This window comes from Actinomadura logoneensis (assembly GCF_003428695.1).
Lineage (GTDB): Bacteria > Actinomycetota > Actinomycetes > Streptosporangiales > Streptosporangiaceae > Spirillospora > Spirillospora logoneensis.
In genome coordinates this window covers 1-57,473 of the sequence record NZ_QURH01000037.1, presented here as the reverse complement: position 1 = coordinate 57,473, position 57,473 = coordinate 1, and the positions used below count along the sequence as shown (strand labels likewise).

Annotated in this window: 47 protein-coding genes, 1 tRNA gene and 1 pseudogene; 29 read left to right on the top strand and 20 right to left on the bottom strand. The window is 72.1% G+C overall.

Annotation, left to right across the window (positions count from 1 at the left end; translation table 11 throughout):
• Positions 1-71: 71 nt before the first annotated feature.
• On the top strand, positions 72-1,514 hold the full coding sequence (locus DZF91_RS02230; protein ID WP_117355845.1) for a phytoene desaturase family protein: 1,443 nt from the start codon (positions 72-74) through the stop codon (positions 1,512-1,514).
• On the opposite strand, the gene DZF91_RS02225 is transcribed toward DZF91_RS02230, so the two are convergent.
• Positions 1,469-2,452, bottom strand: a complete 984-nt coding sequence (locus DZF91_RS02225) for a helix-turn-helix transcriptional regulator (RefSeq protein WP_117355851.1) — start codon at positions 2,450-2,452, stop codon at positions 1,469-1,471. The two genes, DZF91_RS02230 and DZF91_RS02225, sit on opposite strands and share 46 nt — an antisense overlap.
• A 63-nt stretch (positions 2,453-2,515) precedes the next feature.
• On the opposite strand from DZF91_RS02225, the gene DZF91_RS02220 reads away from it, so the two are divergent.
• Positions 2,516-3,649, top strand: a complete 1,134-nt coding sequence (locus tag DZF91_RS02220; protein WP_117355844.1) for an epoxide hydrolase family protein — start codon at positions 2,516-2,518, stop codon at positions 3,647-3,649.
• A 52-nt stretch (positions 3,650-3,701) separates the two neighbouring features.
• Here the strand turns inward: DZF91_RS02220 and DZF91_RS42840 are convergent, their stop codons facing one another.
• Genes DZF91_RS42840 through DZF91_RS02205 form a run of 4 tightly spaced genes read right to left on the bottom strand, consistent with a single transcriptional unit; the run spans position 3,702 to position 7,899 of the window.
• The gene (locus DZF91_RS42840) at positions 3,702-3,959 is read right to left on the bottom strand and encodes a response regulator transcription factor (RefSeq protein ID WP_328589103.1); all 258 of its coding nucleotides are present in this window, start codon (positions 3,957-3,959) and stop codon (positions 3,702-3,704) included.
• Between the two features lie 59 nt (positions 3,960-4,018).
• Positions 4,019-4,369 carry a response regulator gene (locus DZF91_RS42835; RefSeq protein ID WP_328589102.1) on the bottom strand — a complete coding sequence of 117 codons (351 nt, stop codon included), beginning with the start codon at positions 4,367-4,369 and terminating at the stop codon, positions 4,019-4,021.
• 3 nt (positions 4,370-4,372) lie between these two features.
• Entirely contained in the window at positions 4,373-5,578 is a 1,206-nt protein-coding gene (locus DZF91_RS02210) for a sensor histidine kinase (RefSeq protein WP_199486346.1), read from the bottom strand.
• 5 nt (positions 5,579-5,583) lie between these two features.
• The gene (locus DZF91_RS02205) at positions 5,584-7,899 is read right to left on the bottom strand and encodes an MMPL family transporter (RefSeq protein WP_117355843.1); all 2,316 of its coding nucleotides are present in this window, start codon (positions 7,897-7,899) and stop codon (positions 5,584-5,586) included.
• 222 nt (positions 7,900-8,121) lie between these two features.
• On the opposite strand from DZF91_RS02205, the gene DZF91_RS02200 reads away from it, so the two are divergent.
• Together DZF91_RS02200 and DZF91_RS39330 are read left to right on the top strand one after the other, a co-directional pair.
• Positions 8,122-9,417 (top strand): hypothetical protein, encoded by a 1,296-nt coding sequence (locus DZF91_RS02200; protein ID WP_147340949.1) that lies wholly within the window; start codon positions 8,122-8,124, stop codon positions 9,415-9,417.
• 309 nt (positions 9,418-9,726) lie between these two features.
• Entirely contained in the window at positions 9,727-9,882 is a 156-nt protein-coding gene (locus tag DZF91_RS39330; protein ID WP_158587830.1) for a hypothetical protein, read from the top strand.
• A 78-nt stretch (positions 9,883-9,960) separates the two neighbouring features.
• Here the strand turns inward: DZF91_RS39330 and DZF91_RS02195 are convergent, their stop codons facing one another.
• Positions 9,961-10,155 (bottom strand): hypothetical protein, encoded by a 195-nt coding sequence (locus DZF91_RS02195; protein ID WP_117355841.1) that lies wholly within the window; start codon positions 10,153-10,155, stop codon positions 9,961-9,963.
• Between the two features lie 174 nt (positions 10,156-10,329).
• Here DZF91_RS02195 and DZF91_RS02190 point away from each other — a divergent pair, with 174 nt between their 5' ends.
• Genes DZF91_RS02190 through DZF91_RS02165 form a run of 6 tightly spaced genes read left to right on the top strand, consistent with a single transcriptional unit; the run spans position 10,330 to position 18,296 of the window.
• Complete coding sequence (locus DZF91_RS02190) at positions 10,330-13,122, top strand: S8 family serine peptidase (protein WP_147340948.1); 2,793 nt, start codon at positions 10,330-10,332, stop codon at positions 13,120-13,122.
• 52 nt (positions 13,123-13,174) lie between these two features.
• Positions 13,175-14,179: a cyanobactin maturation protease PatG family protein gene (locus DZF91_RS02185; RefSeq protein ID WP_235834017.1), complete on the top strand. Its 1,005-nt coding sequence runs from the start codon at positions 13,175-13,177 to the stop codon at positions 14,177-14,179.
• Positions 14,164-15,060, top strand: a complete 897-nt coding sequence (locus DZF91_RS02180) for a SagB/ThcOx family dehydrogenase (protein ID WP_117355839.1) — start codon at positions 14,164-14,166, stop codon at positions 15,058-15,060. The genes DZF91_RS02185 and DZF91_RS02180 overlap by 16 nt, the downstream gene beginning before the upstream one ends.
• Positions 15,057-16,085 (top strand): TOMM precursor leader peptide-binding protein, encoded by a 1,029-nt coding sequence (locus DZF91_RS02175; RefSeq protein ID WP_117355838.1) that lies wholly within the window; start codon positions 15,057-15,059, stop codon positions 16,083-16,085. Before DZF91_RS02180 ends, DZF91_RS02175 begins: the two co-directional genes overlap by 4 nt.
• Complete coding sequence (locus DZF91_RS02170) at positions 16,082-17,440, top strand: YcaO-like family protein (RefSeq protein ID WP_117355837.1); 1,359 nt, start codon at positions 16,082-16,084, stop codon at positions 17,438-17,440. Before DZF91_RS02175 ends, DZF91_RS02170 begins: the two co-directional genes overlap by 4 nt.
• Before the next feature lie 52 nt (positions 17,441-17,492).
• Positions 17,493-18,296: a HEAT repeat domain-containing protein gene (locus DZF91_RS02165; RefSeq protein ID WP_199486345.1), complete on the top strand. Its 804-nt coding sequence runs from the start codon at positions 17,493-17,495 to the stop codon at positions 18,294-18,296.
• 19 nt (positions 18,297-18,315) lie between these two features.
• On the opposite strand, the gene DZF91_RS02160 is transcribed toward DZF91_RS02165, so the two are convergent.
• The 3 genes from DZF91_RS02160 to DZF91_RS02145 form a co-directional block, all read right to left on the bottom strand.
• Complete coding sequence (locus DZF91_RS02160; RefSeq protein WP_117355836.1) at positions 18,316-19,611, bottom strand: MFS transporter; 1,296 nt, start codon at positions 19,609-19,611, stop codon at positions 18,316-18,318.
• Positions 19,608-20,702, bottom strand: a complete 1,095-nt coding sequence (locus DZF91_RS02155) for a PLP-dependent cysteine synthase family protein (protein WP_117355847.1) — start codon at positions 20,700-20,702, stop codon at positions 19,608-19,610. Before DZF91_RS02155 ends, DZF91_RS02160 begins: the two co-directional genes overlap by 4 nt.
• A gap of 736 nt (positions 20,703-21,438) precedes the next feature.
• Positions 21,439-22,008: a TIGR03086 family metal-binding protein gene (locus DZF91_RS02145; RefSeq protein WP_117355834.1), complete on the bottom strand. Its 570-nt coding sequence runs from the start codon at positions 22,006-22,008 to the stop codon at positions 21,439-21,441.
• Positions 22,009-22,072: 64 nt separating this feature from the next.
• Between DZF91_RS02145 and DZF91_RS02140 the strand changes: the two genes are divergently transcribed.
• Together DZF91_RS02140 and DZF91_RS02135 are read left to right on the top strand one after the other, a co-directional pair.
• A complete protein-coding gene (locus DZF91_RS02140; protein WP_199486344.1) occupies positions 22,073-22,816 on the top strand; it encodes a helix-turn-helix domain-containing protein in 744 nt (247 codons plus the stop codon).
• 223 nt (positions 22,817-23,039) lie between these two features.
• Positions 23,040-23,447 (top strand): PPOX class F420-dependent oxidoreductase, encoded by a 408-nt coding sequence (locus DZF91_RS02135; RefSeq protein ID WP_117355832.1) that lies wholly within the window; start codon positions 23,040-23,042, stop codon positions 23,445-23,447.
• 37 nt (positions 23,448-23,484) lie between these two features.
• Here the strand turns inward: DZF91_RS02135 and DZF91_RS02130 are convergent, their stop codons facing one another.
• Positions 23,485-24,672: an epoxide hydrolase family protein gene (locus tag DZF91_RS02130; RefSeq protein ID WP_117355831.1), complete on the bottom strand. Its 1,188-nt coding sequence runs from the start codon at positions 24,670-24,672 to the stop codon at positions 23,485-23,487.
• 171 nt (positions 24,673-24,843) lie between these two features.
• On the opposite strand from DZF91_RS02130, the gene DZF91_RS02125 reads away from it, so the two are divergent.
• Complete coding sequence (locus tag DZF91_RS02125) at positions 24,844-27,231, top strand: sensor histidine kinase (protein ID WP_117355830.1); 2,388 nt, start codon at positions 24,844-24,846, stop codon at positions 27,229-27,231.
• Between the two features lie 9 nt (positions 27,232-27,240).
• On the opposite strand, the gene DZF91_RS02120 is transcribed toward DZF91_RS02125, so the two are convergent.
• Positions 27,241-27,846 (bottom strand): response regulator transcription factor, encoded by a 606-nt coding sequence (locus DZF91_RS02120; RefSeq protein WP_117355829.1) that lies wholly within the window; start codon positions 27,844-27,846, stop codon positions 27,241-27,243.
• 203 nt (positions 27,847-28,049) lie between these two features.
• Here DZF91_RS02120 and DZF91_RS02115 point away from each other — a divergent pair, with 203 nt between their 5' ends.
• The 7 genes from DZF91_RS02115 (at position 28,050) to DZF91_RS02080 (ending at position 36,396) form a co-directional block, all read left to right on the top strand.
• Positions 28,050-29,096 carry an NAD-dependent epimerase/dehydratase family protein gene (locus DZF91_RS02115; RefSeq protein WP_117355828.1) on the top strand — a complete coding sequence of 349 codons (1,047 nt, stop codon included), beginning with the start codon at positions 28,050-28,052 and terminating at the stop codon, positions 29,094-29,096.
• Positions 29,093-29,791, top strand: a complete 699-nt coding sequence (locus tag DZF91_RS02110) for a glycosyltransferase family 2 protein (RefSeq protein WP_117355827.1) — start codon at positions 29,093-29,095, stop codon at positions 29,789-29,791. Before DZF91_RS02115 ends, DZF91_RS02110 begins: the two co-directional genes overlap by 4 nt.
• On the top strand, positions 29,788-30,606 hold the full coding sequence (locus DZF91_RS02105) for a TIGR04282 family arsenosugar biosynthesis glycosyltransferase (protein ID WP_117355826.1): 819 nt from the start codon (positions 29,788-29,790) through the stop codon (positions 30,604-30,606). The genes DZF91_RS02110 and DZF91_RS02105 overlap by 4 nt, the downstream gene beginning before the upstream one ends.
• A complete protein-coding gene (locus DZF91_RS02100; protein ID WP_117355825.1) occupies positions 30,596-31,222 on the top strand; it encodes a class I SAM-dependent methyltransferase in 627 nt (208 codons plus the stop codon). Before DZF91_RS02105 ends, DZF91_RS02100 begins: the two co-directional genes overlap by 11 nt.
• A 215-nt stretch (positions 31,223-31,437) precedes the next feature.
• Positions 31,438-32,478: a molybdopterin-dependent oxidoreductase gene (locus DZF91_RS02095; RefSeq protein ID WP_117355846.1), complete on the top strand. Its 1,041-nt coding sequence runs from the start codon at positions 31,438-31,440 to the stop codon at positions 32,476-32,478.
• Positions 32,479-32,927: 449 nt separating this feature from the next.
• A complete protein-coding gene (locus DZF91_RS42565) occupies positions 32,928-33,053 on the top strand; it encodes a hypothetical protein (RefSeq protein WP_268915911.1) in 126 nt (41 codons plus the stop codon).
• Between the two features lie 2,059 nt (positions 33,054-35,112).
• Positions 35,113-36,396 carry a hypothetical protein gene (locus DZF91_RS02080; protein WP_117355823.1) on the top strand — a complete coding sequence of 428 codons (1,284 nt, stop codon included), beginning with the start codon at positions 35,113-35,115 and terminating at the stop codon, positions 36,394-36,396.
• Positions 36,397-36,405: 9 nt separating this feature from the next.
• On the opposite strand, the gene DZF91_RS02075 is transcribed toward DZF91_RS02080, so the two are convergent.
• The 3 genes from DZF91_RS02075 to DZF91_RS02070 all read right to left on the bottom strand — a co-directional run bounded on the left by DZF91_RS02075 (position 36,406) and on the right by DZF91_RS02070 (position 38,942).
• Positions 36,406-36,858 (bottom strand): hypothetical protein, encoded by a 453-nt coding sequence (locus DZF91_RS02075; protein WP_117355822.1) that lies wholly within the window; start codon positions 36,856-36,858, stop codon positions 36,406-36,408.
• Between the two features lie 315 nt (positions 36,859-37,173).
• Positions 37,174-37,602 (bottom strand): hypothetical protein, encoded by a 429-nt coding sequence (locus tag DZF91_RS38715; protein ID WP_147340947.1) that lies wholly within the window; start codon positions 37,600-37,602, stop codon positions 37,174-37,176.
• 80 nt (positions 37,603-37,682) lie between these two features.
• Positions 37,683-38,942, bottom strand: coding sequence for a S1 family peptidase (locus tag DZF91_RS02070; RefSeq protein ID WP_147340946.1), 1,260 nt, complete (start codon positions 38,940-38,942; stop codon positions 37,683-37,685).
• A gap of 418 nt (positions 38,943-39,360) precedes the next feature.
• On the opposite strand from DZF91_RS02070, the gene DZF91_RS39325 reads away from it, so the two are divergent.
• Positions 39,361-39,900, top strand: coding sequence for a hypothetical protein (locus DZF91_RS39325; RefSeq protein ID WP_158587829.1), 540 nt, complete (start codon positions 39,361-39,363; stop codon positions 39,898-39,900).
• Between the two features lie 348 nt (positions 39,901-40,248).
• Here DZF91_RS39325 and DZF91_RS02060 read toward each other — a convergent pair whose 3' ends face one another.
• The gene (locus tag DZF91_RS02060) at positions 40,249-40,371 is read right to left on the bottom strand and encodes an SDR family oxidoreductase (RefSeq protein WP_117355820.1); all 123 of its coding nucleotides are present in this window, start codon (positions 40,369-40,371) and stop codon (positions 40,249-40,251) included.
• Positions 40,372-40,618: 247 nt separating this feature from the next.
• Here DZF91_RS02060 and DZF91_RS02055 point away from each other — a divergent pair, with 247 nt between their 5' ends.
• The 3 genes from DZF91_RS02055 (at position 40,619) to DZF91_RS02045 (ending at position 42,504) form a co-directional block, all read left to right on the top strand.
• Positions 40,619-40,816, top strand: a complete 198-nt coding sequence (locus DZF91_RS02055) for a hypothetical protein (protein ID WP_117355819.1) — start codon at positions 40,619-40,621, stop codon at positions 40,814-40,816.
• Entirely contained in the window at positions 40,816-41,091 is a 276-nt protein-coding gene (locus tag DZF91_RS02050) for a YidB family protein (RefSeq protein ID WP_117355818.1), read from the top strand. Before DZF91_RS02055 ends, DZF91_RS02050 begins: the two co-directional genes overlap by 1 nt.
• A gap of 228 nt (positions 41,092-41,319) precedes the next feature.
• Complete coding sequence (locus tag DZF91_RS02045; RefSeq protein ID WP_158587828.1) at positions 41,320-42,504, top strand: SGNH/GDSL hydrolase family protein; 1,185 nt, start codon at positions 41,320-41,322, stop codon at positions 42,502-42,504.
• Between the two features lie 829 nt (positions 42,505-43,333).
• On the opposite strand, the gene DZF91_RS02035 is transcribed toward DZF91_RS02045, so the two are convergent.
• From DZF91_RS02035 to DZF91_RS02025, 3 genes are all read right to left on the bottom strand, one after another.
• A complete protein-coding gene (locus DZF91_RS02035; RefSeq protein WP_117355816.1) occupies positions 43,334-44,632 on the bottom strand; it encodes an NYN domain-containing protein in 1,299 nt (432 codons plus the stop codon).
• A gap of 372 nt (positions 44,633-45,004) precedes the next feature.
• Positions 45,005-46,756, bottom strand: coding sequence for an ATP-binding protein (locus DZF91_RS02030; RefSeq protein ID WP_117355815.1), 1,752 nt, complete (start codon positions 46,754-46,756; stop codon positions 45,005-45,007).
• Positions 46,757-47,015: 259 nt separating this feature from the next.
• Positions 47,016-47,101, bottom strand: a tRNA-Leu gene (locus tag DZF91_RS02025).
• Between the two features lie 127 nt (positions 47,102-47,228).
• Here DZF91_RS02025 and DZF91_RS02020 point away from each other — a divergent pair.
• A complete protein-coding gene (locus tag DZF91_RS02020) occupies positions 47,229-48,536 on the top strand; it encodes a M20/M25/M40 family metallo-hydrolase (protein WP_407920869.1) in 1,308 nt (435 codons plus the stop codon).
• Positions 48,537-48,676: 140 nt separating this feature from the next.
• Positions 48,677-49,576: a hypothetical protein gene (locus DZF91_RS02015; RefSeq protein WP_117355813.1), complete on the top strand. Its 900-nt coding sequence runs from the start codon at positions 48,677-48,679 to the stop codon at positions 49,574-49,576.
• A gap of 200 nt (positions 49,577-49,776) precedes the next feature.
• On the opposite strand, the gene DZF91_RS38710 is transcribed toward DZF91_RS02015, so the two are convergent.
• The gene (locus DZF91_RS38710; protein WP_147340945.1) at positions 49,777-49,956 is read right to left on the bottom strand and encodes a hypothetical protein; all 180 of its coding nucleotides are present in this window, start codon (positions 49,954-49,956) and stop codon (positions 49,777-49,779) included.
• A gap of 26 nt (positions 49,957-49,982) precedes the next feature.
• On the opposite strand from DZF91_RS38710, the gene DZF91_RS02010 reads away from it, so the two are divergent.
• On the top strand, positions 49,983-52,877 hold the full coding sequence (locus DZF91_RS02010; RefSeq protein ID WP_117355812.1) for a chaplin: 2,895 nt from the start codon (positions 49,983-49,985) through the stop codon (positions 52,875-52,877).
• Positions 52,878-53,602: 725 nt separating this feature from the next.
• Here DZF91_RS02010 and DZF91_RS02005 read toward each other — a convergent pair.
• Positions 53,603-53,788, bottom strand: a complete 186-nt coding sequence (locus DZF91_RS02005) for a DUF5703 family protein (RefSeq protein ID WP_026414121.1) — start codon at positions 53,786-53,788, stop codon at positions 53,603-53,605.
• A gap of 224 nt (positions 53,789-54,012) precedes the next feature.
• On the opposite strand from DZF91_RS02005, the gene topA reads away from it, so the two are divergent.
• Together topA and DZF91_RS01995 are read left to right on the top strand one after the other, a co-directional pair.
• Positions 54,013-56,808 carry a type I DNA topoisomerase gene (gene topA / locus DZF91_RS02000; protein ID WP_117355811.1) on the top strand — a complete coding sequence of 932 codons (2,796 nt, stop codon included), beginning with the start codon at positions 54,013-54,015 and terminating at the stop codon, positions 56,806-56,808.
• Positions 56,809-56,980: 172 nt separating this feature from the next.
• A pseudogene (locus DZF91_RS01995) lies at positions 56,981-57,473 on the top strand (hypothetical protein); the annotation flags it as partial.

Here is a 57,473-nt window from a genome sequence, read left to right as displayed (position 1 = left end):
CGGCCCGCGCGACCGGCCCGCGCGACCGGCCCGCCCGGGGCGGGGCGGGCGCGACTCCGTACAGTTGGGCGATGGTCCAGGGACACGCCGCCGTCGTGGGCACCGGCCCGAACGGGCTCGCCGCCGCCGTCACGCTCGCCCGCGCCGGGCTGGACGTCGTGCTGTTCGAGGCCGCGCCGGAGATCGGCGGCGGGCTGCGGAGCGAGGCGCTGTTCGATCCGCGGATCACGCACGACATCTGCTCGGCCGTCCACCCGATGGCCGCCGCCGCGCCGTTCTTCCGCGCGTTCGACCTGGCCGCGCGCGGCGTGGAGCTCGTCCGTCCCGAGATCAGCTACGCCCACCCGCTGGACGGGGGACGCGCCGCCCTCGCCCACCGGTCCCTCGACGCCACCTGCGCCGCGCTCGGCGCGGACGGCCCCGCCTGGCGCCGCCTGTTCGGGCCGCTCCTGCGCCACAGCGAGAGCCTGACCGGCCTCTTCCTCTCGGACCTGCGCCGCCCGCCGTCCTCGCCCCTGGGCGCGCTCTCCTTCGGACTGCGCGCGCTGCGCGGCGACCCGTTCCGCGGCGAGGCGGCGTCCGCGCTGTTCACCGGCGTCGCGGGGCACGCCGTCGGCGAGATCGCCGGGCTCGTCGGCAACGCGGTCGCGCTGATGCTCGGCCACCTCGCGCACGCCTCCGGCTGGCCCGTCCCGCGCGGCGGCAGCGGCGCGATCGCCCGGGCGCTGGCGGACGACGTCACCGCGCACGGCGGCGCCTTCCAGACCGGTCACCGCGTCACCGACCTGGGAGAACTGGCCGGATTCCCGCTCGTCCTCCTCGACACGGGAGCCAAGGAGTTCCTGTCCATCGCCCGCCGCCAACTGCCCGACCGGTACGCCAGGGCGCTGTCCAGGTTCCGTTACGCGCCGGGTGCCGCGAAGGTCGACTTCCTGGTCTCCGAGCCGATCCCGTGGGCCAACCCCGACGTCGGACGCGCCGGGACCGTCCACCTGGGCGGGACGCGCGCCGAGATGGTCCGCAGCGAACGCCTCGCCTCGCGCGGCCACCTGAGTGACACGCCGTTCGTGCTGGTCGTGGACCCGGGCGCGGTCGACCCGACCCGGATCGTGGACGGCAAGCGGCCGGTCTGGGCCTACGCGCACGTGCCGAACGGCGACGACACTCCGCCGATCGACCTCGTGCGCGCGCGTATCGAGCGGTACGCGCCGGGCTTCGGCGACACCGTCCTCGAAGCCCGGGGCATCACGGCCGCCGAATACGAGACCTACAACCCGAACTACGTGGGCGGCGACATCGGCGCGGGGGCGATGTCGCTACGGCAGATCGCCGCCCGTCCCACACCGCGCTGGGACCCGTACACGACGCCCCTGCACGGCGTGTACCTCTGCTCGGCGTCCACGCCACCGGGGCCCGGCGTTCACGGCATGTCCGGCTACTTGGCCGCCGCATCGGCCCTGAAGCGGCACTACGGCATGCGTCCGCCCTCGCTCGCGCCGGACGCTCGTCCGTAGCGCCGCGCCAGACGCGCCAGGTGCTCGACCAGTTCGGGCGGGCCGTCCACCTCGAAGTCGGCGTCGAGAAGGCCCAGGTGGACGGCCAGCGACTCGACCGTGTCCGCGCCCGTGTGCAGCACGCAGGACGCGTCGTCCACGGCCTCGACGACACCGACGGCGGGGGAGACGCGCGCGCTGATCTCCTCGGCCGGGGCGCGCACGACGACGCGCGCCCGGTACCGCCACGCGGCGGACGACACGCGCTGGGACACGTAGGCGGCGACGTCCTCGTCCGGCAGCGGACGCGGCGTGAAGCGCGGCCCGGTCGGGACCTTCGGGAGCATCCGGTCCACCCGGAACGTCCGCCAGTCCTCGCGCTCGACGTCCCAGGCCAGCAGGTACCAGCGGCGTCCCCAGTTGACCAGGCGGTACGGCTCGACCTCCCGCCAGGACGCCGAGGACCGGTGGGACGTGTAGTCGAACCGCAGCCGCTCGCGCGTCCGGCACACCCCGGCGATCGTGGTCAGGACGTCCGGATCGACCGACGGGCCGGGCCGGTCGCTCGGCACCGGGACGGTGTACGCCTGGAGCGTCCCGACCCGGTGCCGCAGCCGGGACGGCATGACCTGCTCCAGCTTGGCGAGCGCGCGCAGCGACGCCTCCTCGTTCCCCGCGATCGCGCCGCTCGTCGCCGTCCGCAGCCCGACCGCGACCGCGACGGCCTCGTCGTCCTCCAGCAGCAGCGGCGGCAGCGCCGCGCCCGCCGCCAGCCGGTAGCCGCCCGCCGACCCGCGCGTGGCGTGCACCGGATACCCGAGCGCGCGCAGGCGCTCGATGTCCGCCCGGACGGTCCGCCCGCTCACCGCCAGCCGTTCGGCCAGCTCGGAGCCGGTCCAGTCGCGCGGCGTCTGCAGGAGCGCCAGCAGTCTCAGCAGCCGCGCCGAAGTCTCCAACATGTTCTTCACCCTGCCGTCCCATTAGGAACAAGATCTGCCTAATGGCAGGACAGACTCTTCCACATGAGCGAGATCAACGAGTTCCGCGTCAACGTCCCGCAGGCCGACCTGGACGACCTGGCCGACCGCCTCTCCCGCACCCGGTTCGCGGACGAGCTGCCCTACGACCAGGTCACCGACGGCGTCCAGCGGGGGCCGGTGCAGCCGGGCTGGGAGTACGGCGTCCCGGGCTCGTTCGTCCGCGACATGCTGGCCCGCTGGCGGGACTTCGACTGGTGCGCGCAGGAGGCACGCATCAACGCGTTCCCGCAGTTCACGACCGAGATCGACGGCGAGACGATCCACTTCGTGCACGTCCGCTCGCCGCACCCGGACGCGACGCCGCTGATCCTCACGCACGGCTGGCCGAACACCTTCGTCGAGTACCTCGATCTGGTCGGGCCGCTCACCGATCCCGACGACCCGGCGGACGCCTTCCACGTCGTCATCCCGTCCCTGCCCGGCTTCGGGTTCTCCAGCCGGCCGCGCACCCGGGGATGGGACGCGGCCCGCACCGCCGACGCCTGGGCCGAGCTGATGTCCCGCCTCGGCTACGACCGGTTCGCCGCGCACGGCAACGACGCGGGCGCGATCGTCAGCCCCGAGATCGGCCGCCGCCACCCGGACCGCGTCCTCGCCGTCCACGTCACGCAGATCTTCTCGTTCCCGACCGGCGACCCGGCCGAGCTGACCGGCCTCACCGAGGACGAGCGCGCCTACCTGGGCTTCCTCGGGAGCTTCGTGGAGCACGCCGTGCACGACAAGGTCCAGCAGGCGCAGCCGCAGACCCTCGCGCACGCCCTCGCCGACTCGCCCGCCGGGCAGCTCGCCTGGATCGGGCAGCTCCTCGCGGGCGTCCCCGACCCGGACGTCGTCCTCACCAACGCCACGATCTACTGGCTGACCAACACCGCCGCGTCCTCGGCCCGCTTCTACTACGAGAACCACCACGCGGAGAAGGACACGGCCCCCACGACGTTCCCGATCGGCCTGTCGTCGTTCGCGTACGACTTCCGGCCGCTGCGCCGCTTCGCCGAGCGCGACCACAAGAACATCGTCGCCTGGACCGAGCACGACCGGGGCGGCCACTGGTCCGCGCACGACGCCCCCGACCTGCTCGTGGACGACCTCCGGGCCTTCTTCCGCCGCTTCCGCTGACGGCCCGGACCCACTGCAAGGCGTCCCGCACCCGGCCTGCTGCCGCGCGCGCTCAGCCGCGCGGCAGCAGGCCGAGTTCGATGGCCTTGACCACGGCGTGCGTCCGGTCGCGCGCGTCGAGTTTGGCGAAGATCCGCAGCAGGTGGGTCTTCACGGTCGCCTCGGCGATCACCAGCCGCCGGCCGATCTCCGGGTTCGACAGCCCGTCGGCGACCGCCCGCAGCACCTCGGCCTCGCGGGCGGTCAGCGCCACCGGCGCGGGCCGCCGCATCCGCGCGACGAGCCTCTGCGCGATCTTCGGGGCGAGCACGGTCTCGCCCCGGGACGCGGCCCGGACGGCGTCCGCGAGCTGCTCGCGCGTGGTGTCCTTCAGCAGGTACCCGACCGCCCCTGCTCGCGCGTGGTGTCCTTCAGCAGGTACCCGACCGCCCCGGCCTCCACCGCCCGCTCGATGTCGGCGTCGGTGTCGTAGGTGGTGAGGATGAGGACGCGCGTCCCCGGATGCCGGGCGACGATCTCGGCCGTCGCCCCGACGCCGTCCAGGACGGGCATCCGCAGGTCGAGCAGCGCCACGTCCGGGCGGTGCGCGGCGACGAGCGCGACCGCCTCCCGCCCGTCGGACGCCTCGGCGGCCACCGAGATGCCGCCGTCGGCGCCGAGCAGGGCGATGACGCCCGCGCGCATCGCCGGATGGTCGTCGGCGACGATCACCGAGAGCATGGGTCACTCCTCCAGGGACGAATCGGACGCGGGCAGGGGCTCGGACGCGGGCGGGGGTTCAGGCGGGGGGAGGGGCTCGGGCAGCGGCAGGACGGCGAGGATCCGGGTGCCGTCGCCGACCGAACTGGTCACGGTCAGGTCCCCGCCGAGCTCGGCCAGCCGGCGGCGCATCCCGGCGAGGCCGAAGCCGCGGGCGTCCTCGACGGCGAACCCGCGCCCGTCGTCGGTGACCTCCAGCTCCACGTGCTCCGGGAACCGGGTCAGCACGACCCCGACCGCCGACGCGTCCGCGTGCTTGCGGACGTTCGCCAGCGACTCCTGCGTGCAGCGCAGCAGCGCGACGCGGGTGGTCTGGTCGCCGTCCACCTCGTCCAGCTCGGCGTCCACGGCCAGGCCGGTGTCCTCGGCGAACCGGTCGAGCGTGCGGCGCAGGGTCGCGGTCACCGACCCGGACGCGATCGTCGCGTGCGGCGACGAACCGACCAGCACCCGCGCCTCGGCCAGGTTCTCGCGCGCGATCCGCTCGATGGTCGCGACCTGCCGGGACGCGTCGTCCGGCGCGTCCCGCACGTCCGAACGGGCGGCCTCGGCGAGCACGACGATCGAGGCGAACCCCTGCGCGAGCGTGTCGTGGATCTCCCGCGCCATCCGCTCGCGCTCGGCCGCCGCGCCCTCCCTGCGGTGCGCCTCGGCCAGCTCCGACCGGGCGCCGGCCAGCTCCGCGCCGAGCCGTTCCGCGCGCCGGTCGGCCAGCTCCAGCCGCCGCCTCACGGTGAGCGCGAGGACCGTCCCGGCGCCGTAGCCGACCACGGAGACGACCGCGTTGGCCCGCAGGTCGCCGCCGCGCAGCAGGTCGCCCGCCAGCGCGGCGACGACGGCCACGGTGCTCAGCCACACCGGGTCCCGGACGGAGCGGGCGTGCAGCCAGAACATCGGCAGCGAGGCGACGAACAGCGTCGCCGCGCCGTCCCGGAAGTAGGCGACCACGCCGATCCCGGCCGCGAGCACCCACAGGAACCAGGGGAGGCGTCCGGGGAAGCGCCGCGCCGCCGCGTACGCGAGGCCGAGCGCGATCGGGACGCCCGAGGACCAGACCCGCGTCCCCGGCGGATCGTCCTGGGCGGCGACGACCTCGGGAGCGAGGCCGAGGAAGGCCCACAGGACGGTGTTCCAGCGCAGGACGCGCGCCTGGTCGTCGGAGAACCGCACGTCGGTCACCTTACGGTGCGCATCGTCCGGTTCGTCTGCCCCTCCGCCGCGCCGCCGACGCTGTGCCCGTCCGTCGTGCCCGTGCCCGTCGTGCCCGTGCCCGTCGTGCCCGTGCCCGTCGTGCCCGTGGCCGCCGTGCCCGTGCCCGCCGTGCCCGCCGTCCGGTCCGTCCGGCGGGACGGCCACCACGCGGCGTCGCCGAGCAGCAGCATCATCGCGGGCAGGACCACCAGCCGGATCACGAACGCGTCCAGCAGGACCGCGACGGCGAGGCTCAGCCCGAACTGCTTCATCTCGATCAGGTGCAGCGGGACGAAGCTGGCGAACACCGTCATCATCACCACGGCGGCGCTGGTCACCACGCCCGCCGACGCGCCGATCCCGTCCAGGACGGCCCGCCTCGCCGGCACCCCGCTCCGCACCAGCTCCTGCACCCGGCTCAGCGTGAAGACCTGGTAGTCCATCGACAGCCCGAACAGGATCACGAAGAGGAACAGCGGCACCCGGGACCCGACCGACCCCATCGACGTGAAGCCGAGCAGCCCCTCGGCCCAGCGGTGCTGGAAGACCACCGTGAGCACGCCCAGCGACGCCGCCGCCGACAGCAGGTTGAGGACGACCCCGACCAGGCCCAGCACGGCCGACCGGAAGGCGAACACCGTGACCGCGAAGGTGACCAGCAGCAGCGCGCCCAGGATCAGCGGCAGCCGCTCCTTCTGGTGCTCGGGGTAGTCGGCGTACCGGGCCACGTCCCCGGTCACCGCGACGTCCGCCCGGATTCTGCCCACGGTCGCCGGGACGTGCACCGCGCGCAGCCGCTCGAGCGAGTCCTGCGCCCGCTTCTGGCTCGGGTACGCCGGGACGGGGACCTCCAGCATCGTGACCCGGTGGTCGGCCGAGACCCGGACGCGCGTCCGGCCGTCGAACAGCGGGTCGGCCTCGACCCGCCCGGCCAGCGCGTCGAGCGCCGCCGCCACCTCCGGCTGCCGCGCGGCGTCCGCCCGCACGACGACCTGGTCGACCGCCTTCAGCTCGGGGAAGGCCGCGTTCACCCGGTCGAAGGACCGCATCGCGGGCAGCTCCCGCGAGTACGTCTCGCGGCCCACGTCGGTCAGCTTCATGGACGCCATCGGAGCGGCGAGCGCGAGCATCGCCGCGACGGCGGCCCCCAGCAGCACGGCCGGCCGGCGTGCGACGGCGCCGAGGACGGGCCCGGTGAACCAGCCCGGCCGCCCCACCCGCCCCGTGTCACGACCCCCGCGCCCTGTACCACGACGGCCGCGCCGCGCGGAGCGGTCCGCGCGCCGGGCGGACCGTCCGCCGAGCTTGGCGAGCAGCGCGGGCAGGACGGTCAGCGAGCTGACCACGGCGGCCATCGCCACCACGATCGCGCCGGTCGCCAGCGATCCGAAGATGACGTCGTCCGCCAGGTACAGCGTCGCGGACGTCACCGCCACCGCGAGCCCGGACACGACGACCGCGCGGCCGGACGTCGCCGCCGCCAGCTCCACCACGGCCGCCGACGACAGCGACCCGCCCGCCTTGGCCCGCTCCTCGCGGTCGCGCTTGAGGTAGAAGAGCGTGTAGTCGACGCCCACCGCCATGCCGATGAGCAGGATGACGTTCATCCCGACGCCCGCGTCCGGGAAGACGTGCGAGGCGACCATCGACAGGCCGACGGCCGCCGCGATCGACGAGACCGCCAGCAGCAGCGGCACCACGGCCATCACCAGCGACCGGAACACGAGCAGCAGCACCAGCAGCGTCACCGGCAGCGCGAACAGCTCGGTCCGGGAGAGGTCGGAGCCCCGCTGCCCCTGGACGTCCTTGCTGATGGACGGGCTGCCCGCCTCGTCCACGGCCAGGTCCGGGTTGGCTCTGCGCACCTGGTCGGTCTGCGCCAGCACCGGATCGACGTGCTTCCTGCCCTCCAGCTCCGGGCCCCTGAGGACCACGTCCACCCGGACGGCCCGCCCGTCGGCCGACCAGACCGGAGCCCCCGCCGACTCGACCTCGGGCAGCCGCGCCATCCGCGTCCGGACGTCCTGGGCGACTGCCGTCCCGCGCGCCCTGTCGAGGGGCGCCGTGCCCTTGGCCGCGATGAGGACGCGCTCCAGCGCCCGCTGCTGGAGGCCGCCCTCCGCCGCGTACGCCTCGCCGCGTCCCGCCTCGCCGACCCAGAAGTCGTGGGCCGTGGCCGCCTTGCCGCCGAGCGAGATCCCGGCGCCGAGGCAGACCGCCACGAACAGAAGCCACCCGGCGATCGCGCGCCACGGGTGATGGGCGCTCCACCGCGCCACTCGCACTGAGGGGTTCGTCATGCCGAAAAGCCTGGCCGGAGGGCCTTGCGCGGCGACAGCCTCGACCGGTTGAACCTGGTGTCCACCGATCGGTGGACACGCACGCGGAAACCTCCCTCCCCGCGCCGCGGCTGCCCGACGCGGGACGCCGCCCGGGACGTCCGCCGGGATCCCGGCTCCGGGTTCGGCGACGCGAATTCTGACGAAGGTGAGGGAGCCGAGTCATGTACCCGATACGTCTGATTGAAGCTGTTTAGACTGCCGCTCCACGTGGTCGCGTTCTTCAAGGGAGATGTGATGGGCATGCCGGACGAGACGGGAAGACCTACCCTGCTGGTCAGGATGACGGCCAAGCTGAAGGGCGAGGTCCGGGCGGACACGCTCGAGTCGTTCCGGCGCGCGGGCGGGGTCGCCTACGCGGAGATGCAGCGGGCGGAGGCGCTGCGCCAGAAGCTCGCCGACGAGGGCGCGAACCTGTGGCACGTGGAGCCCGGCGTGTCGAGCCAGCTGCTGTGCGCCTGGAACGCGTTCGTCCTGCAGTCCATCGGCGAGAACCTGCTGGACGCCGACTACAGCGCCGACCCGCGGACGGTCGGCTACGTCCCACCCGTCACGCACACCCAGGTCACGGCCTGCTTCGACGAGGTCGAGCCGTGGTCGTCGCGCGCGCGGCAGGCCGCCGGGAACTCCTCGCTCGACCTCTCCGCGACCCTCCGGCTCCCCGCCGACCTGCCCGAATGGGCCGAGGCCGACCCGTGCCCGCTGCCGCACCTGCGCGGGATGCTCGCCGCGGCCCGCGCCGTCCGGCAGCACGCCGAGGTGGCGCTCGGCGTGTTCGAGGCGTCCGTCCAGGACGCCGAGAAGCACGGCCGCGACCTGCAGAGGCTCCGGCAGCTCGCGGCCGAGGGCAGCACGGCGGCCGACTACGCCGAGGGCCTGCTGGAGGCCGACCCCGACCCGAACCTGCACGAGGCCATCGAGGAACGCCTCCAGCGCGCGCTGGAGGCGTTCTACCACCTGGGCCAGCTCACGGCCATGCCGTCGCTCATCGCCCGCTACGACACCGGCGGCCAGGTCGCGGCGACGCCGGCCCCCCGCAAGCTCGCCACGCCCGACTCGTCCGGGTTCGACCCCTGGTGCCTGACCTCGCCGCGCGAGCGCGCCACGTGGCGCAAGGACCCCCGCGCCCACCAGTCGATCAAGGAGCTGTGGGAGTTCGACCCGGACCCTGCGGCCACCCTGCGGATCCAGGACGAGATCGACGCGGCCTTCGCGGCGAAGGCGATCGACTACGCCAGGAACGGCTCCGGCTCGCTGCTCGGCAGCTACTTCTGCTGCCCGTGGGGCGCGATCTACGTCGTCCGGCGTCCGGTGACCATCAACGGCCGTCGCCTGCGCCAGGGCCAGCAGTTCACCTACGAGGTGGACGCCGACGAGGTCCCCAAGGGCGGCAGGTTCGTCCGCCGCCTGATCGTCGGCACCTTCGCCCCGACCAACGACGTCGAGTACTGCGACCCCGACGGCGAACACGACTTCTGACCTTTTCGCCTCAGGAACCTCTCCATTCCAGGACCCCGGGCCGCGCGCCCGGGGTCCTGTCGTTGCGCGCGGACGCGGCCAGGTCGGTTTGTCCGGTATCAGGACACGCCCAAGCATGGACAAACGCGAGTAAACACTGCCCCTGGTCGTCGTGATCCGCTCCGCGGTTCCCCTTTATGGTTGATTCGAGAGGAACCAGGGCCGCGGCGTCCGGTGCTTTCGCCGTACGCGGCGGAACTCCTGGAACCCGGCTTTCGAGGGGTGACGACAATGACCATTCCGAGGCGTTCGGCGAGTGTGCGCCGAACCATGAACGACCTCCGCTACACGGCGCTTCCGACCGGGTGCTCGGTCGTACCGTCCTCGGGCGGCGGCACCTACGAGTGCAAGTGCCCGGGCAGCACGGTCACCTGCCAGAGCAACCAGAACTGCACCTGCGACTTCGCGGGCGCGCGCTGCGTGTGACTCTTCACGCGCGCTTCGTGTGATCTCGCGGGCGCGCGCCGCCTGTAGCGGCCGATTCCGGAGACGGGCCGGCGGCCTCTAGGACCGTCGGCCGTCGCGTCCGGTGAAGACCATCCGCTGGTTGAGCCGGGCGGCCCGCTCCGCGCAGGGGCTGCAGGGCTTCACGCCCATCGCGGAGGTGAGCGCCTTCAGGGCGTCGCCCAGCCCGACGTCCTTGCGCACGAACGGCACGGGCACCCGCACCACCGAGGAACTCTGCCGAGGAAGCCGCATGGCGGAACACCTCTTCCCGTAGAGACAGCCGCACGCCGTTACCGGAAATTATAACTCCACCCCTTCTCTCCAGCCATTTTCCGTTCGGTTGAACGGTCCATTGAGCATTCAGCCAATCAAGTCGTGCGGGACGAATTCGCCGTCCCGCCGGCAAGGGGCGCAGGAAGGGGACGCGTGGCCCGCGGAATCGGTGAACCCGGCGGACTCGCCTCCGCGCGCTCACCCGACGCGTCCGGTGAACTCGGCGACGCCCTCCGCCGCCTCTGGGACGAGACGCGCGGGGACGGCCGGATCCGCGTCGCCGTCCTGGACGGCCCCGTCGACCTCACCCACGAGGCGTTCCGGGACGCGCGGCTGACGAACCGCGAGACTCCGCTTCACGTCGCGGCGTCCGCCCACCCGGCGAATCCGGGCGGGCACCCCGCCGGACCTGCCGCACGCCCCGGACCTGCCGCACGCCACGGCACCCAGGTCGCGAGCGCCATCTTCGGACGGCACGGAGGGCCGGTCAAAGGCGTCGCCCCCGGATGCGGCGGCCTGATCATCCCCATCTTCACCGAGGGCCCCGGGACGGGCGGAGGCATCCGGCGGGGCCCGGCGTCCGGGGGGAGCGCCCGCCTCCCGAGCTGCTCGCAGACGGACGTGGCGAGGGCGCTCGACGCGGCGGTGCGGGCAGGAGCGCACGTCATCAACATCAGCGCGGGGGAGATGTCCGGCCGCGCCTCTCCCGACCCGCGGCTGGTGCGGTCCGTCCGGGCGTGCGCGGAGGCCGGGGTGCTGGTCATCGCGGCGGCCGGTGAGCACGGATGCGCCGCGCCCCAGATCCCCGCCGCGCTGCCCACGGTCCTCGCCGTCGGCACACCCGCCCGGCAGGACACACCCGCCCGGCAGGGCGCACCCGCCCGGCAGGGCGCACCCGCCCGGCAGGGCGCGCCTATCCGGCAGGTCGAGCACGGACGAACCGGCCGTCCGTCCGGCGGCAACTGCCTCATCACCCCCGCCGAGTCCGTGCTCGGCGCGGTTCCGGGCGGCGGCCTGGCGGCGGGCAGCGGGTCGAGCTTCGCCGCCGCCGTCGTCTCGGGCGTGGCGGCGCTGCTGCTGAGCCTGCTCGTCCAGCGCGGGCATCCACCGGACACGGCGCTCGTCCGGGCCGTCCTCCTGCGCTCGGCCGCCGGAACCGGCACCCCGCCCGGCCACCTCGACCTGGACGCCGCGCGCGCCCTCCTCGAACGGGCCCTGGCCGACCGGGTCCCGCCCCAGCGAGCCAAGGCGGGGCAGAGGGAGGAACTCCCTCGTCCGGCTCCGACCCCACCCGACGACGATCCTCCCGCGAACGGACGGTCAGCCGGGCGTTACACCGTCAGCGAGGACGCCCGGAGAACGCGGTACCGCGACGTCCCGCCCGACGGATTCGGCGCCGTCGTGGTCGAGCTGCCCGACGGACGGACGTACACCGTCGACGACCTGCGCTACCCCCTCGCGGACGGCGGACGTCCCGGAATGCGGCTGGTCCCCGCCGCCGACGAACGGCCCATCACACTGCCCGACGGCAGGCGCGTCCCCGGATACGGCCTCCTGGACGACCTGCTGCGCCGCGAGACGGGCCTGCGCCCGGAGGATCCGGTCTACGCCCTGATCAGCTACATCCGCCCCGAGGAACACCGCCTGCCGCTCACGCAGCTCCCCAACGGGACGAAGCTCCGCATCGGGCATCGGCACATCGCCGCATATGTCGGGCAGGGCCGCACCACCCAGGTGCTCCCCCTGAACACGACCTGGCGCGGTACGGGCCCCACCGACATGCGGCTGAACCTCGACCACTACCCCGGAACCCTGCACACGGTCGCGCTGCACGGCGTCCCGCAGGCCACCCTGAACCGCAACGGGCACATCGCGGACCACCTGGTGACGGCCCTCGCCAGGTCGCCGGAGCGGACCGACAGCATGCACTGCCGGACGATCGACCTGAACACGGTCCTCCAGTACTACCGCGACCTCATCCGCGGCGCCGACTACCTCGGCGACCTCGCCTGGCGCACCAACTGCAGCGTCCACAAGACGATCGTCGCCAACCTGATGGTGAACGTGCCGCACAACCCCGCGTCGTTCGCCGAGATCTTCGGCCCGGACGGCCCCGCCCTGTGGGACGACCTCCGGCACCGCCACCACGAGCTGACGGGAGTCCGGCTCGGCCCGGACGACGAGACCCGCTTCACCCCGCTGTGGCGGCTGGCCGGGCTGCGCCCGGAGGCCGTCCGGCCGCTCAGCCCGCGCGACCACCACGAGTTCCACGCCGCGCGCGCCGAGAACCGGCTCGCCGGGTACGGCGGCCCCCGCCCGCTCGCGCCGGGAGTGGGCATGATCTGGCGTCCCGAGACGGTGGCCGACCTGCTCGGCGCGTTCCTCGGCACCTACCTGCCGTTCCGCGAGACCGGCGGTACGGCCGCGGCCGGGCTGCTGCTCCAGATGCGCCACCTGGCCGTCGAGATGCTGCGCGTCAGCGAGGAGCGCTACCTGAGCCTGGTCACCCCCGCGATCACCGAGCTGCTGGCGGCCGACCTGCTCGCCGATCCCTCCGGATCCGGTCCGGGGCTGCGGCGACGGGACGGGTTCGACGCCGTCCTCGCGCGCGTCCGGGAGGCCGACGGGGCCGTCCGCCGGTGGTGCCGGACGGACCTGCGCGGCCTCCTCGACCACTGCCTGGACGCCGCGTCCGCCCGGGTCGCCGAGACGAGGGACGACCCGCGCGCCGCCGTCCCCTCGACCGCGACGGCCGTCGAGAAGCTGACGCGGCTCGGGGAGGCGGTCGCGGCGCTGGACGCCGAGCCGTCCTTCTTCACCTCCCCGTCGATCGTGCACCGGCTCGCGCTCGGACGGCATCCGAGCAGCCCGTTCGTGCGGGTGCGGGCCGTGTGCACCGTCCTGGACGACAACGAACTGGTCCCGTGGCCGGACGGCCCGGGGTGAGGCCCGCCGCGCTTCGCCGGCGGGTCCGGCAGACCCCAGAGTGGAGGCAGAGATGGACGAGTACACAGGTGCCGGCGCCGAGTACACCGTGACGGCACGCCGCGACGACGGCGGACCGGCCGGAGCACCGCCGCCCGACGGGGGAGACCTCGCGCAGGTGGCGCCGTCCGCCGATCCCGCGCCCGACCTCACCCTGGCCGAGCACGTGCCGCAGACGGCGCAACTGGCGCAGGTGCCCGAGCAGCCCGTGTACGCGCTCGGCCGGATCGGCTACGACTTCCCCACGCAGACCCGCCGCGACTCGGTGAAGCAGCGGATGGGCGACACCGCCGAGCCCGAGGACCCCGCGGACATGCTCGCCCACCTGGACGAGAACCCGTCCGACGCCGAGGCCCTGCAGTGGACGCTCAACCTCCAGGGCGTGCCGATCTACTTCCTGGAGCCGCGCGGGGCCTACGCGGCGCAGACCTACGAGCTGCTACGGCAGTTCCTGCGCGAGCAACTGGAGGAGGGCGTCGAACGCGTCTCCGTGCCCGGCGTGATCAGCGGCGTCGGACGGCACCGGTCCGGCGCCGAGATCCCGATCGTCGCTCCCGCGCTGCGCGGCATGTACAGCTGGACGACCGAGGCGCTCGTCTCCGCCGTCGCCGGTTCCGGTGACGGCACTGGCGCGGAGAAGAAGTCGTCCAAGCCCACGGCGGGCCAGCGGGAGGCCGTGCGGGGCGGCGTGACGAACTTCCTCGAACGCGTCTACTACGAGATCCGCAACCTGGGCCTCGAACCGCGCGAACGCGCGATCAACTTCGCGGCGACCAACGCGTTCTCGGTCGAGGCCGTGTACGAGCACGCCGTCCGGCAGAACATGGAACTGGACACCATCGACGTCGAGCCCAGCCCGTTGTGTCCGCCGAACTCCGACTGCTGGGACGTCAAGCTCACGTTCTTCTTCCCCGAGCGTCCCGTCCCGTCGGCCCGCCGCGTGTACCGCTTCACCGTGGACGTCGCCGACGTCGTCCCCGCCACCATCGGGACGATGCGGACATGGGCGATCCGCTGACCGGCCCCGACGCGGCGGTCGGGAGCGCGCTCAAGCGGGTCCGGCCGTCCATCACCGCGACGGGACTGGCCACCCACCCCGTCCGGTACGAGTCCGGCGCCGCCGCCGGGCACCGCACCGCCGAGGAGTTCCTTGTCGGCTCCCGCCTGCGGCGCGGGGACGCCGAGCTGGGCGGCTCGGTCGCGCACCACCTGACCGAGGAGGCCACGGCGCTGAGCCTCGTCGGCCGCGCCTACCGTCCCGCCGACCGCTACCTGCCGCTTCCTCCGTCGGCGGAGTCGCGCATGGAGCTGGGCGAGGCGGTGCGCCGCCGACGCAGCGTCCGCGCCTTCACCGGCGCGTCCGTGGACCTGCCGCGGCTCGCGGCGCTCCTCCGCGCCGGGGGCGGCCACACCCGGCACCCGACCGCGCGGGGCGTGCCCCGCCGCAGCCCGCCGAGCGGCGGCGCGCTGTACCCCGTCGACCTGCACGTGGCCGCGCTGCGGATCGGGGGCCTGGACCCGGGGATCTACCTCCACGACCCGTACGAGGACGCGCTCACCCCGACCGGCCCGCCGGAGGCGGCCACCCGCCTGTCCGGGGCCCTGGCCGTCCGGGACATGGTGGACGAGGAGCACGCCGCGGCGGTGTTCCTGCTGGTCGCCCGGCCGTGGCGGAGCATGCGCAAGTACGGCGACCGGGGGATGCGCTACGTCCTCCTCGAAGCGGGAGCGATCGCCCAGAACATCAACCTGGTCGCGGTCGCCCTGGGCCTCGGCACGGTCGACTGCGGCAGCTTCTACGACGACGAGGCGCACGAGGCACTGGAGGTGGACGGCCTGTACCGCGCGCTCGTCCACGCCGTCATCCTCGGCGTTCCCACCGACGAGGGACCGGGATGACCCACCCGAGGCTGAAACGCCACCTCACCCTCGTGGCCCACGGGCCCGACGTGGTCGAACTGCGCCACGGCGTCCTCAGCCCGTCGTCGGTCACCCTCACCGACGACACCCGTTCCGGCCGCCTCCTGCGCATCCTGGCCGGGCTGGACGGATGCCGCTCCGTCGCCGAGATCGCCGCGTCGCAGGACCTCCCGGAGGACGACGTCGCCGCCGTGGTCGCCCGGCTCACCGAGCTCGACCTGCTCGAACACGGTTCCGGCCACGCGCTCGACCACTACCTCGACCGGCTCGTCCCCGGCCTGGCCGCGCAGGAGATGCCGCCGCCCGAGGCCGTGACGCTCCTCGGCGACCCCGGCGTCTGCGAGGGCATCGCCCGCGTCCTCGGCGACGAGCCCGATATCCGGACCGCCGACGACCGGCTCCGCGCCGCCCTCCGCGAGATCGCCCGCTCGGAACCGCTCGACGGCCTCGACTTCGAGGAGGCCGCCGAGCCGTTCGCGCCGCTCCGGGACGGCTTCGCGGTCTTCGCCGTGGACGCGGTCGATCCGCTGGAGTTCCGGGCGTTCAACCGCGTCTGCCTGCACCACCGCGTCCCCTGGATCCATGCCGCGTCGGACGGTCCGCTGCTGCTCGTCGGCCCGACGTTCGTCCCGTACCGGACGTCCTGCTACGGCTGCCTGGAGACGCGGCTCATGGCCAATATGCGGGACTCCGCCGGATACCAGCGCTACAAGAACGCCCTGGCCGAAGGCCGGGTCACCACCCCTGACACCCCTCTGGACGCGACGCTGTCCGCGATGCTCACCTCGCTCACGTCCTTCGAGGCCCTGAACCTCCTGCGCACCGGGACGTCCTTCACGGCCGGCAAGATGCTCACGCTGTACCTGCCCACCATGGAGTTCGCGTTCCATGAAGTTCTGCGCTCCCCGTCCTGCCCCGACTGCGCTCCCGCCCCCGAGCAGGACGACACGGCGCTGTACTACGACATCCGCGCACTCCTGAACGACGCCGACGGCCCGGCATGAACGCCGACTCGGCCAGCTCGACCGGCTCGACCGGCTCGACCGACTCGGCCGACTCGGCCGCCGCGGCAGGCGACCGGGAGCCGCGCATCCGCGCGACGTCCACCGGGACTCGCCTCCGTCCGGCCACAGCGCGCCTCATGGCGCGCGCCCTCTCACCTCTCACCGGCATATCCGCAGGTCTCGACGTGGTGGTGCCCAACGTGGACGACCCGCGCGTCACCCTCATGACCGGCCGCCTGCCCACCGCGCACGCCGAACAGCACATCGCCGGAACCGCCGACTCCTACGACGGCGCGATGACGACCGTCCTGGCCGAGACCCTTGAGCGCCACGCCCTCCACGCGCCGCGTCCCGTCCTCACCTCCTGCTACCGCGACCTGGCCGCCCACGGCAGGACGCTCGTCCCGCACGGCCTGCGGTACTTCTCCGACGCGCAACTGCGCACGCCGGGCTTCCCGTTCGCCTCCCTCACTCCGGACACGCCGATCGCCTGGCTCCCGGCCCTCTCCCTCCGGGACGAGACCGTCGTCTGGATACCCGCCCAGACCGCCGTCCTCGCCCACGAAGGCCAGGGCGACGAGCCCCGGTTCGCCTTCGGCACGTCGGCCGGGACGGCGGCGCACACGTCCTTCCCGGCAGCCCTCCGCCACGCCCTCCTGGAACTGATCCAGACCGACGCCGCCATGGGCACCTGGTTCGGCGCGACGGCCCCGAGGCGGTTCCGGCCCGGCGACACCGCCCAGCGGGCCGTCGAACGCCGCCTGCGGCGCGGCGGGCCGACACCCCGCTTCTACTGGCTCCCGGCGCCCGACCTGCCCGCCATCGCGGTGGCGTGCGTCCTCGAAAGCCCGCAGATCCCCAGGTTCGCCGTCGGCCTGGGCTGCGACACCCGCCTGAACCGGGCCGCGTACAAGGCCTTCCTGGAGAGCACGGCCGTGGCCAAGCTCGCCACCGCGCTGGTCCTCCGTCGTCCATCCGCCGAACCCGGCCCGACGCCGATCCCGGTCCCGATCCACGATCTCGACACGAACGTCGCCCACTACGCCACGGCCGACCCCTCCGCCTGGGCAGGGAGGTTCGGCACGGAACCCGTCCTCGACGCCAGCGACGTCCCGGTCCCCGCGGTGCCGTCCGACGACGTCCGCGACCTCGTCCGGGCCTTCACCGGCACCGGCAAGGACCTGGCCTGCATCGATCTGACCCCGGCGGACGTCCGAGCCCTGGGCTTCCGAGTCGTCCGGGTCCACTCACCCGACCTGCTCGCCCTGACCCCACCCGGCATCCCACCCGAGGCGAGCCCGCGCCTCTCCGCGTACGGCGGCCTGGCCAACACGTCCCCGCACCCCTACGCCTGACCGCCGCCGACCGAGCGGACCGTGGAAACCCGGGCAAGTACCATGCCCCGTCATGGCCATGTTCGTGCACCTGACGTCGGCGGCGAACGCGCAGCGCGTCCGGCGGTCGGGGATCCGGGCGACCAGCCACGGGCAGGGCGGTGTGCGCGGCGTGTACTGCTTCCCGGTGCTGCCGTCGTACACCCTCACCCACCAGTGGCTGCGCGAACTGGCCCGGTTCGGCGTGCGCGGCAGGCTGGTCGCCGTGCATGTACGGCTGCCCGACGACCAGCACGTGCTGCTCGGCCACTACGCGGACCGGACGCGGGACGCGCAGTCCACCGTCCCCGCGGCCGAGGCGGTGCGGCGGATCTCCGCACTGGACGATCCGCGAGGCTGGGAGGTGTTCGTCCCCCGGGCGATCGGCTCGCGCGAGGTGCACCGGATCCGCACCGCGCCCCAGGTCGCGGGCTGGCGGTACAAGCCGGACGCGCACGGCACCCGGCCCTGCACCTGCTACGGATGCCGGGTGCGCGGCGAGTACGGGGCGCGACGCCTGCGCGAACGGCTGCCGCACCCTCTGGACGGCCCGCCGCCCCCGCCCGCCGTGCTGCTCGGCAGGATCGCCGAGGCCGGCGACCCCGGCGACCCGGCCGTCCTGCTGGACGCGCTGCGCTGGTTCGGGATGCGTCGGCGCGGTCCGCTGCCGCAGCTTGCCCACCTCGCCGGGCATCCCGACGCGAGCGTGCGCGAGGGCCTGGTGTGGGCGGTCGGCGGCTGGTCCACCCCCGGCGTCGCCGACCTGCTGGACGGCCTCGCGGGCGACCCCGACCCGGACGTCCGGGAAGCGGTCGAGGCCGTCCGCGAAACCTCTTGACGTCCGGGAACCGCCCGTCCTACGCCCGACCCGAGACTTCCGAGGCCCGGAGGCAGCCGGTCGTGACCGGTGGCGCCAGGCAACCCGCGCGGGCGAGCGCGGCGACCGCGGCGGCGCCGCCCAGCCCGATCGTGGTCAGGGTGAACCAGGTCAGCCAGAGCACGTGATGGCGTCCGGTGACGTCCCACAACGCCCCGGTGGCCAGGTTCCCCAACGTGATGCCCAGACCCGACACCGTGTTGTAGAGGCCGTAGTGGGTGGCCACCAGGCGGTTACCGGACAGCACCACCACCGTGTCCATCTCCAGCGGGTAGACCACCGCGCCCGCCGCCGCCAGCCCCGCGACCGCCACCACCAGCGCGGACGTCAGCACGGCGGGGCTCGGACCCGTCCCCGATGCCGCCGTGACCAGGACCAGGGGCACGAACGCGACGCCCATCGCCGCCAGCCCCCCGACCAGGGCCTGCTCAGGACGCCAGCGGCGCCTGGCCCAGGCGGTCAGCCGCAACTGCCCCGCCACCGCCACGCCCGCCGAGACCACGAACAACATGCTGGTGACGCCGGACGCGGTGTCCCCGAGCGCGGCCTCGGCGGCGAGCGGCAGCGCGAGGTACACCTGGAAGTTCAGGACGTAGGAACCGATCATCGCGGCGGAGAACAGCAGGAACGGCCGGTTGCCGGCCACCTGCCGCCACTGGGCCGACACCCCGTCCGTGTCCGGCGACCGCCGCCGCTGCCCGCCGTGCCCGGACGGCAGCGTCCGCCACTGCAGGACGGTCAGCGCGGCGAAGATCCCCGCCGCGACGGTGCACACCAGCCGGAAGTCGGCGGCCAGCAGCGCCAGCCCGACCGGCGGCCCGGCCAGCATCCCGGCCTGGTAGTAGACGTTGAAGGTCGCGAAGCCCTCCACCCGCCGGTCGCCGGACTCGGCGGCCAGGTACGCCCGCACGGCGGGGTTGAACAGCGCCCCGGCCAGCCCGGTCGCCGCCGACGCGGCGACCAGCGCGGGCAGCGCCTCCACCCAGCCGAGCAGCGCGAACCCGCCGGTGCGCAGCAGGCACCCGGCGATGATCGGCGCCTTGTAGCCGTACCGGTCGGCGAGCGTCCCGCCGAGGAGGAACAGGCCCTGCTGGGACAGGTTGCGCACTCCCAGCACCAGCCCGACCGCCCACGCCGCCAACCCCAGGTCGCCCGCCAGGTGCGCGGCGAGATAGGGCATCAGCATGTAGAAGGCGAGGTTGATGGCGAACTGGTTGGCCATCAGCAGCCGCGCGGCGGGCGGGAACGACCGCGTGGCACGCCACACCGCGATCACCGCCCGCCTCCCGGCGCGTCACCGAGCGGGTCGGTCACGGCGGTGCACCGGGTCCAGGCGGTGACGGTCCGCGCCCCGGAGTGCGCGATCCGGTCGGGCTCCGCCGGCGGGACGTGCCCGAGCAGGTCGTGCTCGCGGCAGTAGGCGTCGCAGAACACCGTGCCCGCGTAACGCTGCGGACCGTCCGGGAAGATCGCCGCGATCCGGGTCCCGGCGGGCAGCGTCTCCGCGAGCCACCGCGCGGTCAGGGCGACCGCCCCGGCGCTCCAGCCCCCGGTGGCGTAGTGGCAGCGGGCCAGCCGCCGCGCCGCCCACACCGCCTCGGCCGCGGCGACCCAGTGCACCTCCGCGAACATCCCGTAGGCGACGTTGCGCGGATGGATGCTGCTGCCCAGCCCGCGCATCAGCCGAGGCGCGGCGGGCTGCCCGAAGATGGTCGATCCGGTGGTGTCCACCCCGACCACGCGCAGGCCGGGGAAGACCTTGCGCAGCACCGACCCGACACCCGCCGAGTGCCCGCCGGTCCCGACACTGGCCACCAGCACGTCGATCCGTCCGAGCTGCGCGATCAGCTCGTGCGCCAGCCCCCGGTAGGCCGCGACGTTGTCGGGGTTGTTGTACTGGTCCGGGCACCACGCGCCGGGCAGGTTGGCGAGCAGCGCGGCGACGGCGCCGCGCCGCGCCTGCTGCCACCCGCCGACCGGATGCGGCCTGGTCACCAGGTGCACGCGGGCGCCGTAGGCGGTCAGCAGGTCGCGCATCATGGGCTCCATCCCGGGGTCGGAGACCACGGTGACCGGATGCCCGAAGGTGATCCCGGCGAGCGCGAGGCCGAGCCCCAGCGTCCCGGACGTGGACTCCACGATCGGCGCGCCCGGAGCCAGCTCGCCCCGCTCGCGGGCGGCCCGCACCATGTGCAGCGCGGTGCGGTCCTTGATCCCGCCCGGGTTGGCGCCTTCGAGCTTGGCCCAGAACCCCCGTCCGGGACGGGTGAACGGCTCACCCACCCACAGCACCGGGGTGTTGCCCACCAGCCCGGCCGGAGTCGGCGCGGCCGGCAATGCCGCGGGAGCAGCGGTAATGACATCCATGCGGATCTCTTTCGACGGCCCGCGCCCGGCCACGGCCACGACGCGGGAGAAGGAAGGTGACGTCCCAGCCGCCGCGCGACGCGCCTCCGGCACGTCCGCGCACGGCACGGCCCCTTCTAGATCCGCCAGACTCCGAGAACCGCCCGCTCCCTGGCGGGTGACACTCCGGGACCCACCGTCCCGTGGCCTCGCCGACCTCCTCCCACCGCCGCGAGGTCGGGCCCGACCACGGCGACCACGGCACAAGGCGCCCCGAACGCCGGCTGCTGCCGGACGGTCCCGACCCCGTCATCCGCACAATGCGCCTGGTCATGCGCGGCCTGAGCAACCCCCTCGACCGTAAGGCCGTCCTGCACCACGGCAGCGGCGGAAGGCGCCGGCACCGGCAGCGCATCCACCGGCGAGGCCCCGGGCCCATGGGCGCATCCGAGCAGATGCACGATGGAGGCGACAAGCAGCACCACCCGCGCCACCCGCACCCACCCACCACCCAGCCCCAGCACGTCGCACATTGTAGCCAAACGACTCCAGTGTGTATCGACTCTGGCGCTTGCGTCCGCGAACCCTCGGCCGGCAGCGCGACACCCGGCACAGCCGCGACACCCGGCACATTTGCGACGGGCGGCAGGTGGCGGACGGGCGGCTGAAGTCCGGGCGAACGTCCTGGGCCCACGGGGACGAAACGACCCCGAAGCCGCCCGGCTTCGGGGTCTGATCCGACATCACCGCCGGGTGACTACGCCCATGCGGGATCACGGCCGGTCAGGCCGAGAACGCGGTCCAGGGCGGGGGCGTCGGCCGGAACCGGGACCCGCGGTCCGTACATGCCCATCGCCCGCCCCTGCTCCACGCCGGCGAACACCGTGTCGTGCAGATGTGCCAGCAGGTCGGCGGGCAGTTCCAGCCGCTGCCCGGTCGCGACCGCCAGGTCCCAGCCGTGCATGGCCAGCTCGCCGGTGATCATGTCGCCCAGGACGGGGGCGGGCAGCGTTTGCGGCGTGCCCATGTCCGTCTCGCCCTCCCAGGCGCTCGGCGGCGCCCACGACGAGGTGATGTCGTCCAGCAGGGCGAGCAGGCTGCCGCGCCAGTCGCCGGCCGCCAGGTCCACATCGGACTCGGTGGCCGCCGGCTGCGGAACCGACTCCTTGCGGCCGCCTCCCGCGAGCGACGGCCCCCAGAACAGGAGGTGGTTGACCAGTGCCCGCACGTCGTACTCCGTGCACGGAGTCTTGTTGGCGAGCTGGTCGTCGTTGATGGTGCTGGCGACTACGGCCATGGCCGCGGCCGCGTTGGACAGATGTGACATGGCGGCGACGCTAGGTCTTCCAGGCCGGAGGGGTATTGAACAAAGGCGACATACACTTTGCCCCGTGGAGCGCGACGTTCGTGAGCTGCGCGGTGCGTGGACCAGGTATCAGCGCCACACCTTCCACGAGCCGTCGCCGACGCTCGCGCCATGGGTGGAGCGGTACTGGGAAGCCCGGTGGGACTATGCCGAGCCGTACCGGCAGAAGATCGTGCCGTACCCGAATGTGCACCTGTCGTTCGGCGGCGGCCGTGCGAACGTCAACGGCGTGTGCAGCGGCTACCGTATCCAGGTCCTGGAGGGCCGTGACCACGTTTTCGGCGTCGCGTTCCGGCCGGGCTGCTTCCGCCCCCTCCTTCGCGCGTCCGTCTCGACGATCACCGACCGCACCGTCCCGGCGACCGAGGTGTTCGGCCCGGACCTGCCCGCGACGCTCGACGTGTCGACCGTGGAGGCGTTCCTGCTGGCGCACCTGCCGGACGACGAGCCCAGGGTGCGCCAGGTGGTGGCCGCGGTCGAGCTGATCGCCGAAGACAAGGCCGTGACCCGGGTCGAACACCTCGCCGGCGAGCTCGGGCTGAGCGTGCGGGGGCTGCAACGGCTGTTCGCGGAGTACGTCGGCATCGGGCCCAAGTGGGTGATCCGCCGCTACCGCCTGCACGAGGTGACCGCGCGTATGGCCGCCGGCGGGGCGATCGACTGGGCCGCTCTGGCGGCCGACCTCGGCTACGCCGACCAGGGCCACTTCATCCGCGACTTCAAAAGCATGTTCGGCGAGCCGCCGACCTGGTATGCGCGGCGGTATTAGCCCGCCCGATGCCCCCGCACCGGCACCGGCTCCGACGGCCAGCCCGTGGCACCCCGTGACCGATGACGTAGAACCGGCTTGTCGGGCTGACCCCGGGTGTGGCTTCCTGTAACTGATCGACTACTTTAAGTGGTTGCAATGTTCGTTCTGGTGCTTACGCCGATGCGCGGTCGTCCTGGAGTGGGTGGCCTTGCGGGTGGAGTGCCGGGGGAGGGAGCAGTACATGGCAGCCACGCTTTCGGACGACCTGAAGAAGTACGTGGACGACAACGCGGTCTTCGTGACCGTCGCGACCGTCCAGCCCGACGGCAGCCCTCAGCTGTCGGTGGTGTGGGTCAAGCGGGACGGGGACGACCTTCTGTTCTCCACGACCGTGGGCCGGCGCAAGGAGCAGAACCTCCGGAGGGACCCACGCGTGACCGTCATGATCAACCCACCGGACAACCCCTACACGTATGCCGAGGTCCGCGGCTCGGTGACCATGACCACCGAGGGCGGGCAGGAGCTGATCGACGAGCTGTCCCGCAAGTACACCGGCAAGGACTACGCCGACTTCAACCCGGCCTCGGCGGAGGACTCGGAGCGCGTCGTCGTTCGCATCACGCCGCAGAAGGTCGTCGGCTCGCTCTGAGTTCCCAGGTTGGTGACCTGGGAACTCGCGGGCGGCGTCAGGGGAGGGTTCGGAAGAACCGGCGGATGTCGGTGATGAGGAGGTCGGTGGCGTCGTGGGCGGCCCAGTGGCCGCCCCTGTCGTACTCCTTCCAGTGGACGATGTTGGCGTGGTCGCGCTCGGCGAACTTGCGGACGGCGCGGAAGTCGTAGGCGAACGACGCAAGGCCCAGGGGGATCGTCGTGCGCTCGCCCTGGCTCTCGCCCGCGTGCGTCGCGAACCAGTCGCGGTTCTCGTAGTAGAAGCGCGCCGAGGACGCCGAGGTGTTGGTGAGCCAGTAGATCGTGGCGTTGGTCAGGATCTCGTCCGGCGTCAGCGCGTCGCCGAAGAGCTGGCCGATCCAGGCGAGCTGCCCCGCGGGGGAGTCCGACAGCGCGTGCGCGAGCGTCTGCGGCTGGGCGGCCTGGGACCGGTCGTGGATGGCGTGCTCCACGAACGCCTGCCCGAACCGCAGGTAGCCGACCTCGTCCTCGGTGAGTCCCTCGAACTCGCCGGGCTCGCCCTTCGGAAAGGAGAAGATCTGGTTCACGTGGACGCCGACGACGTGGGCCCGGTCCAGCTCGCCCAGGATCGGCGACACGATCGCGCCGGCGTCGTTGCCGTGCGCTCCGTAGCGGCCGTAGCCGAGGCGGGCCATCAGTTCCGCCCAGGCGGAGGCGACCCGCGCCGCGTTCCAGCCGCGCGTCCTGGTCGGGCCGGAGAACCCGAAGCCCGGGATGGACGGGACGACCACGTGGAAGGCGTCGGACGGGTCGCCGCCGTGGGCGCGCGGGTCCGTGAGCGGGCCGATCAGGTCCAGGTACTCGACGAAGGTGTTGGGCCAGCCGTGCGTGAGGATCAGCGGGGTGGCGTCCGGCTCGGGTGAGCGGACGTGCAGGAAGTGCACGAGCTGCCCGTCGATCTCGGTCGTGAACTGCGGGAACGCGTTGATCCTGGCCTCCTGCGCCCGCCAGTCGAACTTCTCCAGCCAGCGGTTCACCAGCGGCCGGACGTAGGAGCCGGGCACCCCGTACTCCCAGCCGGGCCGCGCCGGGCCGCGTTGGACGCCGTCGGTGACCTCGGCCTCGGGCAGCTCGTCCGCCCAGCGGGTGCGGGCCAGCCGGTCTCTCAGGTCGTCCAGCTCGGTCTGCGGGACGTCGATGTGGAAAGGCGTGATCTCGTCGCTCACCGGGTTTCCCTTCGTCATGGTTCTGACCTGCAGAAGCCTCGCGGACGGAGGGGCCGGCGGGTAGTGCCCGGCGCACCGGTCCGGCTGCGGTCCGCAGCGTCCGGGATGGGCGGTGCACGAACGAGCGTGCAGAATGCACGGAGAACGGCAGTGGACCCCGACAACGGGCGAACTCGTGTTGGGGGGCATGTGATCCGGAGCCGCGATCCCCTGCGGCGGCACTGGTCGCCCACGGCCCTGCTCGTCGTCTGCCTCGTCCTGTGGTGCGCTTCCAAGACGTGGAACCTGCTGGTCGGCAGTGCCTTCATCACCCCCGCCCGAACCGGCCCCGGGCTCCTCGCGGCGGCCGGGCTCGTCGTCCTGGCGGGTCTGACGGCCGCGATCGCGTCCGGTGCCGTGCCGCGCCGCCGGATCCCGGCCGCGCTGGCGCTTCAGGCGGTGTCGGCCTTCTGGCCGTACGTCCTCGCGGGGGACGGGTGGTGGTCGGCGTCCGCGCTGGTCGTGACGTCGGTGCTGCTGGCCGTGGACGGACGGTGGTCCTGGCTGCCCGCCGGACTCGTCGTCGCCGCCGAGTTCGCCACCTGGGCGGTCTTGCGGGACGACCACCGCGTCGCCTTCGCGTTCTACAGCTCGCTGGTGACCGTGACGATGGGGCTGGCGTTCTTCGCGATGGCGCGGCTCGCCGGATACGCGGGGGAGCTGCGCGCGACCCGCGCGGAGCTCGCCCCCCTGGAGGTCGCTCGCGAACGGCTCCGGATCGCGCGCGGCCTCGACGCGGCGCTCGGGGAGCGGCTGGCCCTCGTGGTGGCGCTGGCCCGCGCGGCCGGCACAGCGGGCACGGCCCGCACGGGTCCGCCCGTCGGGACGGCGCGGATCGTGGAGGTCGCGCGGACCGCTCTGGACGAGGTCCGGACCGTCTCCGCCGACCAGCGGCAGCGGTCACTGGACGACGAGGTCGAGGCGGCGCGCTCGGTCCTGGCGGCGTCCGGCGTCCCCGTCACGGTCACCGTCGACGCGCCGCCGCCGCGCCTGCCCGCCGCCGAGGACGCCGCGCTGGCCGCGCTGCTGCGCCGCACGGTCGTCGCCGCCCTGCGGCAGGGCCCGCCCGACCGCTGCTCGATCGAACTGACCGCCCCGGCCGGCCGGACCGCCTCCGCCCGCCTCACCGCCTCCGCCGGCCGGATCGCCTCGGCCAGGCTGACGGTGACCTTCGCCGGAGCGTCCACGGACCTCGGGGACGTCCTCCGTGCCCCGGCGGCGCGGCTCGCCGAACTCGGCGGACGGCTCGACACCACCCCGGAGTCGGTGCGGGCGAGCGTCCCGGCACGTCGCGCGAAGGGCGCCCGGGTGTCCGGCACGGCGCCGTGGCTGGCCTGGTTCGTCCTGCTGGTCTTCGAGATCGACCACCTCGGCAGCATGCTGGTCGCCCTGTACGACGGCGGAACGGACCCGTTGTTCGGGGCCGCGTGGGGCCGGTACGCGGCGGCGCTCGTCCTCCTGCCGCTGGTCGGACTGCTCCAGCTCCGCCACGTCTTCCCGCGCGAGGACGGCGCGCCGCCGCGTGCCCTGCGGGTGTCGTTGCTCCTCCAGCTCGTCCTGCTCGCCGCCGCGTTCGCGGTCATCGGCCCGAAGGTGCCGGTCAGCTACGCGGGGCTGCTCGCGGGGGTGGTCCTGTTCCACGGACGTCCGCCGTGGTCCTGGGGGGCGGCGGCGCTGATCGGCGTCCTCCCCGCGCTGCACGGGTACCTGCTGGGCGCGGGCCTGTCGTGGGCGCTGAGCAACCTCGTCGGCGCCGCCCTGTTCGCGGTGACGGTCTACGTGCTGTGCCGCCTGCCCGTCGTCATCGCCGCGCTGGCCGAGGCGCGCCGGGAGGTCGCGCGGATGGCCGTGGTCGAGGAGCGGCTGCGGATCTCCCGCGACGTCCACGACCTGATGGGGTTCCAGCTGTCCGCCCTGGTCGTCAAGGGCGAGTTGGCCGGACGGCTGGCGGACCGCGACCCGGACGCCGCGCGGGCGCAGCTGGACGAGGTGGGGACGCTCGCCGAGGAGGCGCTGGCGTCGGTCCGGTCGATCGCCCGCGTCCGCACCTCGCTGTCCCTGGCCGCGGAGGTCGGGACGGCCCGCTCGATGCTGACCGCCGCCGGGATCGAGGTGCGCGTGGACGCGGACGAGCCGCCGCCGGGGACGGACGGGTCGGCGGCGGCGATCGTCCTCCGGGAGGCGGCGACCAACATCGTCCGGCACAGCCGCGCCCGCGAGTGCGCGATCGGGATCGCCGTGCGGGCGGACGGCCTGCGGCTCACCGTGTCCAACGACGGCGCGCTCGACCCCGCCCCGTCCCGCGACGACGCCGTGTCCGTCTCGTCCCGCGACCACGCAGTTTCCGCCACGGGGAGGGGCGACGCTGATTCCGCCGACGCCGTGTCCGCGGCGGGCTGCGGAGGCTCGGGGCTGGCCAACCTGCGGACGCGGGCGGCGGAGGCCGGCGGGAGCCTGAGCGTCCGGCGAGAGGACGACCGCTTCACGCTGGTCGCCGACTTCCCCGCCCTGCCCGCGACCGCGCTCTCCACCGCCTGAGGGACGGGTTCAGATCCAGCCCGCGTCCCTGGCGATGCGGATCGCGTCCACCCGGTTGCGCGCGTTCAGTTTCGTCACCGCGGACGCCAGGTAGTTGCGGACCGTCCCGTACGCCAGTCCGGCCCGCACGGCGACCTCGGGAGGTTCCTCGCCCTCGGCCGTCAGCCGGAGCACCTCGACCTCCCGGTCGGTGAGCGGGCAGTCCTGGACGGCCAGCGCGGCGAACGCGAGCTGGGGGTCCATGACGCGCCCGCCGGCGGCGACCCTGCGGATCGCGTCGGCCAGCTCGGCGGGCGCCGCCTCCTTGACCATGAACCCGGCGACCTGCGCCGACAGGGCGCGCCGCAGCGTGCCGGGCCGTCCGACGCCGGTGAGGATCAGGACGCGGCACTCCGGCAGGCGCTCCCTCAGCTCGGCGGCGGCGTCGATCCCGTCCCGGCCGGGCAGCTCGATGTCGATCACCGCGACGTCGGGCCGCGCGTCCAGCGCCGCCGCCACGACCGCGTCACCGCGCTCGACCTGGGCGACGACCTCGATCCCGTCCTCCAGCGACAGCAATCCGGCCAGCGCCTCGCGCAGGATGCGCACATCCTCGGCCAGCAGCACCCGGACCATCGGCGCCCCCTCCAAGATCGAACCAGTCTCACAGGGTCAGCCAGCCGCCCTGGGAAAGCAAGTCCGACCCCGGTGACGCACGGCCTTCACTCCCGCGACGGCGAAGGGGGCGGCGCTTTTCCGGGCGGGCGAAGTTCTTACGAGGTTCATACGGCTGCCCCTGATTCCGTCCGGTCGGCGGTTCCGCGACCTACGTTCGGGCCATGCGAGTGCTGCTCACGGGATCGGCGGGCTTCATCGGTTCGCACATCGCGGACGCCCTGGAGGCGTCCGGCCACGACGTCGTCCCTTTCGACACGGCCCCCTCGGGAGCCTCCGGCCACACGGCCCCCTCGGGAGCCTCCGGCCACACGGCCCCCGGCTCCGTCCGCCTGGACGTGCGGGACGCGGAGGCCGTCGCGCGTGCCCTCCGGGGCGTGGACGCGGTCTGCCACCAGGCCGCGATGGTCGGGCTGGGCGTGGACGTGTACGACCTGCCCGCCTACGCGTCCGCCAACGTGCTCGGGACGTCCGTCCTGCTGGCCGAGATGGCGCGCGCGGACGTGCGGAAGCTGGTGCTGGCGTCGTCCATGGTCGTCTACGGCGAAGGGACGTACGAGTGCGCCGTGCACGGCACGGTACGTCCTCGTCCGCGCGCCGAATCGGCTCTGGCCTCGGGCGTCTTCGAGCCCGCGTGTCCGCGCTGCGCCCGGCTCCTGCGCCCGGGGACGATCGACGAGAGCGCCCCCGCCGACCCGCGCAACGTCTACGCCGACACCAAACTCGCCCAGGAGAACCTGGCCGCCTCGTGGGCGCGCATGACGGGCGGATCGGTCATCGCCCTCCGCTACCACAACGTCTACGGCCCGCGGATGCCCCGCGACACCCCCTACGCGGGCGTGGCCGCGCTCTTCCGGTCGGCCCTGCTCCGAGGCGAGGCGCCCAAGGTCTTCGAGGACGGCCTCCAACGTCGTGACTTCGTCCACGTCCGGGACGTCGCCCGAGCGAACGTCCTCGCGCTGGAACACCCGTCCTACGCGCCGTTCGCCGCCTACAACATCGCCAGTGGCCGCCCCCGCACCATCGGCGACCTGGCCGAAGCGCTCGCCGCGGCGTGCGACGGCCCGCGGCCCGTCGTCACCGGGGACTACCGGCTGGGCGACGTCCGGCACATCGTGGCCGCCCCTCACCGCGCCGCGGCCGACCTCGGCTTCACGGCGGACATCGACTTCGAGGACGGCATGGCCGAGTTCGCGGCGGTGGCCGTATGACGCACATCGACGTCGTCCTGCCGTGCCTGGACGAGGCGGACGCCCTGCCCTGGGTCCTGGACCGGATGCCCTCCGGCTACGTCCCGATCGTGGTCGACAACGGCTCGACCGACGCGTCCGCCGAGATCGCCGCACGCCACGGCGCACGCGTCGTGCACGCGCCGCGCCGCGGCTTCGGCGAGGCGTGCCACGCCGGCCTCCGCGCCGCGACCGCCGACACCGTCTGCTTCATGGACGCCGACGCCTCCCTCGACCCCCGCGACCTGCCCCTCCTGGTCGCCGCCCTCCACGGTCCGGACGGCCCGCGCAGCGATGCCGCTCCCCTGCCCCGGCCGACACTTGTCCTGGGGCGCCGCCGTCCGACCGAATGGCGCTCTTGGCCGCCGCACGCCCGCGTCGCCAACCGCGTCCTCGCCCGCGAGCTGAACCGCCGCGCGCGCACGACCCTGCACGACCTCGGTCCCATGCGCGCCGCGCGCCGCGCCGACCTGCTCGCGCTCGACCTGGCCGACCGCCGGTTCGGCTACCCGCTGGAGATGGTCCTCAAGGCTGCGCGCGCGGACTGGCGCATCACCGAGCTGGACGTCCCCTACCACCCGAGGACGGGCCGATCGAAGGTCACCGGCAGCGTCCGAGGAACGATCCGAGCCGTCCACGACATGCGCAACATCCTGGCGACGGTAGGTGCGGCATGAACGACGTCCGGCACGGCGGTTCGAGGGCGTCGCGGGTCAGGTCGGCCGGCGCACGCCAGGGAGCCTCGCCGCGCGCCGCCGACCCGTCCTCTCCCGGCGTCGCCGACCTGATCGTGATCGCGAAGGAACCGCTGCCGGGCCGCGTCAAGACGCGCCTGACGCCGCCGTTCGCTCCGCCCGAGGCCGCCGCCTTGGCCGAGGCCGCACTGAAGGACACCCTGCAGGCGGTCGCCGCGACCCCGGCCGCCCGCCGCACCTTGGCCCTCGCCGGTTCACCCGGTCCGTGGCTGCCGGACGGCTTCGACGTCATCCCCCAGCGCGGGGACGGGCTGGACGAGCGCCTGGCCAACGCCTTCGACGACGCCTACCGAGGCCGTCCGCTGGTCCTCGTCGGCATGGACACCCCTCAGCTCACGCCGTCCCTGCTGGCCGCCGCCATCGACGCCCTGACCGGCCACGACGCGTGCTTCGGCCGCGCCACCGACGGCGGCTTCTGGCTCCTCGGCCTCCACACCCCGGACCCGGCCCTCCTCCGCGGCGTCCCCATGTCGAGCCCGGCCACCGGCGACCACCAGCTCCGCCGCCTCACCGACGCCGCCCTGACCGTCGCCCACCTCCCTGAACTCACCGACGTGGACACCCACGACGACGCCGCGAAGGTGGCCGAGCAGGCTCCGACGACCCACTTCGCGGCCACCTACCGCGCCCTCACCGCACGTCCTGCCTCGCAGCTCACGGGGGACGACGCAAGCGCCGAGCGCGCCTCCACGAAGAGGCCCCTCGCCCTCGGGACGGCGGCCGTCCGTGATCGGTGAGCTCTACGAGAGGGCGCTCGACGGCCAGGCACTCGGCGAACCGGCCTCCGCGTCCGTCCAGATCGAGGACGCGACGGGCGCCCGGCGTCCGCTGCCGGTGGCGGACTGGATGCGCCTGCGTCCCGGCGACGAGGGCCTGCTGTCCCGATCCGAAGGCCCCGTCCTCGACGTCGGTTCGGGACCCGGCAGGCTGACCGTCACCCTCACCCGACGCGGCGTCCTCGCCGTCGGCATCGACAACGCGCCGACCGCCGTCGCGATGACCGTGGCCGCCGGAGCCCCCGCGCTGATCGGCGACGTGTTCGCGCAGATCCCCGGCGCGGGCCTCTGGCGGACGATCCTGCTCGCGGACGGCAACATCGGCATCGGCGGCGACCCGGCCGCCCTGCTCCGCCGCCTCGCCCCGCTGCTCATCCCCGGCGGCCGGATCCTCGCCGAGGTCAACGCCCCCGGAACGCCGTCCCGGCGCGAACGCGTCCGGCTCCGCAGCGGCACGAACGTCGGCCCGTGGTTCCCGTGGGCGCAGGTGGCCGCCGACGACCTCCCCGAAAGCGGCCTGACCGTGACCGAACGCTGGGAAGAGGCGTCCCGATGCTTCGTCGCCCTCGCCCTATGACACCCGCCTCTGGCACGACCTCCGGCCCCGGCTCGCACCCTCACCCGGGCACGACTCCCGGCCCCGGCTCGGACCCTCACCCCGGCACGACTCCCGGCTCCGACGCGCAGCACCGCCCCGGCACGTCCGTCCGGTGGCCGGCACGCCTCGTCACCGACCTCGGGGGACGCTTCAGCAGCCGCTACCACGACGAGCGGATCGCGGCGTGGCTGGGCATGGCGCTCGGTGTCTCGTTCGGCACGGCGTTCATCACCGGCCTGATCAGCCACTTCATGCAGCATCCGCCCGACTGGCTGCACTGGCCGTCGCGGCCGGTGAACCTGTACCGCGTCACCCAAGGCCTCCACGTCATCGGCGGCCTGGCGACGGTGCCGCTCCTTCTGGCCAAGCTCTGGACGGTCTACCCGAAGCTCCTCCAGTGGCCGATGTTCCGCTCACCAGCCCACGCACTGGAACGGGCCGTGATGCTCCTGCTGGTCGGCGGATCCCTCTTCCAGCTGGTCACGGGCGTCCTGAACATCTCCTACTGGTACCCCTTCCCGTTCTTCTTCACAGTCGCCCACTACTGGACCGCGTACGTCGTCGTCGGCGCGCTCATCATCCACATCGCGAACGAGTGGACCAAGGCACGCCGAACCGTCATGCGCAAGCCCAATGACGCCCTCGACCGCCGCTCGCTCCTCCTCTCGGTCTTCGCCGCGTCCGGCGCGGTGACCCTCTTCACCGTCGGCGAGACGGTGTCGCCGCTGGCCCGGCTGGCCTTGCTGGCACCTCGCCGTCCGGGCCTCGGCCCGCAGCGCCTCCCGGTTAACCGCACCGCCGCCTCGGCGGGAGTCACCGCGACGGCACGCGATCCGAACTGGCGCCTCAAGGTCACCGGACGCGTCCAACGCGAACTCTCGCTCTCACTCGACCAATTGAGAGCGATGCCCCAGCACACCGTCCGCCTGCCGATCGCGTGTGTCGAAGGCTGGTCGGCGTCGGGCACCTGGACCGGCGTCCGCCTACGCGACGTCCTGGCCCTGGCCGGCGCCCCGGCCGACACCCGCATCCGCGCCGAATCCCTGCAGATCGGCGGCGCGTACAACAGCTCCGAAGTGGACCCCAGACACTGGCGCGACCCCGACACCCTTCTGGCCCTGTCCCTGAACGGCGAACCTCTGGCCCTGGACCACGGCTACCCGTGCCGCCTGATAGCACCGAACCGCCCAGGCGTCCTCCAAACCAAATGGCTGAAAACCCTGGCCGCCCAATGACCGGCACCAAGACCACCACCCACCAGCGGCCAACCGGTCATGCCTCCCCTGTCATGAACGACCATGCCGAAGCACCCGGCACCGAATCAGGCCGAGAGATCGCCCATGCCCCGTCCCTTCGCGCCAACGCCAACGACCCGGTGCGAAGGGCAGTCCACGTCATCACTCAGCCCCTCCATGCGCTGGCGCGTCGTGCCCTCGGCAACGCGCCGGAAAACGGTCGAACTCCGGGTATCGCAGCCGCCGCCGCTTCCTGCACCACCAACGCCCACACACCCCAGAAGGCAAGCGCGAACCATCACAACCCCGAAACGACGAGGACGCCAACCCGAGGACTGGCCCCATGACTAAACGAGGACGCGCGAGGGCGGAAGGCGCCAGAGCGGGAAGCGTGAGGGCGGGACGCGCGGAACCGGGACGCGCGGGACCAGGACGCGCGGGACCGGGACGTGTGGAACCGGGACACGCGGGACCGGGACATGTGGAACTGGGACGTGTGGAACCGGGACGCGCGGGACCAGGACGCGCGGAACCGGGACGCGCGGGACCAGGACGCGCGGGACCGGGACGTGTAGAACCGGGACACGCGAGACCGGGACACGCGAGACCAGGACGCCTGGAACCGGGACGCATGAGAGCCGGACGGTGGGCCGCCTACGCCGTAGGTGCTGCGTTCATCGGGTGGGGCCTATCCGGCGTGGTGGCGCACTCGCGGCCGAGTGGCTGGGCTCTATGGCTCGGCGGTGCCCTGGCGGCGCACGACGCCGCACTCGCCCCGGCCGTGCTCCTACTAGGAACGCTGACGCGACGCTGGCGGCGATTCCGGCTGGGCATGTTCTGGGCAGGCACGTTGACCCTGGTGGCGCTACCGCTGGTTCTTGGCTACGGCCGCCGTCCCGACAATCCGTCCGTCTTGCCCCTGCACTACCTCCCCAATCTGCTGATCGCCGTGACCACAGTCCTGGTAGCGGCAGCGCTCCCTTGGCAACGGCTGCCCCGCCCCCTGATCGCACGTCCCCAGTGCACCCAAAACCACCCAAAGCCAAGCCCCCCAATCACCGAACGCCCAACCGAGAAACCCCCAACTGAAAGGCACCGCGCCAGGCACAAACCGTCCAGCGATCAACCGGCCAGCAGCCGACCGAACAGCGGCCGACCGAACGAGAGGCGACTGGACGACGGCCGCCCTCATGGCGGCCGACCGGACGACGGGCGGCTGGAGGACAGGCGGCTGGAGGACGGATAGCTGGGTGACGGGTGACCGGACGACGAGTGCCTTCATGACGGACGGCGGAATGACGTGGGACTGGGCGACGGCCGACCGGACGACGGGGGACCCGACGACGGACGGCCGGGCTGATGCCGCCCGCAAAACGCTTCGCGAAAGCGCTACTGCACCCGGTGACAAGCATCGGAAACACACCCCGCGCTCGACGGGACTGGACGCTGACCAACAGGCACAAGGCGAATCAGATGACTGAACACAGCTCCCCACACCGTGGAATGAACAAGACGAGGTCAGACGACGGTGAAGGCGCAGCGAGTCCCAGAGAACCCGCCGACATGCGCAAACCAGAGCGGTCCCGGCACCCGAGCGAACCAGTGGCCTTTCAAAGCACGGGTGACGAACGGAGATCAGGCGACCTGCGCGAGCCAGAAGAGCCGCAGCGCCCACGCGAGTCTGGTGCCCTTCCGGTTCCGGTACCGGGTCAGGGTGGCGGACATGGATCAGGCGACATACGCGGCCCGGAAGGGGCCCGGCGCCCACGCGAGCCAGCAGCTTTTCAGGGCGCGGGTGGTGAACGCGAACCAGCCGACGTGCGCGGCCCGGAAGAGCCACAGCGCCCCCGCGACCCAATGGCATTTGAGGGCTCAGGTGACGAACGTGAACCAGGCGGCATGCGCGGCCCGGAAGGGGCCCGGCGCCCACGCGAGCCAGTGGCCTTTCTGGGCGTGGATGGCGGACGTGGATCAGCCGAGATGCGCGGCCCGGAAGAATCCCGGCGCCCGCACGAGCCTGGTGCCTTTCGGGGGGCGGGTGGCGCATACGGAACAGGTGTCGCGCGCGGCGCGGAAGAGTCACAGCGCTCGCCCAAGCCTGGTGCCTCTGCGGGTATGGGCGGGGGCGGCGAACGCGGACCAGCCGATGGGCGTGGCCCGGAAGGGGCCCGGCGCCCCCGCGAGGCAGGGGCTTTTCTGGGCGCGGGTGGTGAACGCGAACCAGCCGATATGAGCGGCCCGGAAGAGTCACAGCGCTTGCGCGAGCCTGGTGCCTTTCCCGGTGCGGGTGCGGGTGCGGGTCCGGGTGCGGGGGCGGGCGGCAGACATGGATCAGGCGACCTGCGCGAGCCAGAAGAGCCGCAGCGCCCACGCGAGCCAAGGCAGCTTCAGGGGGCGCGTAAGCAACCGGCCTCGACAGTCGTGCGTGGCCCCGGCGAGCCAGTAGGTCGGCGTGGCCTACGGGTTGTTCTCGCTGTGAGGAACCGACAAGACCTGGCGGAGCTGGACGGCATCGGAGAGTCCCAGGGGACGCGTCGTCATCTCAGCTGGCGAGAGGCGCAAGCGCCACCGGACCCGCAGGAACAAGGACCAGACGATCTCCCAAGACACCAAAGGCCTGCGGGGCCAGTTGGCGTGCGGAGGCTGCGCCGGAGTGCCGTTTGGGGGATCGGCGTCTGGGCGGCGCTGATCGTCGGAGCGTTCGTCGTCGGTGAGGTGATGCGGCGGGCGGGGGCGGCCACGGAGGATGCCCTGCCGCCTCTGCACGCCAAGGCGCGACTCCTCACCTGGCAGATGGCTCTGGCGGTCGGGTATGCGGCCGTGGCGGTCGCGGTCCTGCCGGGTGTCGTTCGTGCGATCCGGTGGCGGCTCCTCCTCGTGGTGTCGTGGGGCATGGCGGTCGGCTGGGCCGTGGCGCTGTCGGTCAGCGACGGCCCGAAGGCACTGGCGCGCCCCCTGGACGCACCGACCGAGTATCCGGCGGGACTGGCGGCGGTCGGCGATCACCCGCTGCGCTGGCTGCGTACGTTCACCGCCGAGCTGCATGCCTACCCGACGCACGTCCGCGGGCATCCGCCGTTGCCGACGCTGGTGTTCTGGGCGCTGGACGCGGTGGGCCTGCACGGGACGCTCTGGCCGGCGCTGCTGATCATCGGCGTTGGAGCGTCGGCGGCGGTGGCCATCGCACTGACGGTCCGGATCGTCGCCGGTGAACAGATCGCGCGGCGGGCGCTGCCCTTCCTGGTGCTGTCTCCTCTCTCGCTCTGGATCGCGACGTCCATGGACGCGTTCTTCCTCGGCGTCGGGGCCTGGGGCGTCGCGTTCCTTGCGATGCGCCGGCCACTGATCGGTGGCGTCCTGCTCGGCGCCCTGCCCTTCCTAAGCTACGGACTCCTCCCCCTCCTGGCCCTCCCGAGCGCCGTTCTGTGGATAACCCGTCCACCGGCAAGGTTCTGGATCCTGATGACGCTCGGACTCGCGGTGATCCCCACGGCCCTCACCCTGGGCGGCTTCTGGTGGCCGGACGGTGTGCGCGCCACACTCGACACATACCTCGTCAGCGGCGGGTCCGCGCGCCGCTCCTACCCCTACTTCCTGGTCGCGGACGTCGCCGTCCTCGGCATCCTCACCGGACCGGCCGTGGCGTCCGTCCTGCCCTTGCTACTCAAACGCGGCATAGCGGCGCGGCGGAAGGTGCGCGAAGAGCCGGTCTTCCTCCTCGCCGCTGCTGCCCTCATCGCCGTCCTCAGCCTGGACGTGGCGGGCGTGACGAAAGGCGAGGTCGAACGCATCTGGCTACCGTTCGCCGCGTGGCTCCTGCCGGCGGCGAGCGACCTCCGTCCGCCCGCACGAGGATGGCTCGCCGCCCAAGCGATATCCGCCCTGCTCGTCCAAGCCCTGGTCCTCTCCGAATGGTGACCCGTCCCGTCACCCGACGAAGCGGTCAGTTCGAGCGCGCGTGCGGGTAAGAACGGCGACACCGACCAAGGCCAGGGCGGACAGGCCCTGGAGGACGGCGTACCAGGGCGGGCAGAGCCCGGGAACCAGATCGACGGCGACGATCGCGACGGGAAGGACGGTCGACACAGTGCGCACACGCTCGAACGCCTTGGCCGATCCCTGCGCCGCTCGGACGACCATCCGGTAGAGCACCGGCGCGGCCACCAAGAGGACGACTCCGCGAATCCACATGAACGAGGACGCTTCGTGGCCCGTGGACGCCATCACCGCGACCGTCCCCAGAGTGATGGCATTGACCGCCCCGTACAGCACAACGTACTTCTTCACTGTGGCGAACCCCTCGGGGACGCGCGTCTCGCCGCCCCCCTCGGTCGCCGAGGTGGTGTCGTTCGCGGTGGTGGTTTCGCCGGAGTCAGCCATGGTCCTTCGCCTTCTTTCGCTGGGACCTCAAAAGCTATGGAGCGCCCGCGCGGTCCGGTATATGGCTGGACACACGGAAGGGTGGGGCTGGACCCACCCTTGTCGTGCTCAACGGCCCGCCGCGCCCCCGGCCCATCTCGGCCGGCGGTCTCGCCACCAGGCTGACGTCACCACTACGCGACACCAATGACGCTTCCGATGCCCCAGAGACCACGTCACCGGGGCCCCGAGCCGTCCCGTCCCCACCGACATCGCCTGTCGCTTGCGCACCGAACCCCTCACCCCCGTCTACCGCGCCGCCCTCCGCCCCAAGGGCTACCTCTGCCGCTTGACATCAGCGTTGAAAACGATGGTTCCCCCCTTGGGGATGCATGAGGAAGGAAGATTCTTCGGTGTCTGCTCGGCGGCTCCGGCGCCTCCGGTGTTGAACTTCTCGCCTTCGAGCAGTTCACCGAATCCAGGAATTTTGACGCCGCGCTTATCGCCCTTGAGGACGGGCTTGGTGCCCTCTGGCCACACAGGGGCCTTGGTCTCTCCGGACTCGGACCTGAAATGCAGGCAGCGGCCAGCGGAGTCGTAGACGAGTTCCCCGACATACATGATCTTGGGCCAGTCGTTTCCGTAACCATGGTGGACCAGGATGCGCGGATCGTCCCCTGCGGAGTTCACGCCCTTACCTCCACCGCATGCGGAGGTCGTCAGAAGCAGCGTTACGGCGGCGGCCATCGCCCATGGGGTCTTCATCTCGGACTCCTGCGAGGTAAGTCCCACAGGGCGGCCCCATGATGGGGCGGCCCTGTGGGACGTTCTTGTAACCGGGAAGCTTAGGACAGGGCGACGGAGACGCCCATGGCCTCGTACATTCCCGCCACGGGGGTGAAGAGGTCGCGCGTCTTGAACATGATGCGCTTGGAGCCGGAGAGGAGACCGTACGCGTCGTTCCCCCAGTACCAGGGGCCGCCGCTGTCACCCGGCTTCGTCGGCTCGTTGGTGACGGCGGTCAGGCCACAGTATTTTGGCAGCCCCGACCACTTGACGCACTGCCCGTTCTTGTAGACCTTGGTGCACTTGGCGCCGGTGGTGCGGCCGTAGTTGCAGATCTTCTGACCTGCCTGGGGCCACCTGTACAGGTTGACCTTACGAGTCTTGTATGCCGTGTAGTAGAACCACGGAACAGCCTTGTAGCTGCCCGTGGAATACCACGCCATGTCGCCGTAACGACCACCGTGTGAGCCGCGGAGGGAGATGTTCGTGTACCGCCCTCGGTGATCGTGATTGTAGTACTGGAATCTCGGGTTCCCCGATGAACAGTGATGGGCGGTGGCAATGCCGCGGGTCTTGCCCCTTCGAACGGTGAAGCCTGCGGTGCAGTAGCCGTATCCATTGAGGAAACCGCCTCCGTGCATGTTCACCTTCGGGCCGCCTTCCACCTCACGGGCGAGGCTGACACTGACGGTGATCGTGGAGCCGGCCCGGCTCCTGACGGGCTGGAGGCGGGAGAGCAGCCGTTGGCGTCCGGCCTTGTCCAGGCGCGCGCGTGGACTCGCGACGATGTTGATCGCTCCGCTGGTGATCTCGTACCCGCCCTCGGCCGTGTCGACGTCGGCATTGTCGGCGACGCGGGAGAAGTTGTCGAAGGTGGCGTCCTTCAACTCCTTCTCGGAGAATCCCTTGTTCCCGATGAGCTTCACTGGCACCGGCAGCGTGCGCGCCAGGGTGACAGCTTCGGCCGGGATCGCGCCCTTGAAGCCGATCCACGCTCCGCTGCCCTCCCCGGTGATCTCAGATCCCGAATAGATCCCCGGATGCTTGGCCTGTAGCTTGTCGGCGACTTCCAGGAAAGCGTTTTGCCAACCCCAGCGTCGGACCGCCTCCTTGAAACTGATTCCGTCGCTCTGCGCGACGAGCCTCAGGTCCTCCAGTTCGGCGGGCGACGGCTTCGCCGGCCGGGTCTTCGCGGGTTGCACAACTACGACGACTGATTGCGTCCGAGGTGCTTCTTGTGTGGCGAGCGCGGCCGGCCCGGTGGCCGAGGCCAGTGCTGCGGTCATGATGAGTGAAGTCAATGCAGCCTTGAGTCGCATAATCCCCCTTCAGCCCCCCGACGTGTTGATGGGCTCAAGTGAATCAAGGCACGGAGAAAGAGATCAACGCCGTTCCGGTGAGGATTGGTGGACCGAGCGTGACAACTGTTCGCGTGTGTAGCAAATACGCAAGTCAGGAGGCGGTGATGCGTTTTCTGGCGGAGTGGTCAACCGATGGCCTCATCAGGCCAGGCCCGTCTCACCCGCCGCCGCCGTCCCACCTACGTTCACACCGCGTCGACTCCGCACCCCAGTGGCCAGTCGGCCCGCCGTAGCGCAGCAGTCCCCCGAGGTGTGCATTGCTTGCGGTCTCCCGTGCAATGCGTGTGAGTGATTCTTCCAGGTGGTGTCGCGCGCCCTCGTTTGTGGGACTGTCTGGCGTCCTCTCACCACTTTGATCAGCCAAGGGCGCTGCTGAATGAGAACGAAGCTCGTCGTGGCCGGGGCGGCGTGCGCTGCGCTCGCGGTCACCGGCGGAGTGGCGCTCGCCGGATCCGGCGACGCGCATGCGACCAAGGTGGCTCCCGTCGCGGCGACCTCCGCCGCTCCCAAGACGCTCACGCTGGTGCGTTACTTCGGTGGCGCGCAGGCCAAGCACTGGGTGACCACCGCCGCCGCACCCGGCCCGCTGTACCGCCGGGAGGGGACGTTCCGCATCCTGGCCCAGCGCGCCAGCGGCACCAGGGCGCTCTACAGCTGCCTCAACGGTTACGTCCTTCTGGACCAGTTCGTGTCCGCGCGTGCGGACTGCGAAAGCCCCAAGAGCGTTTACTTGGGCCGCATCGGCTACGTGTACCTCAAGCCGCCCAAGGGTGTGAAGGTCAAGCCGATCTACCGCTGCTCCATCCCGACCGGCTCCCACTCGGAGCACTTCGTCTCCTTCCGCTCGGACTGCGAGGGCCGTCCCACCCCCGGCAAGCTCGTCGTCGAGGGCCGCCTCGGCTACGTCCTGGCCTGACCGGCCTGAGGGCCGCCCGCCTGCGATCCCGTCCAGCAATCGCCCCAGAAGCCGTCCTCGAGAAGAGCGTCAGTGTCCTGGGGCGGAGCGCCGGTGGAGCATCAAGGGCCGCTGGCTGCCCGCAGTCCTTACTTCGCTCGCCCGCCAGTCCGACCGCGGTGCCTCGCCGCGCCGCCAAGCTCGGCTTCGCCCAGCCCTCGTCGGCCGACAAGCGTGAGGGGGCTCCTCAAGCCCCCACATCGCCCGGCGCGCGTTCCGGGGGCGCAGTCCGCGGCCGGGCCGGACGGGGGCGGGCCGTGGCGTCCCGGGTTCTTCGGGACGCCACGGCCCACCAGGCTCAGACGGAGGTCAGATCACGCCGCCGTTGACGCGGATGTTCCGGCCGGTCACCCAGCTCGCCTCCGGGGAGGCCAGGAAGGCGACGACGTTCACGATCTCGTCCGGGCGGGGCGCGGAACCCCACCTCAACATCACCCATCCGGAAGCCCGTGCGCTCACGGCCGCACGTCGAGCGCACGTCCTACCTCAACAAGAAAGAGATCCGGGCGGAGGGATCTCAGCTTCCTTGCGGAGGGGTGCCATCGAACGATGGCTGCGGGGATGGCGCGGCGTCCGCCCAGGTGACAACAGCCTGACCGAGCGGGACCAGGCAGTTTGCGGCCCCAGCGGTGACGCCATAACTCCCTGCGGTGCCCGACGACAGAGAGTGGAGGGACCCGTGGGAATCCTGGGAACCGTCGCCAAGATCTTCGCGCGGAAACTCGCTGCCGAACTCGCCAAACAGGCCAAGGAGCGGGCCAGGCAGGCCGCGTCCGATCCGCAGGTGCGCGAGCAGGTCAAGCAGCTGGGCCAGGCAGCCGCGGCCAAGTTGGCCGACCAGGCCAAGACGGCTGAGTCCAAGAAGGGTGGGAAGTGATGGCGGAGATCAAGACGACCGAGCTCGGGCAGATGCTGGTGGAGCTGGCCCGCGCCGGGCTGGCCGACCAGGTCGGAAGCTGGATCAGTGACGACACCGACAACAGCCCCGTCACCGGCGAGCAGCTGCGGAGCGCCCTGCCAGAAGAGGTCCTGCGGGAAGCGGCCGAGGAGGCCGGGATGACCGTGGAGGAGCTGGCCGACCAGCTCGCCCGGGAACTGCCCACCATCGCCGACGCTCTTACCCCCGGCGGAGAACTGCCCGGCGGCGACTGACGAGCACGCCTCGTCCTCGCCCAGGAAACAACCCGTCCGCTCCGTGAGGGGATCGGACTCCCCGCCCCGAACCCTTCCAAGATGCAACCCGGACGCGTCCTCGCGACAGCCCCTTCGAGGACGCGTCCTGAGGGCCGCAGCGAGCCGATTCACCAAGTGTCGGCGGTACCGGTACAAGCCCCAACGCCGAGCCCGCCATCATCTGCCCCGAGAAAGACGGTGCTCAGCATGTTCCACACTCGGATATCAGCGGCGTTCCTGGCCCTGGCCACCCCCGTGGCCTTAGGGGCAATGGGGACGCTCACCGCCGCCGCCGCCGTCGACCAGCGGCACCACACCGGACTCCAAGCCCCGGTGGCGGTGTCGCTGGGAGACAGTTTCATCTCAGGCGAGGCCGGCCGGTGGTGGGGCAACGCCGACCTGATCGCCGCGCCCTTCTGCACCCGCGGCGGTACCGACCGCGCGGCTTATCGGGTGGCGGCGGTCTGCCGGTACGACCCGACCAGGGTCTATGACGGAACCGCGGTCGATCGGGACAGTCCCACTACGACCGGGTGCCATCGTTCCGACGTCGCCGAGATCCATGGTGCCGGGCAGATCCCTCTCACGCCCGTCAACCTGGCCTGCTCGGGAGCCGAGAGCAGGCACATCCTCAGCGAGCCGTACAAGGAGAACAAGGAGCCCCAGGCCCGGTTGCTCCAGGACGCGGCCTCCGCCCAGCAGGTGAAGCTCATCGTGATCTCGATCGGCGGCAACGACCTGAACGTCTCGGGCTTCCTGCGCAGGTGCACCGAGCTGTACATGGCCAAGGCCGGATCCTGCGCCTCGACCGGAGAAGGCGACAGGATGCTCCAGCAGCTGCCGCAGGTGGCCGCCAACGTCGGAAAAGTAATCGACAGGGTCCGCCAGGTGATGCAGGAGGCGGGTTCCGCCCCTGACGCCTACAAGCTGATCTTGCAGTCCTATCCTTCGCCGGTACCGCCCGGCGCCAAAGTGCGGGACATCTTCCCCGAGGACGGCGGAGGCAAGGCCACCAAGCGGACCCTGGCGGGCGGATGCCCCCTGTGGAACGCCGACTTCGACCTCATGCACGACACCCTGGCCCCCGCGATCGACAAAATGCTCCAAGGCGTCGCCGAACGAAAGAAGGTCAGCTTCCTCAGCATGCTCCATGCGTTGGAAGGCCACGCCCTCTGTGAGAACGGCACCCGCCAGGCCGGCCCCCGCGAGGACGCCAGCAAGCTCGCCGAGGAAATGGAGTGGGTGCGCTACGGCACCGCGGGCATGAAGATCAGTCAGGGCTTCCAGCAGGAGTCGCTGCACCCCAACGCCTTCGCCCAGCAGTACCAGGGACGATGCCTGGCGGACGCCTACCAGGATTCCTCAGCGACCCACGTATGCCCTCCCGCCTAAACAGCCCCTCCCAGGCCCGGCCGCAGCCCGATTCCTGACGCGACGGGGAACAACGCCACGGCGTCACTGAACGAGCATCCCGCGGATTCGGCACCCCTTCGATCACGACGAACGTGCGCCCATGCCATCGCATTCGCCCCTCACCAAGACCCGGACGCGAAAGTGGTGATGTTCAGAGATCGGCCCTGACGTTCGCTGACCGGCTCGTAGAGGTCGTAAGCCTGAGCGACGGTCAGCTGTCGCTACGCGAAGTCGTCGAGATGCCCGGCTCAGGCCGATGCTTCAGTCGATCAGGCGTGCACGGGCTGGATACCTGAATCAGGAGACGGCTGGCCCCGCACCGGCTCAAGGAGACGCTCCGCGAGCTGCACGCGGCTGTGGCGAGCTCATGAGCGAAGAAGAGATCACCCAACTGATCGAGGCCGCAGGCGGGATCAAGCGCGCGATCACGGGCGCTGACACCGCCGAGAAATACCGCCTGTACGAGCAGCTCGACACCCGCCTCACCTGCCACCCAGGAAGCAGAAAGGTCCGCGTTGAGATCACTCCAACGCGGACCTTCCGACATCCGACCCCGCCGACCATGCGGCAGCGGTACGTGTTCGAGGGGGATCAGGCCCGTTACCCCAACCCCGATCCTCCTATCCACCGCCGTCCTACCGTTCCCGACGACGTGACCCCGGCGTCATGTGTAGGCGGTTCGTGTCGCCGGGGTAATCACCACCGCCCGCACATGGCCCACGTGGTGCCCCGTCAGCGAACCCCACAGGATTCGGGTGGGCGGGTAGCCCTGTTGTTGGAGTGTGGAGGGAGCCTATCCGCTCTGAGTTCAGTGCCCCTGCTCCGGGACGCTTGCCACATGATCCATCGGCGCGTCCAGCCACTCCTTGACGACGGCGAGGTCCTCCTCGGAGAACACCGCCTCGCTTGACTCAATGCGCTTCAGCACGCTGCGTACAAACGCCTCACCGATCTCTTCCGCGGTCGGCGGCGGGTCCTTGTAGAGCGGGGAACCACCTCTGGCCGCGCCGTTCACGACGAACCCGATGTGCTGGCGGCTCACTCGCAGGCCGTAGTCCGAGAGCCTGTCCCGCGACCATGCAGTGCACTCGGTCATGTTGAACGTGTGCTCGGATGCGTAGTCGGAGAGCGCGCCGTAGACAGCGGGCCACCAGTCCTGGGGGAGCCGGGGCAGGTTCATCAGATCGCGGAGACGCTCGATGGGCTCCGGCACCGGCACTTTCTGCATGCCGCCCTCGGGGGGCTGGTGCCGGTTCCGGTCCCACAGTAGGTGTTGGGAAAGAGACATGCCTGGCAGTTTCAGGCTCACCAGTGCCCTCGAGAAGCCACCGAGACCAAACCAGTTCGGACCGATCGCAGCGGGGCCCAGTTCGTTGCGCACCTGCTGTGCCAGCGAGGCGAGGTTGAGCGGTTCGGCGGCGCTGTCGTACTCCCGCGTCACGATCGACCTGAACGAGCCGTAAGCGTCCGAGCCGTAAGCGTCCGAGCTATGGGCGGAAACGGGTTCCGGATGCCATGCGCCGTCCCCTTGCAACGTGATCTCTTCGCTCGGGTCGTCGTCGAGATCGATGGATTCACCTTGGACGAGCGCGAGCATCTGATGGCCGTTGAGTACCTGGTCGGCGATCGAGGTGTACGCCTCGGCCGCGTCCAGCGGCGACATGATGAGCGTGCGCCGGTCCGCGCGCCGCAGCCGTTGGAGCAGCGGCGTCATGTCAGAGTCGCCCGAGGCGATGATGAACTCCTCACACACCGGCTCCGTTGACAGCGCATCGATCGCGTCGACGACCACCCTGATGTCCGCGCCGTTCTTGGTGGCGTTGTAGCGCGGGCAGTCGACAACATCGAACCCGGCTCGAACGAACGCGGCCCGGTAGCGGTGGAACTGCTTACGCTCCGTACCCATCCGGAGGCTGCCGCCGGGATTCAGGTAGCACCGCAGCACAAGCCACCGCCGCCGCTCCCCGGAATCCGATATCTCCGATAGACGCCGCAGCCACGCCCCGGGGTCGGTCGCGAATCGCTCAGCCGCCAGCGGGTCCAACTCACACAGCCCGCTGAATACATTGTCGAAATCCAAATACAGTGCAGTCCGCGTGTGATGCATGGCAGCAACCTAGCGCCGCTGCATCTTCCTTAAGGGGCGTCTCGCCAGGGGGGAGCTGTGGAAGATCATGCTTCCATCTTCACTGCACGCCATTCGAGGGTCGTTGTCCAGGTCAGTTCGGCAATAACCTAGGACGCGGCGGCGGCCATGATGTCGGTGCGTGACCCCTTCTGGCCAGTGCGGTCGAAGGCTCTGGCGTCGTTGGCGCACTGCATAAGCCGCATCTGGTTGGGCGGGTAGCCGTGTCGATGGTCAGCTACAGCCGGTCGCCCGAAGCCTGATTCCGCTACACGCCGGTTTCTGTCGTTCCTGACAACGCGGTAGGCCAGAGGCTCATGTTTTGGGCGAGGCACCTGCCAGAACCGTCTTGTGTCAGGTGGGGCTTGGTGGAGATTCAGGGCCGAACAGCGGCTCTTGGCGTGTGCGGCGGTAGCGCACGTGGATGCTCTTGGGACTGTCGCCGACCAGCTCGACGGCACCCTCGTCGCGCATGATCTTCAGCCATCGCCGGACTGTCTGGTCGCTCAGGCCGGTCCGTGCGACCAACTCGGCGCGAGACAGGCTCTCGTCGCCGAGTGCCGCGAGCAGCTCGGGTCTGCGGTCGGCCCGCGCGGGACGGCCTTTCACTGAGGTGTGTCGCTGCGCCAGCTGGTACCTGGCCCAGCGACGGGTTCCGGTCTGGACGATGAGCTCGCGGGCGACGAGGTCTTGGAGTTCGCCGGTGGCCACGCGGGAGTCGACTCCGGTGGCGTCGCGGTAGGTGCGGTTGTCGAGGACCCCTTCGTCCCGCAGCAGGGCGAGGGCGATGCACTGGCCGTCGGTCAGTCCGCGCTCGCCCAGGCTTCGGATCCAGCTGATCGTCTCCTCGCTCAGCAGGGTGTGGTTGGGGAAGGCAACAAGGAACGAAGAGATCTTGTCGGTGAACTGGGGCGGGCTCATGCCGGCGGCGCGCAGGGAGTCCAGCATGGAGCGGATGCCCGACCCACGGTTCTCGCAGACGGTGCGGGTCTCGCCAGGGAGAGGGACGTCCTCCAGGATTTTGATGAGCGTGGCGTTGCGGGCCGAGGAGATTCCCTCCTCGCCGAGGCTGTCGATCGTGACAGGCCCGAACAGCCCGCCGGCGTTACGGATGACCAGCCGGTCGGGGTACATCTCGATCTGGACTTGCGTTCCCCGGGCGCTGGGGGACAGGTCCCGGTGGACCAGGGCGTTGACGACCGCCTCCCGCAGCGCTGTCTCCGGGTACTCCCAGACGTCCTGCCGACCAGCACCGGCGATGACCGCCCGGCGGGACATGTTCCGGCGAATGGCCGCCAGGCTGTCTCGCACCATGACCGGGATCGGGCCTTCCAAGGTCACGTTGTCCAGAAACCTCTCGCTGGACGTCGGGCCGCTCCCGGTGGGGTAGTGGACGAAGCTGACTCTCAACTGAGGGAAGTGCTCCTGCGGGTAGTCCCCCAATGCCAGCAACCCCGCCAGCGACACCAAGTCCTTACCGTCGTCACCGGGGACAAGTACCTTGGCACGGCGCAGCACCGCGAGACGGTCGAGGTCCTTGAACGCGTACGGTCTGCTGGTCCTCAACCTGGCGACCAGGGCCTCGACCCCGGCCGCGTCGAGGTTGTCCAGGCCGACGCCGGGGACGCCCTGTTCGTCCTCGCGAGGCTGTCCACGTGAGGACAGCATGACCTGGACCTCATAGGCGGAGAGACGGCGATCGCCATCGCCCACCCTGATATAGCTGCCTTTGGTGATGCCGGCACCACGTGAGTAGCAGGGCTTCTGGGCGGGGTCGAGTTCGGGGATCTCCGCGACCAGGACCTGGGCCCCTTCGAAGGTGTGAATCTTGACGAGCGGCCGGATCGGTGGCTCCATGTCCTCTGAGCACATGGAGCCCAGGTCGGCTGCCAGCTTCGCGGCATCGATCAGTCCTGTCGCGCTGAAGCCCTGGGCTTCGTCCAACCCCAGGATGACGATGCCGCCCGCGGTGTTGGCGAACGCCGAGATGGTCTCGCGAAGCGATTTGGGCAGGCCACCAAGAGCCTTCTTCACCTCGACGTCGGCGATGTCCGCACCGATGACGCGAAGGTTGTCGACGATCTCGGAGAGTTCCCCGTCCAGCATCTCATCTCCCCGTCCACCACCATGCTAGTTGGCATGCTAGTTGGCATGCTAGTGAACGAGGGGCCATGCATGCCTGGGGATGACGCGGGTCTTCGCGAGGTTTCGTCGACTTCACTCGACCAAGCCGCAGCGGGCGAACCTGACGCCGGTCGCCCCGGGGATCTGCCATCCGTGTCCTGACGGAACTGAACTACGGGCGCCCGCCGCCGAAACACAACAAAGCGGGAGAAGTGTGCACTTCTCCCGCTTTGCTATGACGTGTCCGAGGGGGGACTTGAACCCCCATGCCCCGTAAAGGGCACTAGCACCTCAAGCTAGCGCGTCTGCCTATTCCGCCACCCGGACCGGTGTGGCGCCGCAGCTCGTGGCTGCGGCGGCGGGCTTCACTGTACCAAAGGTCGGGAGTCGCGGCGAAGTCGATCGTGGGGGCACCATGGTCGGGTAGGCGCGAGGACGGATGAGGGTGGTTGCCGTGGGTCTGCCGGAGGCCGAGGACGAGGTCGTACGGATCTGCCAGGAGCTGATCCGGATCGACACCAGCAATCCGGGTGATCACTCCGGGCCGGGGGAGCGGGAGGCGGCGGAGTACGTCGTCGGGCAGCTCGAGGAGGTCGGGCTGCGGCCCCGGGTCTTCGAGTCGCATCCCGGCCGGGCCAGCGTGGTGGTGCGGATCGAGGGCGAGGACCCGTCGCGGGACGCGCTGCTGCTCCACGGGCATCTGGACGTCGTCCCGGCGCGGGCGGAGGACTGGACGCGGGACCCGTTCGGCGGGGAGATCGCGGACGGCTGCGTCTGGGGGCGCGGGGCCGTGGACATGAAGGACATGGACGCGATGATGCTCGCGGTCGTCCGGCGGCGGCTGCGGGAGGGGCGCAGGCCCCCGCGGGACGTGGTGCTGGCGTTCCTGGCCGACGAGGAGGCCGGCGGGACGTGGGGCGCGCAGTGGCTGGTCAAGGAGCATCCGGAACTGTTCGAGGGGTGCACCGAGGCCGTCGGGGAGGTCGGCGGGTTCAGCCTGACCGTGCCCGGCGACAGGCGGATGTACCTGATCGAGACGGCGGAGAAGGGCATCGCGTGGATGCGGCTGACCGCCGACGGGACGGCCGGCCACGGGTCCATGGTGCATCCCGACAACGCGGTGACGGCCGTCGCCGAGGCCGTGGGACGGCTGGGGCGGCACGAGTTCCCGATCCGGCTCACCAAGACCGTCCGGGCGTTCCTGGAGCGGGCCTGCCTGGCGTACGGGGTGGAGTTCGACCCGGAGAACCCCGAGCGGTGCCTCGCGGAGATCGGGCCGCTGGCGCGGATGATCGGCGCGACGCTGCGGCACACGCTCAATCCGACCCGGCTGGATGCCGGATATAAGACGAATGTCATTCCGCAGAGCGCGACCGCGCAGGTGGACGGACGTTTCCTTCCCGGTTATGAGGATGACTTCTTCGCGACCGTGGACGAATTGCTCGGACCGGACGTCCGCCGCGAATTCGTGCATCACGACCACGCGGTGGAGACCGAGTACGAGGGAGCCCTGGTCGCGGCGATGGAGGCGGCCCTGACCTCGGAGGACCCGGGCGCGCTGCCCGTCCCGTACTGCCTGAGCGGCGGAACGGACGCCAAGGCGTTCGCCCGGCTCGGTATGCGCTGCTACGGTTTCGCCCCGCTCCGACTTCCGGCCGAATTGGACTTTTCCGGAATGTTCCACGGCGTGGACGAGCGCGTTCCGGTGGACGGCCTGCGCTTCGGCGTGCGGGTCCTCGACACCTTCCTTGATCGCTCCTGAGAATTTCAGCGAAAGGGCGTGGAATTACTTCCTTCCGCGCGCTCCGTGGTGCTACGGTCACCATCCGTAGAGAGCGGGTTGACCCGTTCTTGGCGTCCGCCAGGTCGTGGCGGACGGGATGAACCCGGCAGGAGGAGCTCGTGGACCAGGGCCCGGCGCGGAACCCGGCGGCGATCGCCGTGCTGCGTCGCGCGCTCGCCCGCAGGGCGGTCCGCAGGCTCCTCGTCCTCGCCGGTCTCGTGGCCGCCGGCTGGCTGATCGGCGGAGTTGGCCAGGCATTCGCCGATACCGCTGGAACCGCCGCGCCCAAGGGCGTGGCGGTTTCCGGCCCCGGCGCGCTCCTGCGAGCGCCCGGCGGCATCGTGCGGGACACCTCGGCGGCGCTGGGGCGCCGCGCTGCGGTCCCCGCCGCGCTCGCCGTCGTGCCCCACGCAGGGTCGATCGTGCCCCACGCAGGGTCGATCGTGCCCCCCGCAGGGTCGATCGTGCCCCACGCAGGGTCGATCGTGCCCCAGGCGGGGACGATCCTGCCCCACGCGGGGACGGTCGTTCCGCTGCCGGTCCCCGTGGTCCGTCCCGTGCCGAACGTCGTCGCGCCGCGTCCGCCGGCGTCGCCCCTTCATCAGACCCCTGGGCGCGTCAGGACCGGCGCGAAGGCGTCCGACGCGGTACGGCCCAGCGTGGTCGCCGCTCTGGACCGCCACGCCCGCGGAGCCTCCGCTGCCCGCCCGATCACGCGGTGGACCACCGCCTCGGCGGTCGGCGCGGCGGTGAAGGGCCACGGCCCCGTCCGGAGCGGCGCCTCCCGGACGGTCCTGCACGACACGAACGCCCCGGCCGGGCCGGTTCCCGCGCCCGTCCAGGCGGCGGGATCGTCGGTCCCGGCGGCGGGGCCCGCCCTGTTCGGCGGGTTCGGCGGCATGACCCTCCGCCGCTCCTGGACACCGCGCCGTCCCGGCCCGGTGCTCCTGCGGGCGCCCGGCGAGGTGCCCCCGGCCGTGCGGGGCGCGACGGACGAGCCGTCGTTCGCTCCCGACTGATCACCTGATCTCCGGCGCCCGGCCCGAGCGGCTCGGGTCGCGCCGGGACGTGTCCGCCGATCGCGGCACGTCACCTCCCCACCGAGCGACGCGTTCCCCGCGCGGGCGTGAGCCTGCCCGGAACCCGTGAAGCTCCGCCGCTCCCCGCGAAACCGCCCCCCGTCCGTCCGGCTCAGGACGCACGCTCCGCACCCCTGCCCTCAGGGCGGACGCGGACGACCCGTCCCGCCGACCGGCACCCGGCCCACAGACGGCCGGACGCCCCGGACCGAACCCGCGGTCCGGACGGCCCCGCCGGCGCGCACCGGCCAGACGGCCAGGACCGGGTGGTTCCCCGCGAGGACGCGGCACAGCAGGTCAGCAAGCAGTCCGACAACCACCAACGAATCCCCTCGAACGGAGCAACATGCGAACGTGGGCATACGGCACCGCGCGTGCCGCCGCTCTCACCGCGAGCTTTGTGGCGCTCGGCGCGAGCGTCATCCCGACCGCCGCCCTGGCCGACACCACCGACGGCACCGGCGGCGTGCTCAGCGGGAACCAGGTCAACGCGCCCGTCTCCGCCCCGATCGACATCGGCGGCAACGCCGTCGCCGTCGCGGGCGTGGCCAAGGGCCGCCAGGCCGGCGGTGCGATCGTGCACAACGGCCCCGGTGGCGGCGGGCAGAGGACCTCCGGGCGGTCCGGAGTCCTGTCCGGGAACCAGGTGCACGCCCCGGTCTCCGCGCCGGTCGACGCCTGCGGCAACGCGGTCGCGATCCTCGGCGTGGCCGACGCGGGCTGCAGGGGCGGCGCGATCGTCCACAACGGCCCGGACGGCGGCCACCACCAGCACGACGGCGGCCACGGCCACCCCGGCGGCGGCCACGGCCACCCCGGCGGCGGCCACGGCCACCCGGGCAAGGGACACGGCGGGCACCCGGGCAAGGGGCACGGCGGGCACCCGGGCAAGGGGCACGGCGGGCACCGGGGCGACGGCAAGCACGACGGCGGTCACGACAGGTCGGGCGGGCACGGGGAGCACGGGTGGCCGGGCGGGGGCGGTCAGACGACGTCCGGGGAGCACGGCGTCGGGTCCGGCAACCAGGTGGACGCGCCGATCTCCCTCCCCGTGGACGCCTGCGGGAACGCGGTCGCGATCCTCGGCGAGGCCGGGGCCAAGTGCCATGGCGGAGCGTCCGTCCGCAACGGAGGCGCGGACGGGCAGCGGACCAGCGGCGAGGGCGGTGTCCTCGCCGGGAACCAGGCGCACGCGCCGGTGTCCGCGCCGATCGACGTCTGCGGCAACGCGGTGGCCGTCCTCGGTGAGGCCGCCGCCGGATGCAAGGGCGGCGCGCACGTGAAGAACGGCGGTCACACGGGCGCCGGGCAGCGGACGTCCGGCCGGGCCAGCGTCGGCGGGGGCAACCAGGTGGACGCGCCGGTCAGCGCGCCCGTCAGCATCTGCGGCAACAGCATCGGGAACGCCATCGCCCACTGCGAGGGCGGCGCGTCCGTCCGCAACGGGGGCCACGGGTCCGGTCGGCAGACCACCGACGGGGACCACAGCGTCCTCGGCGGCAACCAGGTGAACGCGCCGATCTCCGCGCCCGTGAGCGTCTGCGGCAACTCGGTCGGCGTGCTCGGCGAGGCGGGCGCGGGCTGCGAGGGCGGCGCGCACGTGCGCAGCAGCTCGGGCGGCGACCAGCGGACGTCCGGTAAGGGCGGCGTGCTGGCGGGCAACCAGGTGAACCTGCCGATCTCCGCGCCCGTGAACGCCTGCGGCAACGCCCTGGCCGTCCTGGGCGAGGCGAAGGCCGGATGCCAGGGCACGCTCAAGGTGTTCGGCTCGCACGGTTCCGGCGCGCGCACCCGCGACGGCAACCAGGCCAACTCCCCGGTCAAGATCCCGACGGACGTCTGCGGGAACGACGCCGCCGTGGCCGGACGTCCGCAGCCCGGATGCAAGGACGGCGTCGGCGGCGGGTACACGCCGTACGCCCGCATGAACAACGACGCGCGGCGTCCCGGTGTCTCCCCCGCGGACCTGCCCGGCCTCCAGGGGCTCGGCGCGCAGCCTCTGCCGACCGTCCCGGGCGCGGGCCTGCCCGGCCTGCCGAAGCTCCCGAAGGTCCCGGGCGTCCCGGACGCGTCGGGCCTGCCGAAGGGCTCGGGGAACCCGGTCCTGCCGCAGCTGCCGGTCACGCCGGGCGTTCCGGCGCTGCCGGGTGCGTCGGGCCTGCCGAAGCTGCCGGTCGTCTCGGGGCTGGGGAACCTGCGGAGCCTGCCCGGGACGCCCGCGACCGCCGGCCTGCCGAACGCGACCGGCCTGGCGGACGCGACCGGCCTGGCGGACATGAAGGGCCTGCCGACCGCGAAGGGGCTGACCGACGCGAAGGGCCTGACCGACGCGAAGGGCCTCGCGAAGCTGCCCGCGACGACCGGACTGCCCGGCCTGCGGACCCTGCCCGCCACCTCGGGTCTGCCCGCCGCCTCCGGTCTGCCGGTCGCGGCCGGGCTGCCGTCCACTGCCGGTCTCCCGGCGGTTCAGGGGATGCCGCGGGTGCCCGCCGCTCCGGCGTCCCTCGGCATGCCGCTGTCGCGGAACCGCACCCGCGCCGCCGGTGGTCCGTTGCCGGGCCTTCCCGGGCTGTCGCAGCTGCCGCTGCAGCCGGGACGGCTCCCCTTCCTCTCCGGTCAGCTGCCTCCGAGGCTTCCGCTGGGCGGGCAGCCGGCGTCGCCCGTCCCGTCCGCCGCGCGCAGCACCGACCTGTCGGGTGATGCCCTCGGTCGGCTGACCGGTGCGAAGGTGCCCGGCCTGGACGCGCTGCCGCTCTCCGGCAAGCTCAACACCCCGCAGGTCGGCGGTGTGACGGACAAGGCCCCGGTCAAGGGCCTGATGCGGGACAGGAACCCGCTGCCCCTCAACGGCCTCTCCCAGGAGGGCACGGGCCTGCTGCCGATCAACAGCCTCGCCTCGGGTCAGGGGCTGCTGCCGATCAACAGCCTGCGGCAGGCCGAGACGCTCGTCCCGGTGAAGGGCCTCACCGGCGGCAAGGGCCTCGTGCAGGGCAAGACCCTCGTCCCGGCGAAGGGGATCGTCCAGGGCAAGGGTCTGGCTCCCGTCAAGGACCTGGCCCCCGCCAAGGGCCTGGCTCCCGTCGACGACCTGGCCCACGCCAAGCCGATGGCCGCCGAGGAGACCGTCACTCGCGGCACCCACTCGGACTCCACGCTGGTCCTGGGCGCCGCGGCGCTGCTGACCGCGCTGTCCGGTGTGCTGACGCTGGGGCGCCGTCTCCGCCTTCGCGGCCGCGCCTGAGCGGCGTCGGCCGTGTCCGACCCGGTCGCAGGGCGGGGGAGCAGGGGGCTGATCCGCCGCCCGTGACCGAGATCCGGACGGGCCGCTTCCCGGAGAGAGAAACGCGTTCTCGGAGACGACTGAGATGCGCAGTTTCGGAGAAGCGGCCCGTCCCGGATCCCCCTTGACGCTTTGCCCGTCCCGGAGCGCGGTCCGGGGCGGGCAAAGCCCTGTCCAAGAAATCCCCAGCTCGTCGGCGGTCCCATGTGGGATGGGAGGGGGACGCCGACGGGCGAGGGGGATGCCCGGGTGCGCACTGCGGGGTCGCACACGGGCGGTTTTGCCGTCGCGGTACCGGGAGAGACTGGTCCGGGTAGGGGGACGCGACGAGGCGATCCCGAGCGACCCGATGACCGGACGACCGAGAACACCGATCGGGTGGACGACGGATGAGCGACCGGACGAACCGCGGGCCGAGATCCCGGCAGGACGACACACCGAACCGCGCGCCGAACCGCACGTGCGGCCCCGAGCCGGACGGTGTGCGGCGGCAGGACCGCTTCGCGGCGTGGATGGTCGGGGCGGCGGGAAGCGCGTCGGAGAAGGGCGTCCGCGATTATGATTACCGGGCGTCAAAGGATTCGTACTTAGTGCTACGCTCCGGACGGAGTACGCAGAGAGAGTCAAAGGGTGTGGCGCCGGAGGGTGGACCGCCCGGACGTCCGCGACAGCGGCCGCCCGGCCGCCTAGAAGGTGCGGACCTGGCGGATGATCTTGCGGCGCAGTTGGATCCGGCGGCTACCGTCGGGATAGAGGCGCAACCGGTCGAGTTCCCAGCCGCCGTGTTCCGCGTGCTCGGTGAGGATCTGCCGGGCGGTGTCACGGGTGGTGCCGCGCGGCAGTCGAAGGACGAGGTAGGTGTACTCCACCATTGCCTCCCATTATGGCCTGCGGAGGTTCGGCGGGCCGTCCTCCGGCGGCGGCTACGGTGACGGGCCGGTCCGCGACCCGCTCGGCGACGTGTCATCCTGTGGGAGTTTCACGGCGGGCGAGGGGCGGCGGGGCTCCTCGGGCATGAGAGCGTCGTTGGGAAGCGTTGTGGCGAAGGCGCCGCAGCGGCGGTGAGTAGAGACCAGACAGCGAGGTTGGAGCGACTGTGCCAGCCAAGAACGGCACTGCGAAGGGTGGCCGGTCCGGGGCCGATGGCGGCACCCGCCTGGTGATCGTCGAGTCGCCTGCGAAAGCGAAGACGATCGCCGGGTACCTGGGCCGCGGCTACGTCGTGGAGTCCAGTATCGGCCATATCCGGGACCTGCCCGGGAGCGCCGCCGAGGTGCCGGCCAAGTACAAGAACGAGGCGTGGGCCAAGCTCGGCGTGAACGTCGAGCACGAGTTCGAGCCGCTGTACGTGGTCAACTCCGACAAGCGCGCACAGGTCGCCAAGCTGAAGAAGCTGCTGGAGGACGCCGACGAGCTCTTCCTCGCGACGGACGAGGACCGGGAGGGCGAGGCGATCGCCTGGCACCTCCAGGAGGTCCTCAAGCCGAAGGTCCCCGTCCACCGGATGACCTTCAACGAGATCACCCGGGACGCGATCCGGCAGGCCGCCGCGAACCCGCGCGAGCTGAACCTGCGCCTGGTGGACGCCCAGGAGACCCGGCGCATCCTGGACCGGCTGTACGGCTACGAGGTCAGCCCGGTCCTGTGGAAGAAGGTCATGCCGAAGCTGTCGGCGGGCCGGGTGCAGTCCGTGGCGACGCGGCTGGTCGTCGAGCGGGAGCGCGAGCGCATCGCGTTCGTCTCCGCGCACTACTGGGACATCCAGGCCGTGTTCGACACCGGCCGGGACGCCGAGCCGCGCGCGTTCAAGGCGGGGCTGGTCGGCCTGGACGGCAAGCGGGTCGCGCAGGGCCGCGACTTCGCGTCCGACGGGACGCTGAAGACCCGCGACGTCCTGCACCTGGACGAGGAGCGGGCGCGCGGACTGGCGGCGCGGCTCACCGGACGGCCGTTCGAGGTCAAGTCCGTCGAGTCCAAGCCGTACACGCGCAAGCCGTACCCGCCGTTCCGGACGACGACCCTGCAGCAGGAGGCCAGCCGCAAGCTGGGCTTCTCCGCCAAGTACACGATGTCGGTCGCCCAGAAGCTGTACGAGAACGGCTTCATCACCTATATGCGAACCGACTCGATCACGCTGTCGGAGACCGCGATCGGCGCCGCCCGGCGGCAGGCCGCGACGCTGTTCGGCGGCGAGTACGTCCCGGACCGTCCGCGCGTCTACACCTCCAAGGTGAAGAACGCGCAGGAGGCGCACGAGGCGATCCGCCCGGCCGGCGACAGCTTCCGCACGCCCGGCGAGACCGGCCTGTCCGGCGACCAGTTCCGGCTGTACGAGCTGATCTGGAAGCGCACGATCGCGTCCCAGATGAAGGACGCGGCGGGCCAGTCGGTGTCGGTCCGGGTCACCGGCACGTCCACCGACAACGAGGTCGCCGAGTTCGGCGCGACCGGCAAGACGATCACCTTCCACGGCTTCCTGAAGGCGTACGTCGAGGGCGCGGACGACCCGTCCACCGACCGGGACGACCAGGAGCGGCGGCTGCCGACGCTCGACCAGGGCGACCCGCTGACCGCGCGGGAGATGGACGCCGAGGGCCACTCGACCCGTCCGCCCGCCCGCTACACCGAGGCGTCGCTGGTCAAGGAGCTGGAGGACCGCGAGATCGGGCGGCCGTCCACCTACGCCTCGATCATCGGGACGATCCTCGACCGCGGCTACGTGTTCAAGAAGGGCACCGCTCTGGTGCCGTCCTTCCTGGCGTTCGCCGTGGTCAACCTGCTGGAGCAGCACTTCGGCAACCTGGTCGACTACGACTTCACCGCGCACATGGAGGACGGTCTCGACGAGATCGCGCGCGGCGAGGCCGAGCGGGTCCGCTGGCTCACCCGGTTCTACTTCGGGGACGGCGAGCAGGGCGGCGAGGGCCTGAAGGAGCTGGTCGGCGACATCGGCGACATCGACGCCAAGGGCATCTCGTCGTTCCCGATCAAGGGCACCGACATCGTGATCCGGGTCGGCCGGTACGGGCCGTACCTCGACCGGGACGGCGCGCGCGTCAACATCCCCGAGGACATCGCGCCCGACGAGCTGACCGCGGAGAAGGCCGAGGAGCTGTTCGCGCAGCCGTCCGGCGACCGCGAGCTCGGCACCGACCCCGAGACCGGGCACACCGTCGTCGCAAAGTCGGGACGGTTCGGGCCGTACGTCACCGAGGTCATCCCGGAGCCCCCGGCCCCGGCCGCCGCGGAGGGCGAGAAGAAGAAGCGGACCAAGAAGGCGGCGGACGCGCCGAAGCCGCGCACGTCGTCGCTGTTCAAGACGATGTCGCTGGACACGATCACGCTGGAGGACGCGCTGCGGCTGCTGTCGCTGCCGCGCACCCTCGGCGAGCTGGACGGCGAGCCCGTCACCGCGCAGAACGGCAAGTTCGGCCCGTACCTCAAGAAGGGCACCGACAGCCGGTCGCTCGGCTCGGAGGACGAGCTGTTCACGGTCACGCTCGAGCAGGCCAAGGAGCTGTTCGCGCAGCCGAAGCAGCGCGGGCGCGGGCGGGCCGCCGCGGCGGCGCCGCTGCGCGAGCTCGGCGACGACCCGGCCAGCGGCAAGCCGGTGGTGGTCAAGGAGGGCCGGTTCGGCCCGTACGTGACCGACGGCGAGACCAACGCGTCGCTGCGCAAGGGCGACGAGGTGGAGTCGATCACCATCCAGCGCGCGGCCGAGCTGCTCGCCGAGCGGCGGGAGAAGGTCGCGGCGGGCGGCGGCAAGAAGAAGGCCGTCCCGAAGAAGGCCCCCGCGAAGAAGGCGACCGCCAAGAAGGCGACCGCGAAGAAGGCGGCGGGCGACAAGGCCGCCGCGCCGCGTAAGCGTTCGTCGGCCAAGTCGAGCTCGTGAGGGTGGACGCGCCGATACCCTGACCGCTATGAGCAGTTCGCGTGTTCCCCGGTCGCCGGATGCCGCCTCGTCGCCGCGGTCGGGGGCCGCCTCGCCGTCGTGGCCGGGGGACGGCGCGTCGGCTCGTCCGCCGGGATCCGCGGCCGGCGGAGGCGCGCCCGCCGCTCCGCCGATGGCGTTCCGGCGGCTCCGGACGGCCCTCGGCCTCTCCGGGACCGGTCACTGGACGACCCTGCCCGCGCTCACCGCCATGGGGTTCGCGACGGCCGCCGACGCCTCGTTCGCCGGCCGCGCCCGCGCGGTCGAGATCGTCCTGGTGCTGTGGCTGCTTCCGGTGCTGCTGCTCCCGGGCGCCGCGGCGGCGCTCGCCGCGCGCCTCGACCGCCGCTCGACGCTGCTGGTCGCGGACGCCCTGCGCGCCGTCCTGGTCCTGTCGGTGCCGATGGCCGACCTGCTGATCCCGTCGTTGCGTCCGCTGATCTGGACGTCGGTGGCGACGGTCCTGGTCTCCTTCCTGGGCGTCCTGTGGGGGGCCGCGGCCTCGTCGTCGACCCGGGCGCTCGCCTGGCCCGTCTCCGATGACCCGTCGCGGCAGCACGCCGAGGCCGGGGGCCGCCCCTCGCACGCGGCGGGGGGCTCGCACGCGGGCGGGGGCTCGCGCGCGG

Excerpts from the sequence above, each read along its gene's own strand:
- DZF91_RS02230 (WP_117355845.1), top strand. The coding sequence starts at position 72 with ATGGTCCAGGGACACGCCGCCGTCGTGGGCACCGGCCCGAACGGGCTC.
- DZF91_RS02225 (WP_117355851.1), bottom strand. The coding sequence starts at position 2,452 with ATGTTGGAGACTTCGGCGCGGCTGCTGAGACTGCTGGCGCTCCTGCAG.
- DZF91_RS02220 (WP_117355844.1), top strand. The coding sequence starts at position 2,516 with ATGAGCGAGATCAACGAGTTCCGCGTCAACGTCCCGCAGGCCGACCTG.
- DZF91_RS42835 (WP_328589102.1), bottom strand. The coding sequence starts at position 4,369 with ATGCTCTCGGTGATCGTCGCCGACGACCATCCGGCGATGCGCGCGGGC.
- DZF91_RS02205 (WP_117355843.1), bottom strand. The coding sequence starts at position 7,899 with ATGACGAACCCCTCAGTGCGAGTGGCGCGGTGGAGCGCCCATCACCCG.
- DZF91_RS39330 (WP_158587830.1), top strand. The coding sequence starts at position 9,727 with ATGAACGACCTCCGCTACACGGCGCTTCCGACCGGGTGCTCGGTCGTA.
- DZF91_RS02195 (WP_117355841.1), bottom strand. The coding sequence starts at position 10,155 with ATGCGGCTTCCTCGGCAGAGTTCCTCGGTGGTGCGGGTGCCCGTGCCG.
- DZF91_RS02185 (WP_235834017.1), top strand. The coding sequence starts at position 13,175 with ATGGACGAGTACACAGGTGCCGGCGCCGAGTACACCGTGACGGCACGC.
- DZF91_RS02180 (WP_117355839.1), top strand. The coding sequence starts at position 14,164 with ATGGGCGATCCGCTGACCGGCCCCGACGCGGCGGTCGGGAGCGCGCTC.
- DZF91_RS02175 (WP_117355838.1), top strand. The coding sequence starts at position 15,057 with ATGACCCACCCGAGGCTGAAACGCCACCTCACCCTCGTGGCCCACGGG.
- DZF91_RS02170 (WP_117355837.1), top strand. The coding sequence starts at position 16,082 with ATGAACGCCGACTCGGCCAGCTCGACCGGCTCGACCGGCTCGACCGAC.
- DZF91_RS02165 (WP_199486345.1), top strand. The coding sequence starts at position 17,493 with ATGGCCATGTTCGTGCACCTGACGTCGGCGGCGAACGCGCAGCGCGTC.
- DZF91_RS02155 (WP_117355847.1), bottom strand. The coding sequence starts at position 20,702 with ATGGATGTCATTACCGCTGCTCCCGCGGCATTGCCGGCCGCGCCGACT.
- DZF91_RS02145 (WP_117355834.1), bottom strand. The coding sequence starts at position 22,008 with ATGTCACATCTGTCCAACGCGGCCGCGGCCATGGCCGTAGTCGCCAGC.
- DZF91_RS02135 (WP_117355832.1), top strand. The coding sequence starts at position 23,040 with ATGGCAGCCACGCTTTCGGACGACCTGAAGAAGTACGTGGACGACAAC.
- DZF91_RS02130 (WP_117355831.1), bottom strand. The coding sequence starts at position 24,672 with ATGACGAAGGGAAACCCGGTGAGCGACGAGATCACGCCTTTCCACATC.
- DZF91_RS02120 (WP_117355829.1), bottom strand. The coding sequence starts at position 27,846 with ATGGTCCGGGTGCTGCTGGCCGAGGATGTGCGCATCCTGCGCGAGGCG.
- DZF91_RS02115 (WP_117355828.1), top strand. The coding sequence starts at position 28,050 with ATGCGAGTGCTGCTCACGGGATCGGCGGGCTTCATCGGTTCGCACATC.
- DZF91_RS02110 (WP_117355827.1), top strand. The coding sequence starts at position 29,093 with ATGACGCACATCGACGTCGTCCTGCCGTGCCTGGACGAGGCGGACGCC.
- DZF91_RS02105 (WP_117355826.1), top strand. The coding sequence starts at position 29,788 with ATGAACGACGTCCGGCACGGCGGTTCGAGGGCGTCGCGGGTCAGGTCG.
- DZF91_RS02095 (WP_117355846.1), top strand. The coding sequence starts at position 31,438 with ATGGCGCTCGGTGTCTCGTTCGGCACGGCGTTCATCACCGGCCTGATC.
- DZF91_RS02075 (WP_117355822.1), bottom strand. The coding sequence starts at position 36,858 with ATGGCTGACTCCGGCGAAACCACCACCGCGAACGACACCACCTCGGCG.
- DZF91_RS38715 (WP_147340947.1), bottom strand. The coding sequence starts at position 37,602 with ATGAAGACCCCATGGGCGATGGCCGCCGCCGTAACGCTGCTTCTGACG.
- DZF91_RS02070 (WP_147340946.1), bottom strand. The coding sequence starts at position 38,942 with ATGCGACTCAAGGCTGCATTGACTTCACTCATCATGACCGCAGCACTG.
- DZF91_RS39325 (WP_158587829.1), top strand. The coding sequence starts at position 39,361 with ATGAGAACGAAGCTCGTCGTGGCCGGGGCGGCGTGCGCTGCGCTCGCG.
- DZF91_RS02060 (WP_117355820.1), bottom strand. The coding sequence starts at position 40,371 with ATGTTGAGGTGGGGTTCCGCGCCCCGCCCGGACGAGATCGTGAACGTC.
- DZF91_RS02050 (WP_117355818.1), top strand. The coding sequence starts at position 40,816 with ATGGCGGAGATCAAGACGACCGAGCTCGGGCAGATGCTGGTGGAGCTG.
- DZF91_RS02045 (WP_158587828.1), top strand. The coding sequence starts at position 41,320 with ATGTTCCACACTCGGATATCAGCGGCGTTCCTGGCCCTGGCCACCCCC.
- DZF91_RS02035 (WP_117355816.1), bottom strand. The coding sequence starts at position 44,632 with ATGCATCACACGCGGACTGCACTGTATTTGGATTTCGACAATGTATTC.
- DZF91_RS02030 (WP_117355815.1), bottom strand. The coding sequence starts at position 46,756 with ATGCTGGACGGGGAACTCTCCGAGATCGTCGACAACCTTCGCGTCATC.
- DZF91_RS02010 (WP_117355812.1), top strand. The coding sequence starts at position 49,983 with ATGCGAACGTGGGCATACGGCACCGCGCGTGCCGCCGCTCTCACCGCG.
- DZF91_RS02005 (WP_026414121.1), bottom strand. The coding sequence starts at position 53,788 with ATGGTGGAGTACACCTACCTCGTCCTTCGACTGCCGCGCGGCACCACC.